We start from the raw sequence: 57,545 nt of genomic DNA, 5'->3' as shown, positions 1-57,545 counted from the left end.
TGCCGCGCCCACGCGGTCGCGCCGCCCACGTCGAGTTCCATCCAGTCGCGCATCCGGGCCCGCAGCGCGGCCAGGCGTGCGGGGCGGGACGTGCCGATGCCGCGGTAGTTGTAGGTCAGCGCCGCGAAGCCGCGCCCGGTCAGGAAGCGGGCGAACCCCGCATAGAGCCGCTCCGGCACGGCCGTCGCCGGATGGATCAGCACCAGCGCGCGCGGCTCGGTGTCCGGCGACCACAGCGTACCGTGCAGCGTGTAGCCGTCGGCGGCGGAAAACTCGATCGGTTGGGCAGTCATGGGGGCCTCGCTCCGGGATGATATTTCGTATGCGAAATATAGTACGCAATTTATTTCGCGTGCGAAATATATGTCGAAGAGTCGTTCGAACCCGGTTTCGCGAAGGGTGGCCGGCGGCGACCGCCGACGCCGTCGATTCATAAAATATTTGCATCTTTGCATAGCAGAATATTGCGTTTGTCTCATGAAGCGGATCGACGTATCGTCACCGGTTCCATCCGTTCCGCCGGCCGTCGAGCACGGCGGACAACGGGCCGCCGCCGTTGCGCGGCGGCCCGCCAACCCTCCGGGAGATCACGTTGCTGAGCCGAATCGTCACGGCGCTCATGCTGGCGCTTGCCGCCCAGCCGGGCATCGCGAAAGACACCGTCACGCTGCGCGTCGGTGAACAGAACTACTTCAACATCCAGGCGTCGATGGAGGCGTCCGGCGTGCTGAAGGACCTGCCTTACACGATCGAGTGGAAACATTTCCAGGCTGCCGCGCCGGTGGCCGAAAGCCTGAACGGCAACGCGATCGACGTCGGCTTCCTCGGCGATTCCGCGCTGCTGACGCTCGCCGCGCGCGGTGCGCCGGTCAAGGTCGTCGCGGTGTCGCGGCAGAGCCTCGACGGCGTCGCGATCCTGGTGCCGAAGGACTCGCCAGTGCGCACCGTGGCCGACCTGCAGGGCAAGACCGTGGCCGTGTGGCGCGGCGCGTGGAGCCAGCAGCTCGTGCTGCGCGCGCTCGAACACGCCGGCCTGCGCGCGGATTCGGTCAAGTATGCGTACCTGATGCCGATCGATGCGACCAACGCGCTCGCGAACGGCTCGGTCGACGCGGTGTCGCTGTGGGAGCCGTTCGTCAGCACGCTCGCATTGCGGCAGGGCGCGCGGCCCGTCGCCACCGCGCAAGGGCTGATGCCGGCGCTGAGCTTCGTCGCCGCGAACGAGCAGGCCGCATCGGACAAGCGCGCCGAGATCACCGATTTCCTGCGGCGCGTCGTCGCGGCGCGCCAGTGGGTCGACAGCCATCCGCGCGAGTACGCGGACCTGTGGGCGAAGCGCGCGAAGCTCGAACCCGACGTCGCGTACCGCTGGCTCAACCACGCGAAGCAGCGCGTGGGGCCGGTCGACGCGACGGCCGCGAAGGACGCGCAGAACACGGCCGACTTCCTGTACAAGGCCGGCGTGATTCCGGCCGCGTACGACACGTCGAAACTGCTCGACCGCTCGTATGCGGGCGCGTTCGCGGCGCCCGCGCAAAAGACGGCCGCCGCGCAGTGACCGCACGGCCGTCAGCCCGATTCCCGATCCCGTACTTCAAGGACATCCCGACATGCCCGTCGACATCATCGGCATGATCACCGCGACGCCCGGCGCGGAGGTCGACGTACCGGGCGGCGCGGCCGTCCAGCCCGAATACGTGCGCCGCTTCGCGCAGGCGCACGAGGCCGCCGGATTCGACCAGATCCTGGTCGGCCATTTCAGCAACGCGGCGGACGGCTTCATCGTCGCGTCGTTCGCGGCCGCCGCGACCGAACGCATCCGCATCCTGCTCGCGCACCGGCCGGGCGTGATCGTGCCGTCGGCGGCCGCGCGGCAGATCGCGACGCTCGACGTGTTCAGCGGCGGCCGGCTCGCGCTGAACGTCGTGTCCGGCGGCGACGATACGGACCTGCAGCGCGACGGCGATTTCGTGCCGCACGATGCGCGCTACCGCCGCACCGGCGAATACCTCGACGTGCTGAAGCGGATCTGGCTGGCCGATGCGCCGGTCGACCACGACGGCCCGTTCTACCGGCTGCGCGGCGCGTCGCCGCTCGTGAGGGGCGCGCAGCGGCCGCACGTGCCGATCTATTTCGGCGGATCGTCGCCGGCCGCGCTGGCGGTCGCGGGCGAGCACGCCGACGTTTACATGACGTGGGGCGAACCGCTCGCGTCGGTGCGCGAACAGATCGCACGCGTGCGGGCCGCCGCCGCGCCGTTCGGGCGCGCGCCGCGCATCAGCGTGTCGTTCCGGCCGATCGTCGCGGATACCGAGGCGGCCGCATGGGCGAAGGCCGAGGCGATCCGCGAACGCGTGCGCGCGGCACGCGTCGCGAACGGCCAGCCGGTCGCCGGCCACGCGCCGCAGAATGCGGGCTCGCAGCGGCTGATGGCCGCCGCGGCACAGGGCGACGTGCTCGACGAGCGGCTGTGGATGGGCGTCGCGAACCTGACCGGCGCGCGCTGGAATTCGACCGCGCTGGTCGGCACGCCCGAACAGGTCGCGCGTGCGCTCGGCGCGTATTACCGGCTCGGCGTGTCGACGTTCCTGATTCGCGGGTTCGATCCGCTCGACGACGCGCTCGCCTACGGGCGCGACCTGATTCCGGCGATTCACGCGCACGTCGCGGAACTCGACCGGCTTCACGCGGCGGCGTAGCGCGGGCCGGCCCGGCCTGCCCGCGGCGCACCGGTCAGTTATGTCAGTAACGCGGGCGGCCTCGATCGCGTACGATCCGGCGGACGATGCTGGCGTGCGCCGGCAATCGTGCGCGGGCGTGCGGCCGTGCGGTCGTTCCGGGTGGGCGGGCCGCTTCGTTACGGTCGCCGCGCGCGATGCACGGACCGGATCGCGACGCCAGCGCTTCATCTGATCCGCGAACGGCCGGCCGCTGCCGGTCGCCGCTTCCCGTCGATCGCGGGCGGGCCTCGAGGAGTGCAACGTGAAGGAATTCCGTGTCGCCAACGGCGACGTCGACATTGCCGTCAGGGATACACAAGGCGCCGGTGCGCCTTTGCTGTTCCTGCACGGGCTCGGGCGCTCGTTGCTGGACTGGTCGAAGATCCTCCCGCTGCTCGCGGACGACTACCGGCTGATCGCGATGGACCTGAGAAGCCATGGCCGCTCCGGCGCGGGCGCGTGGACATGGCCGGCCGTGCTGGACGACGTTCATGCGGTGCTGACCCGCTGTGCGGCGGAGCACGCGACGATCGTCGGCCACTCGCTGGGCGGCATCGTGGCCGCGCGTTACGCGCACGAGCATCCGGAAACGGCGGGCGTCGTCAATCTCGACGGTTTCGGCAAAGGGCGGCCGGAGTATTACATCGGGATCGACAGGGACGTCGTGCTCGAGCGACTGCAGCAGCTTCGGGCGTTCGAGGTGGCCCTGGCCGGCAGAACGCTGTCCGACGCGGAGGCGAACGCGATGGTGCAGCAGGCCCTCGGCGCCGCCGCGCGCATGGGCGTGGCGCCCGAGCTGCTGGAGGAAAGCCTGCGGCGCGGCATGCAGGACCTGGGCGGCGGCCGGGTGGGCTTCAGGCCCGGCGAGGCCGCGCAGCGGGAGATCCAGGCAAGCCTGGACGAGACCGACGTGCTCGGCCTCTATCGATCGCTGTCGTGCCCGCTGCTGATCGTGCGCGGAACCCGGCCGAATCCCGTGGATCGCGGGATCGAGTGGCTGCCGCCGTTGCTGGCGGCCTATGCGGAGGGGCTTCGTCGGCAACTGGACGCGATGGCCGGGCAGGCCGGTACGCGCGTCGAGTACGTCGACGCGACGCATGCGATGATCGTCGAGATTCCGCGCGATCTCGCCGCGCTGATCCGGCAGTTCTCGCACGACTGCGCCCGGCGCTGACACGGGCTGTCGCCGGCACTCCGGCCTTCCGGGCGCCCGTCGCGGCGCCCCCCGGCCCCTGCGTTCAAAACGACGGCAATCCCGGCGGATTGGTTTCCGCACGCGCGATCGCCTCGCTCTGCAAACCCCAGCGCGCGAGCGCCTGCCCGTAGCGGCCGCTGCCGATCAGCGCATTCGTCGCCTGCGTCAGCGCGGGCGCGAGCCCGCTGCCGCGCCGCGTCGCGATCGCGACGTCGGCATTGGCCGGCCAGCCCGCGTTGACGACGCCGACGCGGCGAATCTTGCCGGTGCGCGCGGCCTCGTACGCGAGCGTCGCGTTCGGGTTCAGCTCCGCATCGGCGCGCCCCGACAGCAGCGCGACGCGCGAGGCCGCATCGTCGTCGAAATAGAGCAGTTCGGCCGGCTTCAGCCCCTGCGCGACGTTGCGCCGGTTCCATTCGAGCAGGATGCGCTCCTGGCTGGTTCCGGCGCCCGTGATGATGCGCAGGCCGGCGATGTCCTTCGGCTCGGCGATCTTCGCGATCGGGCTGCCGGTGCGCACGTAGAAGCCGTGCAGCCCGAGCCGGTAGGTCGTGAAATCGTATTTTTCCTTGCGCTTCTCGGTCACGCCGACGTTCGAGATCACCGCGTCGTACTTGCCCGACGTCAGCCCGAGCGGCCAGTCGGCCCACGCGATCGGCAACAGCACGAGCGTGCGGCCGAGCGCGTCGGCGATGAGTTGCGCATAGTCGGGATCGGCGCCGACCACGGTGCGCGCGTCGGTTGCGTAGGTCGACACGGGCGGCGCGTGCGGTGAAATCGCGACCGTGAACGCGCCGTCGCGCACCCATCGGTAGCCGGCTGCCGCGCGGATCGCCGCGTCGTCGCGTTCGGCGCGCACACGGCCGGCCTGGCGCGGATCGAGGTCGGCGGTGGCGGCGGCCGCATGCGCCGCACGCCATGGCAGGCCCGTTGCCGCGACCAGCGCGGCGGTCATGAAGCGTCGTCGGTCGGTCATCGTGCGATACCTCGCAGGTCGGGCGCGGCACGCATCACAGCACCCGCGACAGGAACGCGCGCGTGCGCGGATGCGTCGGCGCGTCGAGCACGACGGCCGGCGGCCCGGCCTCGACGATGCGCCCGCGCTCCATGAACAGCACGTTGTCCGCGACTTCGCGCGCGAAGCCGATCTCGTGCGTGACGATCACGAGCGTCGTGCCCGAGCGCGCAAGCTCCTTGATCACGTCGAGCACCTCGTTGACGAGTTCCGGATCGAGCGCCGACGTGGGCTCGTCGAACAGCAGCACCTTGGGGCGCAGCGCGAGCGCCCGCGCGATCGCGACGCGCTGCTGCTGGCCGCCGGACAGCTGGCGCGGATACGCGTCGGCCTTGTCGGCGAGACCGACACGCGCCAGCAGCGTGCGGGCGATGCGTTCGGCGGCGTCGCGCGTGACGCCGCCGACGACGACCGGCGCCTCGATGAGGTTCTCGAGCACCGTCAGGTGCGGGAACAGGTTGAAATTCTGGAACACCATCCCGACGGCCGTGCGGCGCTTCAGGACCTCGCGCTCCTTCAGCTCGTGGAGCACGTCGCCGTCGCGGCGATAGCCGATCAGTTCGCCGTCGATGTCGATGAAGCCGTCGTCGACGCGTTCGAGATGGTTGATCGTGCGCAGCAGCGTCGACTTGCCCGAGCCCGACGGCCCGACGATCACGGTCACGCTGCCGCGCGGCGCGACGAACGACACGTTGTCGAGCACGCGCTGCATGCCGAACTGCTTCGAGACGTGATGCACGCCCACCTCGCCGCCGCTGCGCGGCGCGGCGGCAACCGAGTCGGCGTCGCTGGCGGCCTGCGCGGCGGGCGCCGCGCGGCGTGACGCGACACGCCGCCACAGCGCGCCGATGCGCGCGAGCGCGAAGGTGAGCACGGACGGCGGCGGATTGCGCAGAGCGCCGCGGGCATAGTGGCGCTCGACCTGCACCTGGATCGCCGACAGCACGGTCAGGATGATCAGGTACCAGACGGTGGCCACCATCAGCAGCGGAATCACTTCGAGATTGCGGCGATAGATCACCTGCACCGTGTAGAACAGCTCGGGCATCGCGAGCACGTACACCATCGACGTGCCTTTCGCGAGCATGATCAGGTCGTTGAACGCGGTGGGCAGGATCGCGCGCATCGCCTGCGGCAGCACGATCCGCGCGGTCTGGCGGCCGCGCGGCAGCCCGAGCGCGGCAGCGGCTTCGAGCTGGCCCTGGTCGACCGCGAGAATGCCGCCGCGGATCACCTCCGCGGAAAACGCCGCGTGATGCAGCGAGAGGCCCAGAACGGCCGCGAAGAACGGGCTGATCAGGTCGGTGGTCGGCGTGTCGAACCACACGATGTCGGTGAACGGCACGCCGAGCCGCACATGCTCGTACAGGTAGCCGAGGTTGTTCAGGATCAGCAGCAGCACGATCAGCGGAATCGAGCGGAACAGCCACACGAAGATCCACGCGCTCGCGGACAGCAGCCGCGAACGCGACAGCCGGGCCAGCGCGACGAACGCGCCGAGCACGAGGCCGAACGCCGCGCCCAGCAGCGTCAGCACCAGCGTGCGCGCCAGCCCCGACAGCACCGGCGGCGACAGGAACCATTCCGCAAAGACTGGCCAGCCCCACTGCGGGTTGCCGAGGATCGAGTGCAGCACGATCGCGATCAGCGCGACGGCGAGCACGGTGCCGGCCGTGCGCGACCGGTGGCGCGCGGGGACGATCCGGAAACGCGTGGCGGCGTCATGCGCGCCGGGGGGAGAGAGCGGCGGCAGCGCGCCGCCGAGGTGGGTCGTGTCGCTCATGTCGGTGGAAGTCCTCGAGTCGGTCGGGCGGCGGGCGCGTCGCGCGCGGGCGGTCGGGCGGCGCGGCGGCGTCAGGCGTGCGCTTCGGCCGCCGTTTCGTGCGGCGCGCCGGGCGTCGCGTGGCGGCTGGCCTTGCGCGGCAGCCCGAGGTGGTCGCGCAGGGTCGCGCCGGGGAGGTCGCGGCTGTAGCGCCCGCGCGCCTCGAGCACCGGAATCACGAGCTCGACGAAATCGTCGACGCCCTGCGCCTGGACCGCGAAGCCGAGGATGAAGCCGTCGCCGGCGCCCGCGTCGTGCCAGCGGATCAGCTCGTCGGCGACATGCTCGGCCGTGCCGATGAAGTTCGGGCGCGGCGTGGCCACGGCGAGGGCCGTTTCGCGCAGCGACAGGCCTTGCTGCTTCGCGTCGGCCTTGATCCGGTCGGTGGTCGAGCGGAAGCTGTTGCGGCCGATTTCGCCGAGTTCCGGGAACGGCGCGTCGAGCGCGTACTGCGTGAAATCGTGGTGATCGAAATAGCGGCCGAGATACGCGAGCGCCTCGTCGATCGTCAACAGGTCGCGGATCGCCTGGTATTTGTCCTCGGCCTCGGCGGCCGTGCGACCGACGATCGGGCCGATGCCGGGGAAGATCTTCACGTCGCCGGCCTGCCGCCCGTGCTCGATCGCGCTCTGCTTCACGCGCCGCGTGAACTCGGCCGTCTCGTCGAGCGACGGCGAATGGGTGAACACCGCATCCGCGTACTTGCCCGCGAGCCCGATGCCGGTGTCGGACGAGCCGGCCTGGAAGATCACCGGCTGCCCCTGCGGCGAGCGCTGGATGTTCAGCGGGCCCGCCACCTGGAAGAAGCGGCCGTGGTGATCGAGCGTGTGGAGCTTGTCGCGATCGAAGAAGCGGCCGGTTGCGCGGTCGCGCACGAAGGCATCGTCGTCCCAGCTGTCCCACAGGCCCTGCACGACGTCGAGGTATTCGTCGGCGATCTCGTAGCGCAGTGCGTGATCGGGATGCGTCTTGCCGAAATTCTTCGCGGTGCCTTCGAGCGGCGTCGTCACGACGTTCCAGCCCGCGCGCCCGCCGCTGATCGCGTCGAGCGACGCGAGCTGGCGCGCGACCGTGAACGGTTCGCTGTACGACGTGGAGATCGTGCCGGCGAGACCGATCTTCTTCGTCGCGACCGCGAGCGCCGACAGCACGGTCAGCGGCTCGAAGCGGTTCAGGAAGTGCGGGATCGACTTCTCGTTGATGTAGAGGCCGTCCGCGACGAACGCGAACGCGATGCCGGCGGCTTCCGCCTTGCGCGCGACGCCGATCGCGAAATCGAGGTTGATGCTCGCGTCCGGCGGGTTGCTCGGGTGCCGCCAGGCATTCATGTGGCTGCCTGCGCCTTGCAGCATCAGGCCGAAGGGGATCGATCGTCGGGTGGTCATGGGCGTGTCACGCGTTCTGGTCAGGGCTGAGGGAATTGTCGGCCGCGAGGGCCGCCTGCAACGGCGTGGCCGACAGCGCGCCGCCGAGCCATTCGGCCGACGCGAGCCGCGCCGCGTAATCGGTCACCGGCGAGTCGATCACGAACGCGTCGACGTCGAGCCGCCGGCTCAACGCGTCGAGCGCGCGGTGCACGCGCTCGGGCGTATCGGCCAGCACCGTGGGCCGCAACTCGTCGATCCGGTAGTCGGACGCACCGCTTTGCCGCGCGAATTCGGCGGCCGCCTGCGCGCTGGCGAGGTTGAAGCTCGGGCCGCCCGCGAGCTGCAGCTTGAAGATCTTCATCGGACCGATCAGCCGTTCGGCTTCGTCGCGCGTCGGCGCGGCGACCGCGTACAGCGCGACGAGCGGCCGGGTGCCGCCTGCGTTGCGGTAGGCCTCGAGCGAGCGTTCGAGATTCGCGTCGTCGCCGTTGAAGTGCCCCGCGTAGCAGAACCGCCAGCCGTGGCGCGCGGCGAGCGCGCCGCTGTCCGGCGAGGCGCCGAGCAGGATGCGCTCGGGCGCTTGCGGCGGCACGGGCAGCGCCACCGCGCCGGCAAGCGGATGATCCTCGGCGACGCCCCAGCCGAGAAACGCTTCGAGTTCCGCGAGCTGGCCCTCGAAGCCTGGCTTGCGCGCCTTGTCGTGGAACCACTGCAGCGCGCGCGTGGTCAGCGGCAGCCCGCCGGGCGCCTTGCCGACGCCGAGATCGACGCGGCCCGGCGCGAGCGCGGCCAGCAGCTTGAACGACTCGGCGACCTTGAACGGGCTGTAGTGCTGCAGCATCACGCCGCCGGAGCCGACCCGGATGCGTGACGTATGCGCGAGCAGGTGGGCGACGACGATTTCCGGCGCGGAGCTTGCGAAGCCCGGCGCGCCGTGATGCTCGGCGACCCAGAAGCGCGCGTAGCCGAGCTGCTCCGCGCGCTGCGCGAGCGTCGTCGTGAAGCGCAGCGCGTCGGCGGCGCTTGCGCCGTCGGCGATCGGGCTCTTGTCCAGCAACGAAAGCGAATAAGACATGGTGGGCGGCGTCCTGCGAATGGCGTGGATGGGCGGGGCGGCGCTCAGCTTTTCGGCAGCCCCGGCGGATTCGTGCGCGACTGGTCGATCGCTTCCGACGCGAGGTTCCAGCGGTCGAGCACCTGCTGGTAGCGGCCGTTCCTGATCAGCCCGTTCAGCGCGACGGTCAGCGGTTCGGCAAGCCCGCTGCCGCGACGCGTCGCGATCGCGATGTCGGCCGTGCGCGGCCAGCCGCCGCTGATCGCGCCGACGAGCCGCGTCTTGCCTTGCTGCGCGCTCTGGTACGCGAGCACCGAGTTCACGCTGAACACGACGTCGGCGCGGCCCGACTGCACGGCGACGATGCGCATCGCCTGATCGTCGTAATACTGGATCTGCACGGGTTTCAGCCCGTGCGCGACGTTCTCGCGATCCCACGCGAGCAGGATCTTTTCCTGGTTGGTGCCGGCGTCGGTCACGACGCGCAGCCCCGCGACGTCCTTCGGCTCGCGGATCGCCTGGATCTTGCTGTCGTTGCGCACGTAGAAGCCCACCAGGTCGCGCCGGTACGACGAGAAGTCGAACTTCTGCTTGCGCTCCTCGGTGACGGTCACGTTCGAGATCACCGCGTCGACCTTCCCCGATTCGAGCGCGAGCGGCCAGTCGGCCCACGCGAGCGGGACGATCTTCAGCTTGCGGCCGAGGCTGTCGGACACGAGCTGGCCGACGTCGGCGTCGAAGCCGATCACCGTGCGCGCGTCGGTCGCATACGAGCTGATCGGCGGCAGGCTCGGCGCGATGCCGATCGTCAGCGTGTCAGGCTCGGCGAACCTGAACGACGCGGGCACCGCGCGTTCGACGGCCGCATCGGCGATGCCGCGCGGACGGCCGCGCTGCTCGGGGCTCAGGTCGAACGTGGCGGCGGCCGCGGCGAACGCGGTCAGGCCGATCAGCGTGGCGGCCAGCGTGCGTGCGGCGCGGGAAGAGAGCGATACGGCTCGTTGCATGGGAACGTCCTGTCGTGGAGAGCGGAATCCGGGAAAGTCAGCGCGGTCGCGCGGTCAGCGCGGCGACACGGGTTCGGGCAACGGCGCCCACAGATCGGCGAGCGTGGACGTGCGCGCGGGATCGGCCAGGTCCTTGCCGAACGGCAAATGAAAATACGCTTCGGGCTCGATCGCCGAATCGAACAGCCGCGTGTAGCCGGTGCGGTCGTACAGCGACCATGCTTCGGGCTGGCGGAAGCCGGTGGTCAGGTAGATGCGGCGATAGCCCTGTTGCGCGGCGCGCAGTTCGAGCGCGTCGACGATCAGCCGCGCGAGGCCCTGGCGGCGCAGGTCCGTACGGGTCCAGATGCGTTTCAGCTCGGCGGTCTGCGCGTCGTAGCGCTTGAATGCGCCGCCGCCGACGGTTTCGCCGTCGCGCAGCAGCAGCACGAACGCGCCGTCGGGCGGGGCGAACAGTTCGGCCGGATAGCGGGCGAGTTCGTCGCGCGCGGACGCGCGGCTGTCGGGGCGGTATGCGTGGTAGCGGGTCGAATACTCGTCGATCAGCGCGTCGATCAGCGGCTGCGCGCGGAGATCGAGCGGCGTCGTGTCGATGAGGCGGTCGTTCGTGGCCATGGGCATCGCGAAGGGCGCGCGATGCGGACGTTCGTTGCCGGTTGCGGGCACGCGGCCCGTCCGGTCTGTTCCGTTATCGCGGCGCGGTTGTCGTGGTGGCGGAGGCGGGTGCGCATCCTGCGGTGCAGGTGGCGGGCCGCCGCCGTTTCGAACACGTTAGCGGCGCGGCCGGCAAAGGCGAACGAAGCAATTTCGATAAGGATTTCGCGGCGGGCGTCAGAAGGCTTGCAGCGGGAGTGGGGTGGAGCGGAAAGGGCCTGCGTCGAGGGTCGCACGCCAAGCGTACTCAAGGCGCGAATTGTCGATGTCATGGACGGACTCTCGTCGGGCCGGGCGGAAATTGCCGGTGATATCGCGGATGACCGTCGATCACGGATATCGTCGCAGGCTTCCGATATCGTGGATCACCGCTCCAAGGGTGGCCGGCACGACAAACAGAAACACCGGTGTTCCGCTGGCAAGCTTCAATAGAATTCCGGCGGCCGACATGATGACGGCAAGGCCGACGGCTCCCATCGATGCTGAAGTCGTATACCTGCTGATGTCGATAAAACGTCCGCGTGTTGACTGGATGAATTTTCGGGCGAGGAAACACGCTGCAAGACACATTGCCGATCCGCCCAGATAGTCGCTGAGGAACGCAGGTTCGCAGATCGCGAAGATTGTCGATGTCAGCGCAACCAGAGCCGTTCCGGCGACGAGGCAGGCGATCAGGAATTGTTCTCGGGGAGCGTTTTCTTTCATGGCCGTATCGGTTCGATGACTCCGGGATTGGTCGCGTGTATGGCGCTGCAAGGCGGCATGCCGATTGGAAATCGTGACCTTGTCGGGTAACGAGAGTCGGGCGATTTTTCAAGACGCTTGAATCGGGAGCGCAAAATTGACCCATCCTGTCAGTGCGGGGATGGGCCGGGTGTTTTCTCGATCACCGAATGGGATCGAGCCGCTCTCTTGATTGGGGCGATGGGTCAGAAATGACTTTGAAGCCAGTCCGACAGTCCCCACATGCCTTCAAATCGAGGGCGAAAAGATGGTCCGAAAAAAGCGGCCCAATCTTCATCCTGGATCTTGCTCGGCACGTATGCCCCCGACGCGCCCCCAACCATCGATCCGTAGACCGAGCCAATGCCGGCGCCAACGATGGCTCCACCGACTGTGCCGATACCAGGAACGACGGAACCTACGACCGCACCGATTCCAGCGCCGACTTCGGGGCCCACGGCAGCCCCGGCAATACTTCCTGCGACGGTACCGACAAGTCCCGCTCCAGCAACCGCTGAAATTACACTTGCGTTCAGCTCTCTCATTGACAAGCACTCCTATGGAATATGCGTCGATGATGTTGGTTTCAGGCGCCCGACCGGATGCTATTGGAAATGAGAGTCGCTCGCAATGAGCGTGCCGCCTGCGGTGCGGATTCGATGTCCGATACGACGCCCGCCGTGCAGCCGGCGGATCGCCATAGGCGGAATGCGATCGGGTCGTTTTGTTCTTTTGAATCAGCGAACCAGGTCGGTACGCCGCTGTTCGTCGAATCCCGTCGATCGTTTCGCTGAAATACCCGTTGCGGGACTCAAGACGCCGGACGAGGCGGCCTGTAACGTCGGCGGGCCGATGCGCCGCGCGAAGCGATCGACAGCTTCGCTGTGTCGGATGGTGTTCGTGAATCCGGGACGGATTCGACGTAGGCCGGGAAGAAGTCACCCTCTACATCCGGCGCGACCGCGGATCGATCCCGAATCCTGAAAAGTATCAGGAATGTCGCCAGTCGCGCCGATCAGTCGTGCCGTACCACGCCGCGCATTTCAACGTCGCGACGCATCGAACGGCACGCTCCGGCTCACGGCCCGACGACGCTCGGCGCCGCCGACAACTCCGCCAGCTGGAACAGGCAATCGCCGCGCCTGACCTGCGCGGGCACGCGCTTGCACACCACTTCGCCGTCGCCCTTGAACCGGTGCAGCATCGGCTCGCGCAGCGGCGTATCGGGGAAGTGCACCCACGCGGCCGGCTGGCCGGCCTTGACCTGCTCGCCAAGCTCGACGAGCGGCTCGTACAGCCCGCGCTCGTACGCATAGACGAAGTGACGGTCGCCGTCGACGCGCATGAAGCGCGTGACGGTCGGCGGCGCGTCCGGCACGAGCGCGCCGCTCAGCAGGCCGATATGGCCGAGGTAGTTCAGCAGCCCGTGGCGGCCGAGCCGGATCAGCGACGGATCGGCCATGCCCGCGCCGCCGAGTTCGGTGACGATCGAGATCGCGCCTTGCCGGCGCGCGGCCGACGCCGAATGCACCGGGTTCGGCGCATGCAGCAACGCATTCGGCAAACCGAATGCGACCAGCAGCCCGTTGAGCTTCGCGGCTTCGTCGGCGTCGAGCGGATCGATCGCGAGCATATTGCCGCCCTGGTACAGCAGCGAACTGCCGCCCGAATGCAGGTCGACCAGATACTGCGCGCGCGACAGCAGCACATGCTCGATGTAGTGGGCGATCATCTGCGTCGGCGTGCCCGCCGGATCGCCGGGAAAGCTGCGGTTCAGGTTGCCTTCGTCGAGCGGCGACACGCGCAGGCCCGCGTCCGCCGCCGGGAAATTCGCCATCGGCAACAGGATCAACTGCCCGCTGACCATCTCGGGCTCGATCTCGCGCATCAGCTGCGACACGATGATCTGGCCTTCGTATTCGTCGCCGTGGTTGCCGGCCATCACGAGCGCGACCGGCCCGTCGCCGTTGCGGATCGACGCGATCGGGATCGGCAGCCAGCCGTAGGCCGAGCGGTGCACGGAATGCGGCAGCCGCAGGTATCCCGCGTGCTTGCCTTGCGCGTCGAGATCGATCTCGCAGTGGATGGGGTTTCGGTGTGAGGAGGAGACGGTCATGGCGGCATCGTTCGCTGAACGGAAGCCGCCATCTTATCGGGAAACACCCGCCGCGCGCCGGGCCGGGTGTGCACGGCGTCGAGCGGCGTCAACCGGGATGTGCACGGATGCGCCGCGGTTGCGGAAGGCACGCGGCGCCTCGCACGATGTTTCAGCCATGAACGCGGGCCGGTGCGCCGGCCGGCCGCGTTCGCGCGATGTTTCGCGCCGGCGTCCTGCCGCGACAGGGCCGGCGCCTGTTCGCCGGCTTAGCGGCCCGATGTTTCAGCTTCGAGACGTCCTTCTTCCCACAGCGCCCAGAAGCGGCTGCCGGCGCGATACGGATTCGCACGCCGCGCGCCGTGATCGGCGACGCCCTGGCGAAACGCGCCGTACAGCGTCAGCGGCGGATTGTCGACGCACGCGGCCTCGCGGGCGGGCGGCAGGCGGCGCTCGGAAACGAGCCGGCGGATCAGCGATGCGCCGTCGATGACTTCCATCTCATCGATCGTTTCGGCACGGCTGAGGACTTCGACGGTGTTCATGTTGGGCTCCCTGAGGTGTTCTTTCCCCATCAAGGAGCAATAAGGATGCCAGTCGAGGATTTCCGGAAATTGCGTTGATCCCGCGCTTATCTTCGTCCAATTTCGTCAACCTGGCGTGGCGATGTTACGGAACATGTCACGTGACACGCGCGCGGTCGCGCCGGACGTTTCAGAATTGAATCATCGTGAGCGGCGGCGGCCGGCGGCCGGCGGCCAACGCCGGTCGACGGGGCGCTTGCGCGGCGGGTTCAGCGCGCGGCGACGGGCGCGACGGGGTGGCTGCCGCTCGAATAGAAGCGGTAGATGCCCTTGCCGGCCGACTTCGCGTCGTACAGCGCGCTATCGGCCTGCCGGATCAGTTCGTCGGGGGAGCCGTGACCGTCGTCGAGCGCGATGCCGATGCTGATGCCGAGGCTGACGCGCTCGCCGACCGACAGCGTGTACGGCGCCGAGATCTGCCGGATGATGCGCGCCGCGAGAATCGAGCACGCCTGCATCGTCGTGTCGTCGATCGCGACGACGAATTCGTCGCCGCCGATGCGCGCGGCCAGCTCGCCGTTCGGCAGCGTCTTGCCGAGCCGCTCGGCGACCTGCGTGAGCACGTCGTCGCCGGCCTGGTGGCCGAAGCGGTCGTTGATCGTCTTGAAGCCGTCGAGGTCGAGATACATGACGGCGAGCGAGGGGCCGGGCATGCGCGGCCGGCGGGCGAGCATCCGCTTGAGCCCGGCGTGCAGCTCGTGGCGGTTCGGCAAGCCGGTCAGCGCATCGTGCCGCGCGAGATGGCGGATGTGCTGCTCGGTCCGGCGGCGCGCGGTGACGTCCTCGACGATGATCACCGCGTTGCCGTCCGGCACGCGGTGGCGGGTCAGTTCGAGCTGGCGGCCGTCCGGAAGCGCGATCTCGAGCGGCACGGGCTCGTCGCAGGCCAGCCAGATCCCGCACTGCGCGGCGAGGGCGATAGCGCCCGGATCGGTCGCGGCGGTCGGGCCGAGCGCCGCGACGACCTCCGGCAGCGGCGTATCGAGCATGATCTCGCGCGGCGAGCCGAACAGTTGCGCGGTGCGCCGGTTCGCGACGATCACGCGGTGCTCGCCGTCGATCACGCACAGGCCGTGCGGCATGTAGGTGAGCGCCGCGTCGAAGCGCGCGACGAGTTCGGCATTGCGCTGGCGCGCGGCGATCAGCGCGACGAGCACGCGATAGTGACGCTGGACGACCGTGCGCAGCGCCGCGAGATAGATCGCGAGCGGCGGCAGCAGCAGCCACGCGCCGGCCCGGTGGGCCAGCAGCGCGCCCGCGCCGATCGGCAGCACGCCGAGCGTGACCTGCGTCATCGCGAGCCGGGGCAGCGCCGAATTGCGCGACGCGATCCCGCCGAACACGCCGCCCGCGACCATCACCGACAGTGTGCCGAGCTCGACGTCGACGGCCTGCAGACAGCCCATCACGCCGAGGCCGAGCACGAAGCACGCGACGAGCGACACGGGCGCATAGTGCATCGCCCAGTATTCGGGGCGGTCGTCGCCGGCGTCGCGCCGGGCCGCGTAGGTGCGCGCGATCGTGAGCCGCGCGGCGAGCAGGCCGACGTCGGCGATCAGCCACGCGAGGCACCAGAGCTGCTGCAGCCGGATCAGCGCGACGGCCGCGACGAAATTGCTCGCGAGCCCGGACAGCGCCATCGGGCGGACGTCCTCGAACAGGGTGACGAGCATCGACGGGCGCAGCGCGGCCGTCACGCGGTGATTGCCGGAGGGGGGAGTGGCGAGAACGGAGTGCAGGAGAGACGCCCTGACTGCCATGGTTTTTGACCTCGACACGATGTCGCGATGGCTGGCGGCGCCCGCATGGCGCATGACGGAAGCCCGCCCAAGCCGGATGCGCACGACATTACCATGAAACAAATGCGGCGCGGGAGCGCCGCCGGCCGCCGTCGCGAACCGCGCCCGCGAGCGGCTTGCGCAGGCGTCGGCGCGCTCGCGGCATCGTCGGGAACGGCGCGGGTTTCGGCGACGGCGGAACCCGCCGCAGTGCGTGGCGGGTATGCGTGCAGTGCGTGTCCGGCACCGTCGAAACGGCGGCGAACCCGAGGCGCGTCGAAGAATTCCGCCCCGCGACCGGCTGTCGCAGCCCGGCTGCGCACCGTTATAAGTAATCCAATAAGTATTTCATGCGAGAAATACTATAGGCGATATATCGAGAACAATGCCAGAATGCGCGCCGCTCCGAACGTCGCGACATCCGATCGCCGTCCGAGCCGTATCAGGAGGTTCCCCCCAATGAAAAACCACGGCCTGTCACGGCGGGGGTTTCTGAAAGCCAGCGTGCTGGCGGGCGTTGCAGTGTACGTCGCGCCCCTGGGCAGCCGCGCATTCGCGGCGCTCTTCGAAGAAAAACTCCTCACTCCCGTCAAATGGGATAGCGTCACCGGCATCCCTCAATTCCGCATCGACGGCATCGCGAAGGTCACGGGCTCGAAAGTGTTCGCCCGTGACGTGCGCGCAGCCGACATGCCGCACTGGCCGCAGCAGCAGTCGCATGCGCTGATCCTGCGCGTCACGCAGGCCGACCGCGCGTACGCGGGCTTCGACCTCGCGTTGCTCGGCGACGACCTGCAGCCGGACCGCGTGGTCACGGCCGACGATCTCGCGCGCGACGGCGTCGCGTTCCCCGCGTTCTACGGCGACGACATGCTGCTGCCGGCCGGCAAGACGCCCGCGTATCTGGGCCAGGCGGTCGCGATCCTCATCTACCACGACTTCGCGCGCTTCCGCTTCGCGAAGAACGCGCTCAAGTTCCGCGACGACGTGATCCGCTACGGCGCGGTCACGGGCCCGCTCGAGCGCGATCCGTGGGGCACGTTCCGCTACGTGCGCGTGGGCGGCAAGACGGCCTACGACGACGACGTCTATTCGAGCCTGAAGGACGCGCCGATCTTCCCGAGCATGATGCGCAAGCACCTGCCGGTGTGGCCGGACGGCAAGGAGCACGGCAAGCTCGACGAGCAGGGCATGTTCCTCGCGGGGCAGATCGCCGCCGAGCTCGACCGTCCGTCGGCCGACTGGCTGGTGTTCGACCGCGAGTACAACACGCAGTCGGTCGACACGTCCGCGCTCGAACCCGACAACGCGAACTGCTGGTACGACGCCGCGACGCAGTCGCTGCACCTCGTCGTGCCGACCCAGTCGCCGCTCGAAGTGGCGGAGAACGCGGCCGCGATGGTCGCGAAATGCCGCTTCCCGGTGAAGAAGCTGTTCGTGCATCCGTGCTACACGGTCGGCTACGGCTCCAAGGATCACTTCAACGTGCCGTTCTACGGCCTCGTATGCGCGCTGTACGCGGACGGCCGTCCGGTGCGCTTCGCGAACGACCGCTACGAGCAGTTCCAGACGTCGCTGAAGCGTCACGCGTTCAAGATGCATTACCGGATCGCGGTCGACCGCAACACGGGCCTGCTGCAGTCGTTCAAGGGCGACTTCGAGGCGAACGGCGGCGGGCGCTGCAATTTCTCGCCGTCGGTCGCGATGGTCGGTGCGACGGCCGCGCAGTCGATCTACTACTTCCCGAAGAGCGACCTGGCCGCGGTCGCGATCGCGTCGCGCGCGATCGACGCCGGTTCCGCGCGCGGCTACGGCACGCTGCAGAGCATGGCGGCGACCGAGATGGCGGTCGACGAGATCGCCGCGCAACTGAACATCGACCCGATCGATTTCCGGCTGCGCAATGCGCTGCGTTCGGGGATGAAGAACACGCAGGGCGCGATTCCCGCCGGCGCGCTGCGCGTCGACGAAGTGCTGGAGCGCGCGAAACAGCATCCGCTGTGGACGCGCCGCGCCGCGCGCAAGGCCGAATTCGAGGCGGCGAACCCGGGCAGGCGCTACGGCGTCGGCTTCGCGTGCGTGCAGAAGGATTTCGGCACGGGCGCGGAAGCGTCGTTCGCGAAGGTCGAGTTCGACGAGAACGGCAAGGTGTCGCTGCGGCACACCGCGGCCGAGATCGGCACCGGGATGTCGACGTCGCAGGCCGTCGCGGTCGCGAAATGGCTCGGCCGCCCGGCGACCGACGTACAGGTCGCCGTGACCGAGTGGCCGGACCTGCCGGTCGAGACGAGCGGCGACCCTTACCTCATGTCGCAGGCCGACCAGGATCGCCTGAGCGCGAATCCGCGCTGGTCGCCGGGCTATGCGTCGCCGTCGAGCGCGACGAACTCGGCGTACTACTTCACGCACAGCACGCGCGAAGCCGCGCGCGCGGTGTTCCGCTACGGGCTGTGGCCGGCCGCGATGTCGATCTGGTCGCGCGGCCTCGGCGGCGGCCAGGCCGCGCCGTACACGATCCGTATCGAGGATGCGCGCTGGGTCGACGGCAAGCTGACCGCCGACGGCCTCGAGCCGCTGACGTTCGAACAGCTCGCGAAGCAGGCGCACGCGCTCGGCCTGCCGACCGGCGCCGTCGTGCACGTGTTCAACCGCTGGCAGTGGACCGACGCCGAGTTCGACGTGGGCGGCGCAATCGAACGCCTGCCGATCGACGGGCTGTCGCTGCGCGTCGGCGCACCGAGGACGGGCGACAACGGCCCGGTGCCCGGCACCGCCGCGCCCGCCGGCGCGACCGCGATGCGCGGCTCGCTCGCGCCGACCGCGAACGGCTATCGCGTGCTGGACCGCAAGCGCGTGTTCATTCCGCCGACGAGCCGCAACAACGCGGCCGTCACGTACTACACGGCGGTCGGCACGCTGGTCGAGCTGGCCGTGCACGAAGCGACCGGCAAGGTCGAACTGCTCACGCACCACTCGATCATGGAATGCGGCAACCAGATTTCGCCGCAACTCGTGTCGGGCCAGTTGCAGGGCGGCCTCGCGATGGGTATCGGCCACGCGCTGCACGAATACCTGCCGCTCTACGAGGACGGCCCCGGCAACGGCACGTGGAACTTCAACCGCTACCAGTTGCCGCGCGCATCCGATGTCGCCGTCTGGACCCAGACGGGCGACGTGCTGCCGCCGCTGTCCGAGACCGATCCGCCGAAGGGCGTCGCCGAAGTGGTGATGATTCCCGTCGTCGGCGCGATCGTGAACGGGATCGCGCACGCGATCGGCCATCGTTTCACCGATCTGCCGGTGACCCCGCAAAAGATTCAGGAGGTGCTCGCATGACGACCGCCCAAACCGCAGCGTCGGCGGCGAGCGCCGCCGCCGCGCCGGGCGCGGCTTCGGCCGCTCCGGCATCCGCGCCGGTCATGCCGGCGTCCGCCGTACCGGCATCGGCATCGGCATCGGCCGCCGTCGAGCGTCCGCTCGTCCGCTTCCAGCAGAAGCCGCTGTCGGTCAATATCAACGGCAAGTCCGTCGGCCCGATGCAGGTGCCCGAGGGGCTGATGATGATCGAGTTCCTGCACGAATATGCGGGCCTCACCGGCTCGCGGCTCGGCTGCGGGCAGGGCATCTGCCACGCATGCGTCGTGATCGTCGACAAGCCGGACGGCACGAGCGAGGAAATGCGCACCTGCATCACCGGCGCGCACTTCTTCCACGGCCGCTCGATCCGCACGATCGAAGGGCACGCGAAGCGCAACGACGCGGGCGAAGTGGTCGAGCTGTCGCCGATCCAGCAGAAGTTCCTCGAGCATTTCAGCTTCCAGTGCGGCTACTGCACGCCGGGCTTCGTCAACGCGGCCACCGTGCTGATCGAGCGCCTGATGCGCGAGCCGATCGCGAAGGCCGACGTCGAGCGCACGATCACCGCGGCGCTCGATGCACACATCTGCCGCTGCACGGGCTATGTCCGCTACTACGAAGCCGTCAAGGACGTGGTGCTGACGACGCCGGGACTCGTGAAGGACGCCGCATGAAACGCACATTCGCCCATCGTGTCGCGCGGGCCGCGGGCCTGCCCGCGCTCGCGGCCGCCAGCGCGCTGCTGCTCGCCGCCTGCGGCGGCCATGACGCGCCGGCCTCGAGCGCGGCGTCCGGCGCACCCGGCGCCGACCCGGTCGCGCGCGGCCGCTATCTCGTCAAGGCCGCCGACTGCGCGGCCTGCCACACCGCGAAGGACGGCGCGCCGTTCGCCGGCGGCGCGGCGCTCGAATCGCCGTTCGGCACGTTCTACGGCTCGAACATCACGCCCGACAAGGATCACGGGATCGGCAACTGGAGCGCGGACGATTTCTACGCGGCGCTGCATGACGGCAAGGCGCCGGGCAAGCGGCTGTATCCGTCGATGCCGTACACGTCGTACCGGCAGCTCACGCGCGCCGATTCCGACGCGATGTACGCCTACCTGAAGACCGTCACGCCGGTCGCGCAGGAGAACCGCGAACACGAGCTGAAGTTCCCGTACAACCTGCGCTTCGGGATGGTCTTCTGGGACATGCTGTTCCTGAAGGACAGCCTGCCCGACGCATCGGCCGGCCAGTCCGCCGACTGGCAGCGCGGCCGCTACCTGGCGGGCGCGCTCGGGCACTGCGCGGAATGCCATACGCCGCGCGCGTTCACGGGCCAGCTCGACGGCGCGAAGCCGTTCGCGGGCGCCGCGCTCGGCCGCGTGGCCGCGCCGGACATCACGCCGGCCGGTCTCGCCGCGCGCGGCTGGACGGGCACCGACCTGCAGACGTTCTTCGGCGTCGGCATCGCGCCGCAAGGCTCGGCGTTCGGCGAGATGTACCCGGTCGTGCACCTGAGCACGCAGTACCTGACGAAGGACGACCTGCGCGGGCTGTCCGTGTACCTGCTCGGCGATACGCCGCCCGCGCCGCAACCGGTGAAGCCGGTGTCGGCCGACGCCGCGCAGCTCGCGGCCGGACGCTCGGTCTATCTCGCGGTCTGCGCCGGCTGTCACGGCTTCAACGGCGAAGGCAAGCCGCACGTGGCGGTGCCGATGAACGGCAATTCGACGGTGCGCCAGGGCGACCCGCGCAACCTGCTGGTCGCGATGCTCGACGGCATCGGCGAGCAGAAGTTTGCGGGCTTCGAAAACCTGCAGCCGATGCCGGGTTTCGCGCACACGCTGAGCGACGACGAACTCGCGCAGCTCGCGAACTACCTGCGCGCGACGTGGGGCGGCCAGCCCGCGAGCGTCACGCCGGCCGACGTGAAGGCCATGCGTTAAGTCGCGCCCGGAGCGGGCAGTGCGCGCGAGGCGGCCGGTGTCCGGCGCTCGCGCGCGATGTGCCGCCCGACCTCGCGCGGCGGCTTTTCGGTCGCCGCCGCCTCATCCTCCCGGGCCGCCGGCGTACAGCCGCGCGCGATCAGCGATAGACGAGATCGGCCCGGCGATTCTGGGCCCACGACTCCTCGTCGTGACCGAGCCCGACCGGCTTTTCCTTGCCGAGGCTGACCGCCTCGAGTTGCGCGGCCGGCACGCCGAGCGTTTCAAGCACACTCGCCACCGCCTGCGAACGGCGCTCGCCGAGCGCGAGGTTGTATTCGGACGTGCCGCGCTCGTCCGTGTTGCCCTGGATCAGCACGTGCCGCGACGGATGGCTGCGCAGGTAGTCGGCATGCGCCTGCAGCAGCGACTGGTATTCGGGCTTGACGGAGTACTGGTCGAAATCGAAGTAGATGCTGCGCTTCGCGAGCGGGCTGTTCGGATTGTCGAGATCGTCGGCCATCACCGTTGCGACGGCTTCGCGCGACGGCGTCTGCGCCATGCCGGCATTCTCGGGGGTTTTCGCCGCGTGATGGCAGCCGGCAAGCAGTACGAAGGCTGCCAGGACCGCAAATCGGTTCAATTTGCTCATCGTTCGTCTCCAGCGATTGACTGCGTTCATGGCGGGGCGCGTGTGACCCGCGCACGCGCGCCGGCCGCGACGGCGCGAACGGTCGGGCCTCGCCGGCGTGATGCGGGTTCGTCTGCCGGCGATGTGCGACAAGCCGGATGAAAGCATGTTGCGGCCGGAACGCCGAAGCACGGCGTCGCTGCAATCAGATTAGGAAAAATGTCGCAACGTGACCAGTTGCTTCGCATTTTTTGCGTCGGCGCGATGATCGGGAGGGCATTCCTGCTCCCGAGCGGGTGTAGCGGGTACGACGCCGGCGCGGCGGGCGCGGGTCGTCGCGCCGCATGTTGCGGCGCGGGGCGCGACCGGTCGCGCGTGCTTGCGGCGACGTGAGCGTGTCGCGCGGCGCGTAGCGGTTCTGCATCACGGGGCGCTTGTTCCGGAACGAGCGCCTTGCAAGATCGTGGGCCGAGCCGTGGGATGGCGCGGGCCCGAGGGCAACCGCCCGGCCAGTCGCCGGGCGGTTGCCAACCCGTCCGAAAGCGAGGTTTCGGCGTGCGCGGGCTCAGGGGCCAGGGCACGCCGATGACTTCCGGATGCGGGCAGCGATCGGCCTGCACGCGGAACGGATGGCGTCCGCGCGCAGGCTGCACGATCAGAACTTGTGGCGCAGCCCCAGCGCGACGACGACCTGGTTGCTGTTCGCCGACGGCGTCAGCGTCCAGACGGTTGCGTTGAACGCGGGATTGCCGTTGCCGCCGCTCACGCTCTGGTAGACGCCTTCGAGGTACGCGTCCGTGCGCTTCGACAGCGCGTAGTCGGCCTGCGCGACGACCTGGTTCCATTTCGGGCGCGTCTGGCCCGTGCGCGTGTCGAAGCGGCCCATCGTGTACGTGTACGCGGCCGAGAGGCTCAACGCGCGCGTGACGAAGAAGCGGCCGTCGACCGTGAAGTTGTCGAACACCAGCGATTCGCCCTTCAGCGGGGCGATGCTGCCGCCCTGGAGCACGCCCGTCACGCCGTCGGTGGTCGAGTGCGACCACGCGGCGCCGACCGAATGCGGCCCGAAGGCATAACGGCCGGCCGCGGCCCAGATCTGCTGGTTGCCGCCCGTGATCGTCGCCGAACCGTCGACCGTGCTGAGCGCGCCGTTCGGGTTCGGCGAGTTGCGATCGCGGCTGATCTTCAGGTAGCCCGCGCCGAGTTTGAGCGGCCCGTTCGCGTACGACACCCCGGCACTCCAGGCCGCATTGTTGGAGAACTGGCCGGCGGTGTTCGAGAACCCGTACATCGCGCCGAACGTCAGTCCGCGGTACGTCGGGCTCGTGTACTTCACCGCCTGGTTGATGCGCAGGTTGCGGTTCGAATCGTCGTTGTCGTACGGATGCACCGCGAGGTTGCCGCCCCAGCCGGGGCCGGACGCGCCGAGCGGCGTCACGAAATCGAGGATCAGGTCGTACTGGCGGCCGAACGTGAGCGTGCCGGCCGTCTTCGAGCTCACGCCCACCCATGCCTGGCGGCCGAACATGTCGACGCCTTTCTGCGACAGCCCGCCGGTGGTGCCGGAGAAGCCGTTCTCGAGCGTAAACACCGCGGCCATCCCGCCGCCGAGATCCTCGCGGCCGCGCAGCCCCCAGCGCGACGCGTTCAGTGCGCCGCTCGTCATCGCGACCGTGCCGCTGCCCGGCGAGCCTGCGCCATGCGTGCGCTGGTTCGTTGCGTACGTGATGGACGTGTCGATCAGGCCGTACAGCGTCACGCTGCTCTGTGCCTGTGCGCCCCCCGGCGCGAAGGCGGTCAGGCAGGCGGCAATGGCGGTCCCCGCGGCGCGAGTGGTGGCGTGCTTGTTCATTTTGTAGGAATGCATAGGAGTTTTTATCGTTTTTCCTCCGGGCCCGGTGGCCGGCGGATCGAGCGGCCATTATTGGAGATCGTGCGGAGTTCGATTAAGGCGTTGCACAGGAAAGGTCCTCTGCGGATTCGCATGGAATCGCGCAGCGGCAACCGGCCGTCGTTCGGCCGGCAATCGGACGCAAAGAGGGCGGGAGGCGCGGGAGGGGCGCGATCGAACGGGCGATGCCGATCGGGCCGTGTCGTGTCCGACGGGCCGGCGCGACGGTGCGGCGGCGATCGCCGCCGGCCGCACCCGGGCGTCGACGCGCACCCGGGATGCGGCGACGGGAGCCGGCGCGTGCGCCTTCGTCAGCCGGGCCGGCGCCCGACGCGCGGCCCGGCGCCGGTCAATGCGGCGCGACCAGGCGCGGATCGATATACGCGTCGACGTCCTGCGACTGCTTGTAGACGCCGTTGCGCACGTTGAACGCATTCGCGTTGCGCGTCGAGCCGTAGATCGAATCGAGCCCGTCGCCCTTGCGGAACGTGCGCTTCGCGGCAGCCTCGTCGAGCAGGTGGGTGCCCTTCAGCAGCGGGAGATATTGTTCCGGCGGCAGCCCGACACGCGCGGACATGATCCTGACCGCATCGGCCTGCGTCTTCGGATCGTTGATGTACGCGACGCAGCGATACCAGACCTTGATCACCTTGCCCCAGTCGGCCCGGCGCGCGGCGAGGCTCGCCGGCGCGACCGTGATCGCGTCGTAGATCAACCCCGGCGCATCCGCCGACGTGAAGATCGCGCGTGCGCCCGGCGCGCGTTTCAACGCCTCGCCGGCGTTCGGCTGCCACGCCGCCACCGCGGCGATGTCGGCCGACGAACCGAGCACCTGCGGCAGTTCGTTGGTCTTTGCATTCACGAGCGTGACGTCGCCGTCCTTCAGCCCGTGTTTCTGCAGCGCGGTTTCGAGCAGCAGATGATCGACCAGGCCGAGTTCGACGCCGACCTTGCGGCCCTTGAGCGCCTCGACGCTGCGCAGCGGCGGCTTGGCGACGATCATGTCGTTGCCGGCGGAATAGTCGGTGAGCAGGATCATCACGTTCTTCGCGCCCGCCGCGCCCGTCACGAGGGCGTCGCCGTTCGTCGCCGCAACCGCGTCGAGCTTGCCGGCGGAAAACGCGTCGAGCGACGCCGAGTAATCGAACCATTCGAAATCGACGTCGACGCCGGCTTCCCTGAACCAGCCCTTGTCGAGCGCGACCTGGAAGGCGACCCAGCCGGGCCAGTCGCTGTAGCCGATCCTGAGCGGCGCGGCCGCGTGCGCGGCGGGCGTCGCCAGCAGGGTGGCGGCCGCGGCGGCGGCCCCCAGTACGTGACGGACGAAACGGAAGGACAGCAGGTGGCGAGGGGCCGGGGCGGGACGGGTCATCGTTGTTCTCCAGGAGACCGGGATCGGGATCGTCGATACGGACCGTGCCCATGCACGGTCCGGCCGCGTGGCCGGTTCCTGCGGAAGCGGAACGAACAGGGCGGCCACGGAGAGGCGCGACGGCCGTTGCCATCGCCAGTCTCCCGGGCTTTTGTCCCGCCGTGTAGCACGTGCGCATCCGGTCTCGCGATCGGACGAAGCCGCGCCGGGCTGCTCTCGGACCAGACGTTCGATGAACCGGAACCCTAGCACCCCTAAGATGCGACGCCGCCGCACCTCTCGGCGTCATACCGAGCGAGAAGCGTGCCAACGGCGCGCGACGGCGTGGTTCAGCGGCGGCGCACGGCGCGCTGCAGTTCGATGAAACGGACGGAAAAGAGCGCGCTCAGCGCACGCCGGAGCAGGTCGAGCTTGTTCATGACTGGGGGGCCTCAAGTGAAGGTGCGTGCATCCAGCAATGCCCGTGCCACGACGGATCGTGCCGCGCAGGCGGGCGCGGTGCGCACTGCGCCGGTGCGCGAGCGCGTTTGCGTGGTGCGCCGCACGCCCGCCGCGAGGGCAGGCGGTGGCCGTGCGCGACGGGCGCGGCCCGCGTGTGCGCGCCACGGCGCAGCCGTCGAGCAGCCGTCGAGCAGCCGTCGAGCAGCCGTCGACCGATAGCTGGCACGCAACTCGCTTGGTGGTTGCCCGAGAGGTGCGAAGCAATTTGCATCATCTTCAGGATCGCTAGGGTTCCGGTCGTGCGGCGTTCGCGTCGCGCGACGGCTGGTCCGAGAGCAATCCGGTCTTGCCCCTTCCTCGCTGCGAGGAAACGGCGAGGCTCCACGGAGGGATAAAAGCCCGGGAGGTCGCGATGTCGTTCGGTCGCCCTCTCACGCCTTTTGTCCAACCGATCCACGGAGCCGCCATGTCGCCGAGCCCCCAAGCCGTCCTTGCCCCGCCGCCGCACGTCGTGTGGGAAACGCTGATCCCCGCCGGAACCCACTGGTCCGGCATCCTGCGCCGCGGTCTCGCGCTGCGCGTCGTCGACGTCGACGGCGGCGCGAACCTGTCCGCCGTGTTTCATCGCCACGAAGACCCGCTCGAGCGCTACAACATGGCCGATACGCTGAAGGCGCAGCACACCGCGCATCTCACGCGCGGCCATGCGCTGTACACCGACATGGGGCGCGTGATCGCGTCGATCACGGCCGACACGCTCGGCTGGCACGACCCGCTCGGCGGCGTCGGCGACGCGCGGCTGTTCGCGCACAAGTACGGCACGACGTCCTACCAGGCCGATCGCAACGCGATGATCCGCAACGGCCGCGACAGCCTCGTGCTCGAACTCGCGAAATACGGGCTGTCGGCGCGCGATCTCGCCGCCAACGTCAACTTCTTCAGCCGGCTCGACACGCGCGACGACGGCACGCTGGATTTCGTCGCCGGACATTCGCCGGCGGGCAGCGCCGTCGACCTGCGCTTCGAGATGAACACGCTCGCGGCGTTCTCGACCGCGCCGCATCCGCTCGATCCGCGCCCGGACCATGCGCCCGGGGCCGTGAAGCTGATCGCGTACCGCGCGTATCCGGCCGACGGCGCCGCGCCCGGCGACGACCCGTGCCGCCGCGCCTGCGCGGAGAACACGCGCGGCTTCGCGAACACCGACCGACTGTTCGCATGAGGAGCCTGGCCATGCCGATCATCGAAAGCCGTCTCGACACGCGCGACGCGATCCACGACACCACGCTGAACGCCGGCGAACCGTGGCTGCACGACCTGAAGCGCGGGCAGGTGTTCCGCATCCTCGACCTGGAGGGCAACCAGGCCGTCGACACGCTGTTCTACCGGTCCGACGACACCGGGGAGCGTTACAGCGCCCAGGACACCATCCGCGCGCAGCGCAACCTGTACCTGAGCGCGGGCAGCGTGCTGCTGTCGAACCGGGGCAACCCGATGGCGACGATCGTTGCCGATACCTGCGGCCGCCACGATACGCTCGGCGGCGCCTGCGCGGCCGAGAGCAACACCGTGCGCTACGCGCCCGATACGCGCCACATGCACAACTGCCGCGACAGCTTCCTCAACGCGATCGTGCATTGCACGTGCGGCGCGGGCGCGCGGCTCACCAAGCGCGACCTCGTCGGCAACGTCAACTTCTTCATGAACGTGCCCGTCACGCCGCTCGGCGGGCTGACGTTCGAGGACGGCATTTCCGCTCCCGGCAAGTACGTCGAGCTGCGCGCGGAGATGGACGTGACGGTGCTGATCTCGAACTGCCCGCAGCTCAACAATCCGTGCAACGGCTACCGCCCGACGCCCGTGCGCCTCACGATCTGGGAGGCCGCATGAGATTCGCCAAGGTCCTCGTCGCGAACCGCGGCGAAATCGCGTGCCGCGTGATCCGCACGCTGAAGCGGCTCGGGATCGCGTCGGTCGCGATCTACTCGGACGCCGACCGCGACGCCCGTCACGTGACGCTCGCCGACGAAGCCGTGCGGGTCGGCCCCGCGCCGGCGGCGGACAGCTACCTGAACGTCGCGGCGATCCTCGCCGCCGCGCGCGAGACGGGCGCGCAAGCCGTGCATCCCGGCTACGGCTTCCTGTCCGAGCATGCCGGCTTCGCCGACGCATGCGAAGCCGCGGGCCTGCGCTTCATCGGGCCGCGCGGCGACCAGATGCGCGCGTTCGGCCTCAAGCACACCGCGCGCGAACTCGCCGCCGCACAGGGCGTCGCGCTGCTGCCGGGCACGGGCCTGCTCGACGACGCAATGGCGGCGCGCGCGCAAGCCGACGCGATCGGCTATCCGGTGATGCTGAAAAGCACCGCGGGCGGCGGCGGGATCGGCATGTCCCTGTGTCGCGACGCCGCGCAACTCGACGCCGCGTTCGAATCGGTGGTGCGGCTCGGCCGCGCGAATTTCGCGCATGCCGGCGTGTATCTGGAGAAGTTCGTCGAGCATGCGCGCCACATCGAAGTGCAGATCTTCGGCGACGGCCGGGGCGGCGCGATCGCGCTCGGCGAACGCGACTGCTCGGTGCAGCGGCGCAACCAGAAGGTGATCGAGGAAACGCCCGCGCCGGGCCTGACCGACGCGGAGCGCGATGCGCTGCACGCGAGCGCGGTCGGGCTTGCCCGCGCGGTCGGCTACGCGTCGGCCGGCACGGTCGAATTCGTGTTCGACGCGCAGGCGCGCCGGTTCTACTTCCTCGAGGTGAACACGCGGCTGCAGGTCGAGCATTGCGTGACCGAAGCGGTGACGGGCGTCGACCTCGTGGAATGGATGATCCTGCAGGCCGAGGGCGATCTGCCGCCGCTCGACACGCTCGCCGTCGCGCCGCGCGGCGCGAGCATCCAGGTACGGCTTTACGCCGAGGATCCGCACAAGCAGTTCCTGCCGAGCGCGGGGCTGCTGACGCACGTCGCGTTTCCGGACGACGTGCGGGTCGACGGATGGATCGACGCGGGCACCGAGATCAGCGCGCATTACGATCCGCTGCTCGCGAAGCTGATCGTGCGCGGCGATACCCGGCGCGATGCGCTGGCCGCGCTGCAGGACGCGCTGGCGCGCACCCGGCTGTACGGGATCGAGACGAATCTCGACTATCTGCGCGCGATCGCCGGCTCGGACACGTTCGCGCGCGGCGCGGCGACCACGGCCTTCCTGTCCCGTTTCGCGTTCGCGCCTCACACGATCGACGTGCTCGACGGCGGCGTGCAGACCACCGTGCAGCAGACGCCCGGGCGGGTTGGCTACTGGAGCGTCGGCGTGCCGCCGTCCGGGCCGATGGACGATCGCGCGTTCGATCTCGCGAACGCGCTGCTCGGCAATGCGCGCGACGCGGCCGGGCTGGAGTTCACGATGGTCGGCGCGACGCTGCGCTTCAATACCGGGGCGCTGTTCGTGCTCGGCGGCGCGCCGCTCGCGGCCACGCTCGACGGCGAGCCCGCACCGTTCTGGCAGGTGCTGCGCGCGCGGCCGGGCGCGGTGCTGAAGCTGGGCGGCGTGACGGGCGCCGGCGTGCGCGCGTGCCTGGCCGTGAAAGGCGGGCTGCAGGTGCCCGACACGCTCGGCAGCAAGGCGACCTTCACGCTCGGCCAGTTCGGCGGCCATGCGGGGCGCGCGCTGCGCAAGGGCGACGTGCTGCATCTGGATGCCGATGCGGGGCGCGGCGACGCCGGCGCGACGCTGGCCACGGCCGACATCCCCGCGCTGACGCACGCATGGACGCTCGGCGTGCTCGACGGCCCGCACGGCGCGCCGGATTTCTTCACGAGCGACGACATCGCGATGCTGTACCGCACGCAGTGGACGGTCCATTACAACTCGAGCCGGACCGGCGTCCGGCTGCTCGGCCCGAAGCCGCAGTGGGCGCGGGCGGACGGCGGCGAGGCCGGCCTGCACCCGTCCAACATTCACGACAACGCGTATGCGATCGGCGCGGTCGACTTCACCGGCGACATGCCGGTGATCCTCGGCCCGGACGGCCCGAGCCTCGGCGGCTTCGTGTGCCCCGTGACGGTCGTGCGCGACGAGCTGTGGAAGCTCGGCCAACTGCGGCCGGGCGATACCGTGCAGTTCGTCCGCGCCCGCGTGTCGGCCGGGACGGCCGTCGACGCGCTCCCGCATGCGGCCGGCGCCGCGCCGGACGATTGCGTGCTGGATCGCGACCCGTCGGCCGGCGGCGGCATCGGCGTCGTCTACCGGCGCTCGGGCGACCGGAACGTGCTGATCGAATACGGGCCGCTCGCGCTCGACCTGAACCTGCGCTTTCGCGTGCACGCGCTGATGTGCTGGCTCGACGCGCACCGGCTGCCCGGCATGCTCGACCTGACGCCGGGCATCCGGTCGCTGCAGGTGCAGTTCGACGCCCGGGCGCTGCCGCTCGCCGCGCTGCTCGCGCACCTGCAGGCGGCCGAGCGCGAACTGCCCGACGTGGCCGACATGCGCGTGCCGAACCGCATCGTGCACCTGCCGCTGTCGTGGGACGACCCGTCGACGCGCATCGCGATCGAGCGCTACATGCAGTCGGTGCGGCCCGATGCGCCGTGGTGTCCGAGCAATATCGAATTCATCCGCCGGATCAACGGTCTCGACAGCATCGACGACGTGAAGCGCATCGTGTTCGACGCGCGTTATCTGGTGATGGGCCTCGGCGACGTGTATCTCGGCGCGCCGGTCGCGACGCCGCTCGATCCGCGTCACCGGCTCGTGACGACGAAATACAACCCGGCGCGGACCTGGACGCCGGAGAACGCGGTGGGTATCGGCGGCGCCTACCTGTGCGTGTACGGGATGGAGGGGCCCGGCGGCTACCAGTTCGTCGGCCGCACCGTCCAGATGTGGAACCGTCACCGGACCACGCGCGAGTTCGAAGCCGGCAAGCCCTGGCTGCTGCGCTTCTTCGACGAGATCCGCTTTCACGAGGTGAGCGAGGCCGAGCTGGCGGCGCTGCGCGTGGATTTCATCGCGGGCCGGGCGGGGCTGGAGATCGAGGAATCGGTGTTCGATCTCGGCGAGTACAACCGCTTCCTGCGCGACGAGGCGGATTCGATCGCCGCGTTCAAGGCGTCGCAGCAGGCGGCGTTCGAAGCGGAACGCGAACGGTGGCGGGCGGCTGGCCATGCCGAATACGTCGGCGACGCGACGTCGGGCGATCCGGAAGCCGCGCGCGACGCCGGGGTGCTCGCCGATACGCAGCGCGCGATTGCGGCGGACGTGTCGGGCAGCGTATGGAAGGTGCTGGTCGAAGCCGGCGAGCGCGTGAGCGCGGGGCAGGCCGTCGCGATCGTCGAGTCGATGAAGATGGAGGTCACGGTGACGGCGGCGGACGACGGCACGATCGAGACGATCGACTGCGCGCCGGGCGCGGCGGTGGTGGCCGGCCAGCGGCTGATGGTGATGACGACCGGCGCCGCCGAGGCGGTCGCATGAGCACGACGGCGCGTTCGACCCTGCTGCGGCGCCCGGCGGCGTTGCCGCGCGACCGCCACGCGCGGCGCGACCGGCGCGACCGGCGCACTGCAATGCACACCCGGTCGCGCGGCCTGTCGGCATCCGCGCGACCGGCAACCGAAACGATACGGAGATTCCCATGTCAATGACCCGCAACACGACCGGATGGCTCGCGGTGCGCCGCGAGCTGACGACGCGCGGCAAATGGACGCTCGGCGCGGCGTCCTTCCTGCTGCCGTTCGCCGTCTGGTGCCTGATCAGCTATGTGCCGTTCGTCTGGCATCCGCAAATGCGCATCACGAACCCGGGAAGCGTCGACTATTTCCAGCCCGGCATGCAGATCGACCGCGACGTGTTCGACGACGAGCTCGCGCATGCGCGCGCGACGCACGCCGCCGTGCCGGAAGGCGTGCGCGCGAACCCGGTCTACCTGCCTGCGCCGCATCAGGTGCTGCGCGCGTTCTACACGGCGTTCACGACGCCGCCGGCATCGCGCGACGGCGTGTGGCTGCACGAAAGCCTGTGGCACAGCATCCGGATCATCTTCTGGGGCTTCGCGATCTCGTCCGCGATCGGCGTGCCGCTCGGCATCGTCTGCGGCACCTTCAGCGCGCTCGCCAGGCTGCAGGAGCCGTTCCTGGAGTTTTTCCGCTACCTGCCCGCGCCGGCGTTCGGCGCGCTGATGGTCGCGGTGCTCGGCATCTACGACGCGCCGAAGGTCGCGATCATCGTGATCGGGACGCTGTTCCAGCAGGTACTGATTGTCGCGAACACGACGCGCAAGCTCGAATACGGGCTGTTCGAGGCCGCGATGACGCTCGGCACGAAGCGACTGAAGCTGCTCACCCACGTGGTGATCCCCGGCGTGCTGCCGGACCTGTATCGCGACCAGCGGATCCTGCTCGGCTGGGCGTGGACCTACCTGATCGTCGCCGAACTGGTCGGCACGAGCTCGGGCATCACGTGGTACATCAGCCAGCAGGCCCGCTACCAGCATTTCGACAACGTCTATGCGGCGATCCTGATGATCGGGATCATCGGGCTGGGCACCGACATCGTGCTCGCGCTGCTCGGCCGCAAGCTGTTTCCGTGGGACCGCACGCTGAAAGCGTGACGCCCGTTGACCCGCCCCCATCGACCGATTTCCGCGGAGACCATCATGCAGAACCCGCAAGCCGTTCCCGATTACCTGATGCAATCCGACGCGGTGCGCGAGCGCTTCGCGCGGCTGAAAAGCCGCGACGTGATACTCGACGTGCGCCATGTCGGCAAGCGTTTCCGGTCGCCGCAGGGCGAATGTGTCGCACTCGACGACATCAGTTTCCGTACGTACCGGCGCGAGTTCGTGTGCGTGATCGGCCCGTCCGGTTGCGGCAAGTCGACGTTGATCCGGATCCTTGCCGGGCTGGACGCGCAGACGAGCGGCGAGGTGCTGCTGGACGGCAAGCCCGTGCAGGGGCCGGGCGCCGATCGCGGGATGGTGTTCCAGGGCTATACGCTGTTCCCGTGGCTCACCGTGAAGAAGAACGTGATGTTCGGCCTGCGGATGAACGGCAGCGGCAGCGGCGAAGCCGAGCGCGAAGCGCTGCAGTGGCTCGATCTCGTCGGGCTGACGCGTTTCGCGGACGTGTATCCGCACCAGTTGTCGGGCGGGATGAAGCAGCGCGTGGCGATCGCCCGCGCGCTCGCGAACCGTCCGCGCATCCTGCTGATGGACGAGCCGTTCGGCGCGCTCGACGCGCAGACGCGGGCGAGGATGCAGGCGCATCTGCTCGACATCTGGCGCAATATCGACGTGACGATCCTGTTCATCACGCACGATCTCGACGAGGCGATCCTGCTGGCGGACCGGATTCTCGTGCTGAAGGCGAATCCGGGCGCGGTGCAGGAACTGATCGAGGTGCCGGTGCCGCGGCCGCGCGATGCGTCGCAGGTCAATACGCCCGAATTCGTCGCGACCAAGGCGCGGCTCGAAGCGTTGATCCATCCGAAGGAGGCGGCGGTGGACGACGACGGCGTGCGGCCGCACATGATCCGCATGACGGACGTGTCGGACAACGTCGAGTGAGCCGTGACGGCGACGGCCGGCGGGCCGTCGCGAACCTAGCCGCGGGCGAGCGCCAGCGCCGCGGCGACGTCGCCGCGTCGATACGCGGCGCGGACGGCCGCTGCCTGCGCCGCGACGCGGTCGGCGGGCGGCCGGCTGCGCAGGCGCACGGCGACCCGCGGCAGCGCGGCGAGCTGGCGCCGAAGGTCGACGATCAGCCGGCAGCAGCGGGAGGCCGAAGACGGCGCATCCGGGCGCACGGCGGCTTCGGCCAGCCCGGCCGTCCATGCGACGCCGCGATGGCGCCTGACTTCGTCGAGGCGCGGAAGATGGCGCGCGTCGCCCGACAGCGCGATCAGCAGCGCGGCCCAGTGCGCGCCGCGCCATCCGTGTTCGGGCTCGCACGTCAGGGCGGCCAGCACCGCGTCGTCGAGCACGGACAGGCTTTGCTGGCACAGATAGTGGAAGTCGAGCGGCTGGTAGCGCAGCGCCGGATAGTCGCGCAGCACGTGCGCGAGTTCGGCGCCGGTATCGACGGCGTCGGCCAGGAACCGTTCGGCCGGAGCAGGGCGGTTCAGCCGCAGCGTCGGCACGCCCAGAAACAACCGGGCGATGTCGTCGGGGTGATAGTGCATCGCGAATGTCGTGGTGGTGGCCGGAACCGGCGGACACGACGCGCGGGCCGGATCGGCGAAGGGGCGCGGGCATCCGCCGGGCCGGCGGCCGGGAAGCGTGACCCTTGCCGTGGCGCGGACAATGAATACGCCGATTCTACAGACGCGCCGCGCGACCGGGGGCGCGGCCGGCCGGCGGGGTGTCGCGCTCGCCGCATCGGTGCCTACGCTTCGGTGTTCGCCGGCCCGGTTCGCGGCGCAGCCGTTCGATGGCGAACGCCGGCGATATAGAACGCGCAGCCCGTGACGGCGAAGCCGGCCATGATGTAGAACAGCGCGTTCGCGCCGAGCCGGCTGTCGAGCAGGAAGCCGCACATCAGGGTATTCAGGCCGCCGCCCAGCATCGCGATGTTTTGTACGCCGAAGTAAGCGCCTTTCATGTCGTGACGGGCGATCGAATCGACGAACATGAATTCCGACGGCACGATCAGGATTTCGCCGAGCGTGAAGATGAGCGTTCCGGCGATCCAGAAGGCCACCAGCATGGAATGGTCGTACACCAGCAGCCCGGCAATCAGCATGACACTGCCGGCCACCACGGCCGCGAGCATGTTCCGCTGGGAAATCCGGCTGCCGACCAGGTATTGCAGCAGGATCACGGTTGCGGCGTTGACGGCCGTGGTGAGCGAAATCAGCGTCTCGGCCCGGGCCGTGTCCGTCACGTGCCCGACATACTGCGACAGATAGGTGGCGAAGCGGGCATAGACGAGCGAGCTGAACAGGCCGCCGAGCGTAAACAGCTGCAGCCGCGTATCGCCGGCCAGCACGGCCAGGATTTCCCGCACGGGCGGCTGCGATCGGGCCTGCGGACCGGCCGCGTTCGCATCGGCGCGATAGCGCCGGGCGTACGCGAGCAGAACGGCCAGCGCCACGACGTTCAACACGGCGGACACGAGCATCGGCGCCAGCGCCGACCGGTGGCTGAGCGCGAGGCCGACGACCGGCGCGGTGCAGAACGCCAGGTTGATGATCGTGTAATTGGCCGAGAAGGCGGCGCCGCGCCGGTGTTCGGGAAGGACCGCGGTCAGCAGGGACTTCACCGACAGATGCATCGTCGTGAATGCCAGTTCGATCGCCACCAGGCACGCGAAGATCAACCAGAAGCGCGTCGTCGTCGGGATCAGCGCGTAGATCGCGGCGGACAGCGCGACGACCAGCAGCAGCGCGCGCAGCGGCGTGACGCGGTCCACCACGATCCCGCAGTAAATGCCGCCGAGCGTCGCGATCATCACGGAGCAACCGAGCGCGTAGCCGACCTGCACGGGCGTGAACCCGACGGCCGTCGACAGGTAGATCGGAAAGAAGGTGAACGTCAATGCCCGGCTGAAGTTCAGCAGAAAGGCCAGCGCGAGCAGCGGCCGCAATACGGGTGCGTCAGTCATTCGGCATCAGCTCCCGCGAATCGAGCCGGGCCGCGGTTTCGTCGACGATGCCGTCGACGTCCGGTTCGCGGCCGGCTTGCCGCAGGCAGTGGCCGAGCGCGGACACGAGGCGCAGGACCGCCTGCGGGCGGCACTGTTCCCCCATCTGGCCGACGCGCAGCAGCGGCAGGCCGAAGGTGGTCGAGATCTCCACGCGATGCAGGTCGCGCATGCGCGCGACGAACGCATCGGGCTGCAGCCCGTCGGGCAGATGAAAACCGATCACCGAATGCAGGCGCGTCGGCGGCGGCGCGGCCAGCGTCAGGCCCAGTTTCGGCAGTGCATCCTGCACCGCGGCCGAACTCGCGCGATGCCGTTCGATCCGTGCCGGCAGGGTCTCCTCGTTCAGCAGGCGCAGCGCCTCGTGCAACGCGAACAGGCCGTTGACGGGGGCCGTGTAGTGATAGCGGCGCTCGTGCCAGAACGCCTGTGCCAGGGCGGCGTCGAGGCACCAGTGCGCGGGCCGGAAATCGCGTCTGGCGATGCGTTCCCAGGCCCGGTCGGAGAACGCGACCAGCGACACGCCGGGTATCGACGACAGCCCCTTCTGGCCGCCGCAGAACACCGCGTCGAGTTGCCACGCATCCATCGGCAACGCCGTGGTGCCGACCGTGCAGACCGCGTCGACCACGCTCAGCGCATCGTATCGGCCGCACAGTGCCGCAATCGCCGGCAGCGCGTGGTTGATCGTGGTCGACGAGGTTTCGCCGTGCACCACCGTGACGAGGTCGGGACGGTAGCGCGCAAGGTGCTGCTCGAACCGGTCGATCGGAAAGCGCGCGTGGCCGTCGAACCGGAACACCTCGACGCCGGCTTGCAGGCGCGCGGCCATCTCGGCCAGCCGCGCGCCGAAATGGCCGCCGACGACGGCGAGCACCCGCGATCGCGCGTTCGCCAGGTTGGCGAGCGCCATTTCACCGGCGGCCGAACCGGGGCCGGCCAGGCCGAGGATCCACGGCGTCGCGGTCTGGAACGCGTAACGCGCCATGTCCTTGAGCTGGTCGAGCACGTCGTTCATGTCCGGGCCGAGATGGCTCGCGACATGCATGTTGGCCTGCCGTACCGAGAGCGGTTGCGGGACGGGGCCCGCGCCCATCAACAGCACGTCGCGCCGGAACAGGCCCTGCTGCAGGGGCGGGCAGGATCGCGCTTCGATCACGGCGTGACCTCCAGGTCGCTCTGGCGATGGTCTTCGACCAGGCGCACCTTGCCGCTGACGGGGTTGCGCGTCAGCGCGCCCTGCGCGAACTGGACGACTTCCACCTCGAATTGCAGCAACTGGTCGGACACCAGGTCGTGCGGCCGCAAGGCCGGCAGCGTGTCGATCAGATGCTGTCGCAGCGCGAGCGTGTCGAGCCGTTCCGGCGATTCGAGATTGACTTGCAGGGTCTCGTATTGCTGCTGACGACGGATGCTCAACTGCAGCTGGATGACCGGCACATGCGCGAGGGCGTCGACGATTTCCTGGTGATAGAGCGCCTGGCGGCCGTTGAGGATGATCAGCCCGTCGCCGCGGCCCAGGTATTCGAGCGCGCGGCCGTGCGGATGCGCGACGATCCGGCCGAGGTCGCCGATCCGGTAGCGCACCAGCGGGTATTCGAACTTCTGCCAGTTGGTGATCAGGATGTGGCCTTGCTGGCCGTCGGGCACCGGTTTGCCGTCGTCGTCGACGATCTCGACATAGTTGTAGTCGTCGACCAGCAGATGCGTGGCGCCGCCGAGGCCGTCGGGCTGGTAGCCGATCTGCGCCCCGTCGTTGGCCGCGAGGATGCTGCGGATCACGCTCACGCCGAACTCGGCCTTCAACCAGCGCTTGCGGCTTTCCTGCCAGGGCGCACCGCCGTAGATGACCTTCTCGATCCGGAATTCGGGATCGATCTGCCTGGCGCCGTTCAGCAGCGTTTCGAGCAGGCTGGGAATGCCGATCACGACATTGACGCCGAACGCGCGGCGCAACTGGACCAGTTCCTCGGGCGTCACGTTCTGCCCGACCGTATAGGATTCCACGGGCATCACGGCGAGCTCCTGGGAACTCGTCAGCATGCCGCCGTACAGGTGGCCGCCGTACAGCGTATTGACGACCTTGTCGCCCGGCGTGAGGCCGGAGTCGTACAGCATCTGCACGGCTTCCTGCAGCATGCTTTGCCAGTCGTGGCGCGAATAGGGAATGTAGCGTTTCTTTCCGCCGCTGGAGCCCGAAACCAGCACCTCGCCGGTCGGCAGCGCGCCCGAACCCATGCCGGTGCCGTTCGGCGGCGAATGGGCCTCGAGCGCGGCCTTGTCCAGCACCGGAAAAGCGCCGAATGCCGCGATCGTGTCGGGAAGCGGCGTCCCGCGGTAGTACGGAAGCTGCCGGAGCGCGTGAGACAGGAAGCGCACCCGGCTGTCGAGCCGCCGCGCGCGGTCGGCTGCGCTCGCCTGGCGACGCGCGTCGGTCAGCGATACGCCGGCCAGGTAGATCCGCTCGACCAGCACCGCGCTCCAGGCGTGCGAGAGATCCAGCTCCAGCGGATAGGGCGCGGCGGCCCCCGGCGCGGTCCGGTAGCGGATCGCGGGCGTCCCGGCGTCGTCGCCGGGCGCGCGCAGCGGGGGGACCTCGACGCGCAGCGAGCCGTCGTCCGGTTCCGGGTTCAGCGAAAACGCGAACGGCACGAAGGTGCGCAACTGCGCGGCGACTTCGGCGACGGCCGCCCAGAACGCGTCGTATTCGCTCGCCACCGCCACCCGGTTCCCGGTCAGCCACGCGAGCAGCACGCCGCGCCATTGCGCCTCCAGGCTTCGACCGGTGATCGTGACGGCGCCGCGCGGGCGCAGTTCGGTGACGTCGTTGCGATCGGCGTGGTAGATCCACGGCAGCGCGTGCAGGTTGCCGAGGCCGCGCCAGACGGCTTGCCCGAGGGCGGCGGGATCGAACAGCGCGGCAATCTCGCCGGCCTGTTGCGGCGTCAGGCGCCGACGCCAGCCGGTCTGGTCCCGCAGCGCGTCGAAGAGTGACGAAAGCGTGATGATGCGATCGGTAATGTCGTGCATGGTGAAGGTTCGGGCTGGAGTAGGAACGAGGCGGTCAGAGGATGCCGGGCCGGGCGATGCGCTGCAGGCAGTGGCCGAGAAAGTGCTCGAGCTGTTCCGGCGAATCGGCGCGCGCCACCAGCGACAAAGGAATCTGCGCTTCGTCGTAGGTCAGTTGCTCCACCGGCCGGTCGTTGCGCTGCAGCTCGATCAGCAGCGGGCTGCGCACGATATCGTCGGGCACCACGAGTTCGGGCAGGTCGGGGCGATGATGGCCGGGATACAGCAGGAAGCCGTAGTACGCCGGGGACGACGCGTCCGGCGCGGGGGCCGGCAGTTGCAGATAGTCGCTGAGCTCGACCGACGGCAGGTGGACGCCCGTGCGCAGCCGATGGGTCTCGACGATGCGGGCGCCGCCCAGGCGGTTGGCGGCCTCGAGGAAAATGCAGGTCTCGCCGTCGAAGAACGCCTCGAGATGGATACAGCCGTGTCGGATCCCGAGCGCGTCGACGACCTGGCGCGCGAAGGTGTCGAAGATCGGGTTCTGCGCGACCTGGAACGAACCCACCGGCTCGCCGGACAGGTAGGCGAGCGGCGTGTTGAGATAGCGGCTGGGCAGGAAGTGCTCGACCTGGCCGTCCACCACCACGCCGTCGAAGTGATAGAGCGGCGCGTCGACATATTCCTCGATCTCGTGGCTTTCCCAGCCGTCGTGGCGTTCGAGATGGTCGATCGCGGCGTCGAAGCTGTCATGGACCACGATGCCGCGGCTCGATGCGCCGTCGCGCGGCTTGCTGATCGTCCTGCCGCTCCAGCGCCGCGCGGGCACGTCCTCGGCCCGCTCGATGAAGCGCGGATAGCGGATCGAGCCGGCCTCGGCGATGCGCCGCTTCATCTTGACCTTGTCGCGCACCAGCTCGATCTGTTCGTACGCCGGCCCGGCGATGCCGAGCGCCGCGCGTATCAGGCACGCTTCGAGGATCCCGTATTCGGACAACGCGATCACGGAGCGGAAGCCGTCGCCGGGCGATACGCGCGCGAGCACGGCCTGCACGAGATCGTCTTCGGCGTCCGGCGGCAGCGCGATGCGGCGGCACGCCAGTTCGTCCGGCAGGTCGCGCAGGTGCTTGTCGAGCCCGATATAGGTCAGCTCGTGCGCACGATGGTCGAGCACGAGGTCGTAGCGCATTTTCCGGAACGGCGCCTGGTGCAGGATCAGGATTTTCATCGCGACACCTCCAGCAGCGACATGCCCCAGCTGAACCCCATCGCGCTGGTCGCCATCGCCACGACGTCCCCGCGCCGCAACCGGCCCGCCTGGAACAGCTGACGCAGCGCGATCCAGTTGTCGCCGCCGCCGAGATGGCCGTCGAGGTGGTAGTTGAAGACGCTGCGCTCGGCCGGAAAATCGAGGTTCTTCAGCAGGCTCTCGTGGACGTCGCGGTCGCCCTGGTTGATGAGCAGGTAGCGCAACTGGTCGATCGCGAGGGCGGCGCCGCCCAGGCAGAGGCCGAGCAGCTCGACGAACGCGTCGATGTAGCGCTGCTTCAGGCCGCGGCGTTCGTAGTGCTTGCCGACCACGGTGCGGCCGTCGTGCAGGTGGCCGCGGTACATGTCGCACCACGACGGGTCGGTGCGCATCTCGTCGCCGCGCAGCGTCAGCAGCGGGCGCTCCGCGCCGACCAGCACGGCGGTGGCGCTGTCCCCGAAGTTGAACAGCGCGCGCGACTGCGCGTCGGACCGGTCGATCACGCGGCTCAGGCGATCGCAGATGATGACGAGCGCGAGCTGCCCGGGCCGCGCGGCGACCTTGTCGCGCGCGATGGACAGGCCCGTCGCGCCGGCGTTGCAGAAGTTGACCACCTCGAAGCAGTGCGCGTGCGCCAGCCCCAGTTCCGACGCGACTTTCGCGGCGGGCGACCAGAACGGCGCGTCCCAGACGCCCGAGCCGCAGTAGATCACCCAGCCGATCCGGCGGGTGTCGACGGCCTGCCGTTCGATCACGGACGCGGCCACCTGCGCCGCATACCGCCAGTCCGGGATATCGGCGTCGAACACCGACACCGCCGGCGCCGGAAGGATCTCGTCGAGGTCGCCGGGGGCGAGCCCCGACCAGCGCACGAGGTCCTCGCGCGAGACGGTGATCGCGGGCACCAGCGTCTCGAAATCGGTCACGCCGACGGCGCCGCTCATTTCACCGCCACGCGATGGACGGTGCGCGCCTGGTTGTCCTCGACGTGCGTGACCGCGTGATAGGCGGTTTCCGTTTTCCACAGCAGCAGGTCGCCCTTGGTCCACCGGTGGCGGTAAACGTAGCGGCTGTCGGTCACCAGTTCCTCGAGCAGCGCGAGGAATTCCTGGTTCTCGTTCGCATCGAAGCCGATCACGTAATCGAGGTAGTCCCGCGCGCCGTACAGGTACGGCCGCCCGGTCCGGGCGTCGATCTTGACCAGGTCGTGGGTGACCGGCGGATGCAGCTTCTCGGCGTGCTGCATGATCTCGGCGATCGAATAGCCGACATGTTCCGGGCGCGCCTTGAAGCGCTTGCGCACGGTATGAACCGCCTGGCGTCCCGCGATCCGGTTCTTCCAGGTGTCGGGCAGGCGCGCATAGACATCGCGGGCGCTGGAGAACAGCGTATCGCCGCTGGACGCGGGGATGGTGATGCCGTGCAGCAGCGTATAGGTGGTCGGGTTGTCGGTATAGGAAGAATCCTGGTGCCAGAAGTTGCCCACGCGCGGCACGCCATACGCCTTGCCGTTCACGATTTCGTTCGACGAGATCATGATTTCGGGGTGCTCCGGATGGCGGTACTGGCTCATCACGAACGGCACCGGCTCGCCGATCAGGCGGGCGAGTTCCACCTGTTCGCCCGGCGAGATCTCGAGGTCCTTGAAGATCAGCAGTTCGTGGTCGTGCAGGGCCTGCAGCACCTGCTCGCGGGTCTCGGGGTTGCGGATGTCGCGGATCGAGATGTCGTGAATTTCGGCGCCGACGTAATCGCTGACTGGCTTGATTTGCATGATGTTCCCCTGTGCCTGGATCAGATGGTGGATGCGAGTGCCGCCGCGAACCGGTCGATCTGCGCGGTCGAATGGTCCGGCGTCACGGTCACGCGAAAGCGCTCCTGGCCGCGCGGAACGGACGGAAAATTGATCGGCTGGACGTAGATCCCGTGGTCGTTCAACAGCGTGCGGGAAACCCGCTTGATCCTCTCCAGGCCCGGGATGATGATCGGCACGATATGGCTCTCGGCGTCGACGAAGTCGACCTCATGCCGGCGCAACGCGGCCTTCAGGTACGCGACGTTCGCGAACAGCGTCGCGCGGCGCGCGGTGTCGCCGACGATGTGGTCGATGCTCGCGCGCGTCGCGGCCATCAGCGCCGGCGGCAGCGACGTGGTGAAGATGAATCCCGGCGACAGGCTGCGGATGCAGTCGACGGCGTCGCGCGCGCCCACGACAAAGCCGCCCGACGTGCCGATCGCCTTGCCGAAACCGCCCTGGATGAAGTCGACGCCGTGTTCGTCCAGCGCTTCGCACAGGCCCAGGCCCCTGGGGCCGAACACGCCGACCGAATGGGTCTCGTCGATATAGGTGAGCGCGTTGTAGCGCTTCGCGAGCCGCACGATCTCCTTCACCGGCGCCAGATCGCCGTCCATCGAATACACCGATTCGAAGGCGATCAGCTTCGGCCGCTCGAACGGCTCGGCGGCCAGGCCGCGTTCGAGATCCGCGAGATCGTTGTGCTTGAAGACGTACTTGTCGCTCTTGAACTTCCGGATGCCCTCGATCATCGAGCGATGATTGAACGCGTCGGAATACACCACCGCGTCGCCGAGCACGGACACGAGCACGCCGAGGCTCTCGGTATTGGCCAGATAGCCGTTGTTGAAGATCAGTGCGCTGTCCCGGCCGTACAGCCGGGCCAGATGCTGTTCCAGGTCGACGTGCGCGCCGGTGTTGCCGGAAATGTTGCGCGACCCGCCCGAGCCCGCGCCGAACCGGGCGAGCGCGTCCCGGAACGACGCGATGACCTTGTCGTGCTGCCCCATGCCCAGGTAGTCGTTGCTGCACCACACCTCGATCGTCTTTTCCTGGTAGTTCGCCAGCGGGAAATGACCGGCGCTGCGAGAAAACGTCAGGAAATGCCGATAGGCATCCGTCGTTTTGAGTTGATGCAGGACGTCGCCAAATGCTTCCGCATAATTGAATTTCACTTCAACCGTAGACATTATTTCCCCACCCTTGGTTGGTACCCGGTACGAAAACTATGGCCGGCGCGTGACGAGCCGGAAATGAGTATTCCTGACTGAATGAGTCAGGGTGCCTCGACTGAAAGGGGCAATCCTTGTTTTATTTGAATGAACTGCGGCTGGCGGGCGTATCCCGGGGCGGGGATCAGGCCGCGCCTGCGTCGTCGCTGTCGACGCTGACGATGGCCTTGCCGAGATTGCCGCCCGAGAGCATCGCGAGAAAGGCGTCGACGATGTTGTCGAACCCCGTCGTGACGGTTTCCGGCGCGACGAGGTCGCGACGCTGGAGGTGCGGGATCGCGAAGTCCTCGAGTTCCTGCTGCAGGCCGGTGTAGTGCTTCACGAGGAAGCCTTGCAGGGTCAGGCTCTTGCCCACCGCGTCGAACAGATTGCGCGGCGCGGCGGGCGGCTGCAGCGCGCTGTATTGCGCGACCGCGCCGATCAGCGCCGCGCGCCCGTGTTCCTTCAGCGCGGCGATGGCCGCCTCGAGCTGTTCGCCGCCGACGTTGTCCAGGTAGACGTCGATGCCTTCGGGAACCCGTTCGCGCAATTGCGCGCCGACCTGCCCGGGCCGATAGACGAACGCGTCGGAATAGCCGAGACCGTTCGTCAATTGCCGGGCCTTGCTTTCGTTGCTTGTGCTTCCGACGATCCGGCCCGCGCCGAGCAGTTTCGCGAACTGGCCGGCCGCGGTGCCGACGCCGCCGGCCGCGGCGGACACATACACGGATTCACCGGGCTGCAGGCGGGCGATGCGGGTCAGGGCCACCCACGCGGTCAGCCCGGTGCCGCCGAGGATGCTCAGCCAGGCGGTGAGCGGCACGCCTTCGACGGGGCGGATCACCCGCGCCGCCTGCACCGGCACCTGGGCGTAGGTGCGCCATCCCTGTCGATGGAAGACCCAGTCGCCGGGCCGAAGCGCGGCGTCCGTGGAGCGGAGTACCTGGCCGATGGTCCGGCCTTCGAGCGGCGCATTCAGCGCCCAGTCGCCGTCCATGCACTCGCGCATGTAGGGGTCGACCGAGAAATGCACGTTTCTCACCAGGGCTTCGCCGGGCGCCAATGGTGCCAGCGGCTGCCGGACGAAACGGAAATGCTCCCGGCGCGGTTCGCCGTGCGGCCGTTCGACCTGATGGACCAGCGTATTGCGGGACGGCTGATATCCAAAATCCATTTCGCTCATTAACTATCCACGATAATTGATAACGGCCGGGGTATTGCCGTGCTGGGGCAGCATATTTATGAGGCAATGAACGAATCGATAATCAAGAGAATAGAATTAACGCTCGATTCGACCATTGTTTACAAAATCGTTGAATTCGCCAGGGCGAGGCATGCCGGCCTCGGCAAAGGCGAATTCGAATCGATTTGTTTTATTTGCGTGGACATTCTGCATAACGGCAAGCACAATAAAAACGGCAAATTCAGAATTTTTTGTTTCCTCTTTTATGCGACTGATCGACCGGTTTCATCGGCTTGGCGAGTTTCTCGAAGAGCAGGGCAGTCAGCCCGGGTTGCCGGCGCTGGCGCAGGCGCTGGACTGCACCGAGCGCAACGTGCGGGGCCTGTTGCGCAAGATGGAGGCGCAAGGGTGGTTGCGGTGGGAGGCGGCGCGCGGCCGCGGCCACTTCTCGCGTCTGACGATGCTGGTTCCCCCGCAGCACGCGGCGCTCGACCGCCTCTCCGGCCTGCTGGCGGACGGCGAACTGGAGCAGGCGTTCGCCAGCCTGGGGGACGGGCAGCGCCAGCAGTTGCTGCGACGGTTGCCGGATTTCCTCGGAATCCAGCCCGCGGGCTCGCACGGCCGCCGCCTGCGCATGCCCCTTTACCGTGCGGTGGACGCGCTCGATCCGTACCGGGTGATCAGCCGCCTGGAAGCCCACCTGGTGCGGCAGATCTTTTCGCGGCTGACCGAGTTCGACCGGCACACGCAGCGCGTCGTGCCGGCGCTGGCGCATCACTGGGAGCCGGACGAGGGCGGACGGGGCTGGCACTTCTGGCTCCGGCCGAACGTCGCGTTCCACGACGGCCGTCCGCTGGAACCGGAGGACGTGCGCGACACGCTGCTGCGCATGCGCGACGAGCCGAGCTATTTCCAGCGCCTGTATCGGCATCTGCTCGACGTGGAAATCGCCGAAGGCCGGCGGATCGTGTGCCGTCTGAGCGACGTCGATCATCTGTGGCCGCAGCGACTCGCGGCGGCCAATGCGTCGATCGTGCCGCGTCACCGGAGCGCCGACTTCGCGCGCATGCCGATCGGCACCGGGCCGTTCAGGCTGACGCGTCACAGCGATTACCGGATCACCTTGTCGGCGTTCGGCGATCACTATCGCGAGCGCGCGCTGCTCGACGAACTGGATCTGTGGTTCATGCCGTCGGCCGAGCAGGCGGACGGCTTCGATCTTCGCTTCGGACACTCCGCGTCCCGCGCGCCCGACCACAAGGGCATCGTGCGCGTGCAGGCGGGCTGTACCTATGTGGTGTGCAACGCGACGCGCGACGCCTTTCGCGAGCGCGCCGATCGGCTGGCGCTGGCGGACTGGCTCGCGCCCGGCCGCCTGTTCGGCCCTGACGATCCCGCGCGGCGGCCGGCGGCCGGGCTGCTGCCGGCCTGGCGGCATCGTGTCGCGACGCCGGGCCCCGCGCCCTTCGCGCCGCAATACACCGAGCTGACGCTGGTCACCGGGCAGACCCACGACGAGCAGGTGCTGGCCCGCGCGATCGAGGCCCGGCTGTGCGAGGCGGGCGTCCGGCTGCGCGTGATGGCGCTGCCTTATGCCGACCTGATCCGGCGCGACTGGCTGGATGCGGCCGACCTGGTGCTGGGCAGCGAGATCCTGCACGACGACGAGGATTTCGGCTGCTTCGAATGGTTCGCGGCCGACAGCGTATTCCGGCAATGGATGCCGGAGCATGCCGCGCTCGAACTGGATCGCCGGCTGCGCGCGGTGCAGGCGCAAGCCGATGCGTGCGCGCGAATGACGGACTACGAGGCAATCGGCAGGCAACTGGTCGAGGCCGCATGGCTGATCCCGATCTCGCACGAGCACCAGCACGTCGAGCTCGCATCGCACGTTGCCGGGGTCGACGCCGCGCCGCTGGGGTTCGTGTCGTTCGCCGGGCTGTGGGTGCGGTGACGGGGTTGCCGGGCAGCGTCATGCGTTGATCCAGGTGGATATCGCGACGACGTGCGCGACGATATAATTCGCACTCCGAGGGCACTCGAGCGCGACCGCGCACAGACGACACGACAACAAGAATCAGACATGGCTCCGTCTCAACCACATGCATTGCAGCGTCCACCCGCCGAAGTCCTGTATGCCGATCAGTTCGCGGAACTGAAGGCGCAGGACGGCGCACGGTCACGCCCGCCGGGCCGGCAACCGAGCCTGACGGCCGCCCGCGCATTCATCGCAAACGATCGCGCGAAGCTGCGCCGCTACTTCGAGCAGAAGGCGGCGCGACGTGAAGGGACGCGCCGGCGCGCGTACTACGGGGCCCGCAACCGTTTGCCGTGACGGATGACCTGCGATGTCCGGAAACGGACACATGCGCGTCGACAATCGCTGATATGTTGCCGCGCGATGGCGAATCGGCCGGAGCGCATTCCGGCACGCCGTGCCGCAACAAGAGGCGGCGAGTCCTCCCCGAACGGCGGACCCGCTCCCGGCCAGTCGACTTCTTCCGGGCAATTTCACCGACATGCTAGATCCCGCCGTGGCCATCGCCACTTCCGCACTCATGAGCACGGTACTGCTGGTGCTGCTCGGCTCCCTGCTCAGGTCGGGGATCCCCGGCGTGCTCGAATGGTTCGCCGCCAACGCCGCGATGGTCGTCGGCATGCCGCTGATCCTGTTGCGCGGGCAGATTCCGGATTCCCTGTCCGTCGTTGCCGCGAACCTGCTGATGGCCTCCGCGGCCATCACGTACTACGCCGGTTGCGCGCGTTTCCTGGGGCACGCCGTTCGCTGGGCCTGGCTGACCGTTTCGCTCCTGCCGCTCGGCATGGCGCTGGTCTACTGGCGCTACGCGGTCGACAGCATTCCCGTGCGCGTGCTCGTCACCACGTCGTTCAGCGCCGCGTTCTGCATCGCGATCGGGCTTCTGGTGCTTCGCCATCGGCCGTCCGGCCGCCCGGCCTATCCGTATCGGGTGACCGCCGTGATGGCGTTCCTCTTTGCCGTCTGCCAGCTCGCGCGCGGGATCTATTTCATGACGCTCGACGGCGCGTCGAGCCCGCTGATGTTCGCGTCCACCGGCAACGTGATACTGCTGGTCGCCGGTGCGACCATCGTGCCCACGCTGTCGATGTCCGCGATGATGATGGTGCACGACCTCCTGCTCGCCGATGCGCGCGAGGCGGCGAACCGGGATTTCCTCACCGGGGCGCTGTCGCGCAAGGGCTTCGAAGCGGTGGCGCGCAAGCATCTGGCCGACGCGGACAGGTGCGGCCTGCCTGCCTCCCTGCTGATCGCCGACCTCGATCATTTCAAATCGATCAACGATACGCTCGGTCATGCGGGCGGCGACGCCGTGCTGCGCGAATTCGTCCGCATGACGCAATCGCAGTTGCGGCGCGGCGACGTGCTCGGGCGCATCGGCGGCGAGGAATTCGCCGTGCTGCTGCCGGCGACGGAGCTGGACGATGCACTGCGCCTCGCGGAGCGGTTGCGCCACGCCGTCCTTGCGCAACCCGTGACGACGCAGGCCGGGCCGTGCGCGTACAGCATCAGCGGCGGCCTGGCAGGCTGGCGGCCGGGTGAAACCCTCGACCACCTGAGCACGAAGGCGGACGCCGCGTTGTACGAGGCGAAGCGTTCGGGACGCAACAGGATGTGCATCCACGGCGAGACGCGAAGCGCACACGCGTCGCCGTTCCAGGACCTTGCCGTACCGGCGGCGGTTTCGTGAACGCACGGCCCCCGCGCGGACAGGCAGGATCGGAACGACATGCAACCTCGGTTCACGAACAACGACGGCATCATGCGGCCCGGCGTGCGTCGCGGCCGCCGCCCGTGCCGGCCGTATCGACACTGATTGCCGTGCACGTGCGGGCCGAGGGGCAGGGGCCGCCCGCCGCGGTCACGCCCGCCCGCACGTCCTCCCGTTGCTTTGGTTCTTTCGACACTCACCATGACACAGCCCATCGCCGAACTCCTTGCCGTCCTGCAGCGTCCCGTACACGGTCAGGCCGATCTCCTCACGCTGGACGATTTCTTCGAGCTGACCGAAGTCCACGCCGTGCATGAGCAGACGGAGGATCGCAGTTGCGCCGACACCTTCCTGCACGCGTGTGCGGCCGCACTGCCGGCGCTGCATCCGAATCGCGCGGCGTTGCTTGCGTTGCTCGGCGGCGCGATCGTCGAGCGCGGCGCCGATCCCCGCATCCTGTTTGCGGCCGCGCGGGCCGTGCTTGGCGCGTGGCTGCGCGAACTCGCGCCGTATTGCGCGCAGGCGGTCGAGGAAGAAGACGATGAAGCGGACGACGAGGCCCGCCGCGACTGGCACGCGGCCCGCCAGCGGCTCGATGCACGCGACGAGCGGCAAGCCTGGGAGGTCGACGCATTGCGGGCCGCCGTCGATACGCTCGTGCTGCCGCTGATGGCGATGCTGATGCGCGATCGCGACAATCACCGCGATTTCGTCGCGGACGCCGCGCTGCAGGCGTTGCTCGACCGCATGGCGGACAACGACAGTTTGCCGTTCGACCAGTTGCACTATCTGCGCACCGCGTCCGCGTTGACCTACGACCCGGAGTGCGTCGTCGTGCTGCCGGCTTCGGGCACGGGCTTCGTGGCCAGCGCGCACGCGGTCAACAACACGTTCCATGCATTCACGCTGCTGCAGCGCCTGATCGGCGAACACGCGCACGCGCTGCGCATCGGCAGGCCGATCGCCGCGAGGATCGGCGACGAGGAACAGGACACGTCGGAGTTTCACTGGCTGCAGGCGCACGCCTATGCGAACGGCGTGCTGGTCGACAACCTGGCGCTCGCATGGGGCGAGGCGCCGTTGCGCAACCTCACCCGCAAGCACGGCAAATGCGTGCTGATCGCGTTGGATACGGAAGAGGGAATCCGGCGCAGCTGGGACGGTTTCAATGGCGTCTGTCACCCGGCGCAGAACCCGTCCATGACGCTGGTGCGCTTCCTGACGCCCGCCGAAGTGGCCGGCTATCTGGCCTGACGCGCCGGCTTTACGGGGATTCGCGCAAGCGGGGCTCCGGGCGGCGCCGCGTCTCCGTCCTCGCCCGGCCCGATCGGGCCAGGCGAGACTGGAGAAGGGCGGGCCACGACCCGTCCGCTTCGCGCGCAACACCACACGGGCCCGCAAACCCTGCCGACCCTTGGTCGACGGCATGCTTGTCCAACGAGCGCCTCGTGCCTTTTTTATATCAGTGCTCGTCGGAATGCCGCCGACAGCCCGGCCGCCCTGTTTTATCGGCGTCGCTCGAAGCGGTCGCCTGACCGATCGATGCGCCGTCATCGTGCGGGGTGCTGCCCATGATGGTGGTGCTGATCAAGGCGCCCGGGTGTCCATGGCCGCGCACTGCGCCCGTGCATCCTTGATTGGCGTGCATGTTAAATGAGCGCGCGCGTCAAAAACTGACAAATTCTGACATTCGGGAGACGGCCGGCGCCGGGCGGCCGGACGACGTCGCGCGTTCGGGTATAGTGTCGCCCGATCGCAGCAACCTGCACGGATCGCGTGATGTTTCGGCTCATCTTCCTCATCCTGTTTGCCTGGGCCCCGGCGGCCTTCGCCTCACCCGCCATTTCGCTGCCGGCCGGCGGGCAGGTCGGCATCCGGACGGGCTGGGACCTGTTGCGCGATCCCGGCAACACGCTGACGGTCGAGCAGATCTCGCGCCCCGAGATCGCGCGCGGGTTCGTCGGCCAGACGTCGGAGCCGGCGCTCGGCTACGTCGCCGGCACCGCGTGGCTGCGCCTGACCGTCATACGCCCGGCGGGTGCGCCGCCGATGTGGTTCCTGGAATTGCGCTCGTCGCTGCTGAACGACGTCACGCTGTACGTGCCGCAGCCCGACGGCGGATACCGGCGCCATGTCGCGGGCGATCGCAAGCCGGTGGAGCAACGCGACGTCGCCTACCGCAACCCGGTATTTCGCGTGGATCTTCCCGAGGGCCAACCGGTCACGCTGTATCTGCGAATCCGCAGTACCAGCACCATGAGCTTCTCGATGACGCTGTGGTCGCCCGACGCATTCATCTCCGCGACGAGCAAGGAATCGCTGCTGTTCGGCCTGCTGGACGCCGCGCATCTCGTGCTGCTCGTCTCGAGCCTGTGGCTGTTCCGGGTAACGCGCGACGCATCGTTCGGGCTCTACGGGCTGAGCGTGCTCGTGAACCTGCTCACCGCGCTGGGCGCCGAAGGCTATATCTATCAGTACCTGCTGCCTCACTCGCCGGTCGCAAGCAGTGCGATCTACCTGAGCAGCTGGCTGCTCGGCACGCCGGTGGGCACGCTGTTCACCGCGCACTACCTCGGCCTGTTCAACGCGCGCTGGCGGCGCCCCGCGATCGTTTTTTGCGCGGTGACGATCGTCGCGGCGCTGGCCGCCGCGCCGCTGATGCTGATCGTCAACGTCTGGTGGGTGCGCCCGCTCTACCTGTTCTGGCAGATCGCGGTCATCGTCGTCACGATGGCCGTCTCGCTCTGGCTCAGCGTGCGCGGACACCGCCATGCGCGCGTGGTCGTGCTCGTGCTGCTGCTGTTGCTCGGCGGCAGCGCGTTGCGCGTCGCCCGCAACGTCGGCTGGATCGCGCCGGGGCTGCTGGCCGACAACGCCGGATATCTGGGGATGCTCGCGTTCATGCTGATCATGAATTCGGCGATCAGCTCGCGCTACAACGCGATGCGCAATGCGATGGAAGCGGCGCAGGCCGACGCGTTGCGCGTTGCCCGCCAGGCCGAGCGCGATCTCGAGGCCAAGGTCGCGCTGCGCACCCAGGCGCTTCGCGAGGCGATGGAGCAGGTGGAAGCGTCGCTCGCGATGGAAAAGCGCGCGCAGGACGAGCAGCGCCAGCTTCTGGCGACCGTCTCGCACGAGCTGCGCACGCCGCTCGCGGTGATCGACGCCACCGCGCAGAACCTCGATCTCGACGACTCCCGCGCCGATCCGCTGACCTCGTCGCGCTACCAGAAGATCCTGCGCGCGACGCAGCGCCTGACGGTGCTCATCAACGATTCGCTGCACGAGGACGGCTTCGAGCTGCTGCGGCGCGGCACCCGGATCGGCGACACGCGGCTGGCGGGGTTGCTCGACGATGCGGCCGCGGCCGCCGAGGCGCTGTCCGACGGGCACCGCCTCCAGATCGACGCGAAAAACCTGCCGGACGCCTTCGCGTGCGACGGCAGCCTGACGCGCCTGGTGCTGCGCACGCTCGCCGACAATGCCGTCAAGTACACGCCCGCCGGCACACGGATCGTGTTGCGGGGCCGGCGTGCGCCGGGCGGCGTGGAACTGGAGGTGGAGGACGACGGCCCCGGCATTCCGCCGGCGGACCTGCCGTACGTGTTCGACCGCTTCTATCGCGGCCGCAACGTGGGCCGCAAACCGGGTACGGGCCTCGGTCTGCCGCTCGCGCGCCGCATGGTCGAGATGCAGGGCGGCACCCTGAACCTGGTCAGCGAGCCCGGGCGCGGCTGCCGGGCGACGGTCTTCCTGCCCGTGCAGGCGGACGTGGCGGCCCTGGCCGCTCAGGCGAGCATCAGCGGCGCGGCGAACGTATAGCCGGTGCGGTGCACCGTTTTCAGCGGCAGCTCGGAACCGGCCTCGCCGCGCCAGCGCTGCCGCAGGCGGCTGACCATCGTCTCCAGCCTGCGCTCGTCGTAGTCCACCCAGTCGAAACCGAAATCCTCCGCGATCTGCCGTCGGCTGACCGCCTTGGCCGGATGGCGCGCCAGCAGGGCGAGCAGGGCGATCTCGCTGGCCGACAGGTCGAGCCGACCGCCGTCCGGCGCCGACAGCACGCGCGCCTGGCCGTCGAGCCGCCAGTGGTTCGTCACCCGGCGGCCGAGCGCCTGGAGAATCGCGTCGAGTTCAAGCAGCTTCACCGGCTTGACGAGATAGTGGTCGGCTCCGCCGATCAGGCCATCGATCTTGTCCTGCGTGTCGCCCCGCGCGGTCAGCATGACGATGCCGCAGTCTCGATGCCGGGCCCTGAGCCACACGGCCGCATCGAAGCCGCTCCCGTCCGGCAGCATCACGTCGATGATCGCGAATGCGAGATCCGACGCGCGTTCCCGGAACTCCGCGACCGTGCCGGCCTGATCGACCGTCCAGCCGCGCTTTTCCAGGAACGCGGCGATTTCCTCGCGCAACTCGACTTCATCGTCGAGCAACAGCACCTTAGTCATACCGCTACCTCGGACCGCTCCGTGCATCCGCGGCGTCTTCCCGTGTTTCCGCCCCGATCGGCGGCAGCGCCGCGCTCGATCGCGCGATGCAGCCGCCATCGGCCCCATCCTGGCTTGCACACTTTGCAAGCGCGGGAATTTTAGCCGACCAGAACCGCGGCGATTGCGTCCGGCGGGAAAAATCGAAGGCCGCGAACACATACCCGGAACGCGTACGCCGGCGCTCGTTCGTCGAAGCGCCTCGATACCGCGTGGCGGTTAGCGGTGCCGGTATCGGTGTCTGCCGGTCTGGCCGCCGCAGAGGGATATCGTGTTTTCCTGACATGCCGGGAAACAATCGTCAGCTTCGGATCTATGCGGCAATCGGCGCGATCCGGTTGCCGGACCGGCCATGATTTTCGCCGGACGATTTTGTCGAAATGAGAATTGCAGCGACGCTAACAAAGTGCATCGATGTATCCCGCCACGGGAATAATCGCTATCGATATTAAATAAAACAAATGGCGAGATTGTTTTAATACCGGTTCGCATCGTCTGTCCGAGGTGGCCTGCGCAAGCGTTGCCATGCCCGATTGTCGCGAAACGTCTCGACCACGTGCCGCCGATGCGATGTTGCCGATATCTCCAGCGCGGCCGACGAAACAATTTCAAATTCATCACTAAATCCTGACTCGATTAACACCGATGACTGGAAAAATTAACCTGTCAGAAAATATCTTGTAATTATAAAAATGGCCTCCTAGCATGCCTCTGCGGTTCGTGACATGTCTTAAACCAAGGTTTTACTTGAGGTATTCCTCGAACATTACCCATTCATAACGCGGGGGATTACATGAAGAAACTGTCTCGTCTGCTGCCCGTCACCGCGATTACCGTCGCGAGTCTCGGCGCCTTTGCCCAGGCCGGCGACCCGTCGGCCACGGTCGACAAGGCGCTGCAACTGATCCAGCAGAACCCGTCCGCCTTCAGCCTGGCCACCGGCGGCGCGGCACGTACCTTGAAGTTCGCGGGGCCGCAGGCGAATGCGCCGACGGACGGCGACCAGTTCCAGGTGCGCGACGTGATCGTCGATCCCGACGGCACCGAGCACGTGCGTTTCGACCGCTTCCATGCGGGGCTGCCCGTGGTCGGCGGCGACGTCGTCGTCCATTCGCGCCAGGGGCAGTTGAAGCAGGCGAGCCTGACCCAGCTCGCGCCGATCAATCTTGGCAATACGATCGGCAAGGTCGGAAACCGCGCCGTGGTGCGCAACGCGCCCGACATCGGCGCGGCTACGGTCAGGCGCATCGCGGCCGCACGTTTCGACTCGGACGTGCGCCGTGTCGATGACGCGGAACTCGTCGTGTTCGCCCGCGATGTCACGCCGACGCTGGCTTATGCGGTGCGTGTGTACGGCAAGGCGACCGATACGCACGGCGATGCCGTGCTGTACTACGTCGACGCGCGCACCGGCGTCGTGCTCGACGCACAGGACCTGATCAAGACTGCCGCCGCGACCGGCACCGGCCGCTCGCTGTACTACGGCAACCTGACGCTCACCACGGACCAGACCGGCACGAACGCGTACCGGATGCTCGATCCGGGGCGCGGTTCCGGCTCGGTCTACGACGGTCGCGGCCTGAGCTCCGACGACATCGAGCAGGCGACCGACCTGCCGATCTTCACCAGCAGCACGAACGTCTGGGGCAACAACACGACCACCGACCGGCAGACCGTCGCCGCGGACATCGACTACGGGCTCGCGTTGACCTGGGATTACTACAAGACCATGCACAACCGCAACGGCATCTTCAACGACGGCCGCGGTGTGAAAAGCTATGCGCACGTGGTGTTCAACACGGGCAGCGGCACCACCGGCGCGAACGCCGCATGGCTGTCGTCGCACGTGATGGTGTACGGCGACGGCGATCCGGGCACCCGCCTGCCGAAACCCGTCGTTTCGGTCGATGTCGCCGGGCACGAGATGAGCCACGGCGTGACCGAGGCCACCGCCAATCTGAACTATTCGGGCGACGCGGGCGGCCTGAACGAGTCGACGTCCGACATTTTCGGTACGCTCGTGAAGTACTTCGCGAACAACCCGAACGATCCCGGCAACTATGTGATCGGCGCGCGCGTGGTGAGCGGCGGCCTGCGCAAGATGTACAAGCAGGATCTCGACGGCCGGTCGTTCAGCTGTTATCCGTCCGGCGGCTTCTCGTGGTCGAACCCGCGTCACGATCCGCATCTCACGTCGGGCGTGGGCAACCGCTTTTTCTACCTGCTGTCGGAGGGCCCGGCGGTGCCGTCGACCGATACCGGCCTGTCGAAGGCGCAGCTGGTCTGCAACGGCGACACGACCTTCAGCGGCCTGGGTCGCGAGAAGGCCGGCAAGATCTGGTACCGGACGCTGACCGTGTATCTGAACGCCAACTCCAGCTACCCGAACGCACGGCGTGCGTCGATCCAGGCGGCGAACGACCTGTATGGCGCCAGCTCGGCGGAGAGTGCGATCGTCGCTCGCGCGTGGAGCGCGGTCGGCGTGAATTGACGGCGGACGGGCGGGCAGGGTGAACGCCTTAAGGTCGCGTGGCGGGGCTTCGTCCCGGAGGCGGTTGCGCCGGGCGAGGCTGCCGCCACGATGGCCTTCGGGCGATCCGTTTCGCGTGTTGTCATCGGGATCGTTCCGGCAGCGTGACGCGACGTGCGCCGGAACCGGCGTTTCGTGTCGCAGGCCAGCCGGCCCGACCACCAGCCTGCGCAGCATGCGATCGGGACATGTCCGCCTCCAATGCAATCCCGACCGCGTGACGGGTGTGCCGCGGCAGGCCACGCGCCGAGGCAGGTCGCGCGGAACCGGTCGAATGCGTCACCGATTGGATTGCCGCGCACGGATTTCGCTGCGCAATGCTGTCATGCGCGCGATGATGCTGCTCGCGACGCTGGCGTTCGTTGCCTGTGCGCTGCCGGTATCGTTCCTGTGGTTTTTCGTCTGGCGATTCGCTTCCGGGTTGTCGGGCGGCGCGCTGATGGTGCTCGCCGCCCCGACGATCCTCGCGCACGTGCCGCCGTCGCGGCGCGGCTTTGCGAGCGGCGGCATCTTCACCGGCATCGGGCTGGGCATCGCCGCATCGGGGACGATCATGCCGATTCTGCTCCGGCAGGGGCTCATGGCCACTTGGCTCAGGCGTGCCCCCGGTATACCGCCCGGTAGCGGGGTTTACAACAGAAATGATGCGAGATGATTGATGTTTGATGCGCTCCGGGTATAATGGTGATGCTTGATGTTTGATGCTACCAAGGAGGGCCACATGCGCACCACTATCGACATCGATGACGACGTCCTTGCCTTCGCGCGGGAGCGTGCGAAGGCCGGCACGAGTATCGGCAAGGTGATTTCCGATCTCGCGCGGACAGCGCTGCAGCGAACGACGACCAACCAGTCGAGCCGCAATGGCTTGCCGTTGATGCCGGTCTCCGCGACTGCACGTCCGGTCACCCTCGACACCGTTAATCAACTTCGCGACGATTCGCTTTGATGACTTACCTTCTCGACGTCAACGTTCTCATTGCACTGCTGGACCCTGCGCATGTTCAGCACGAGCCGGCCCATGCATGGTTTGGCCGGGTAGGTCATTCTGCATGGGCCACGTGCCCCCTTACCGAAAATGGCGTGCTCCAGATCATAGGTAATCCGAAGTATCCGAACACGATGGGATCACCTGCGTCCGTTGCGCCGCTCGTCGTGCAACTGCGGGCCCACGCGGGGCACGCTTTCTGGTCGGACGACGTGAGCTTGCTAGATGAAAAACACGTCGACGCCACCCGCCTGCTGTCGTCCGCTCAGTTGACCGACACGTACCTGCTCGCGCTGGCACGGGCTCACAAGGGCAAGCTGGCGACGTTCGATCGACGCCTGGTTGTCGATGCGGTGCCGAACGGCGCCAAGCATCTTGAACTGATTTCCTGACCTTTGCCGGGGATCTACGCCAACTCGGGGAGGATAGAGCCCGTGGATCCAACGCTACGAGACTATTTCGGCAAACGCGATTGATAGATATTCAAACACGATGCCGAGTGACATCAATGATCGCGGCACACTCGCTGGTTCGCCGGCCCGTTTCTGTTTCTGCTTGATGTGTTCGAGACGCGATCCGCAAGATGGCCGCCTCGACGTCTGTTTCCGTGAACGCACGCTGTTTCTTGGCGGCTGGAGCCGATACCTTGGCCCGTACCGGCAATCCCTGATTGGTGCGTGACGGCGAACCGGAGATCCGCCGGTTGTCGCGCTGCGCCTGCATCGCTTCCGCCACTTGCAGCGCGTGACTCAAGCGCTTGTGTTCGACGATCGCGCCTTGATCGACCTCCGCCAGCTTGTCGTACAGGCGGCATTGCAATGCCTCGCCATCGGCCCGGATTTCGATCCGACCATCCGGGTACTCCCATACATCGATGTAGCGATGAATCAGCTTCCGGTTCTCAAGCGTATCGTCCAGCAGATACAGCACTCGGTCGTACAGCACCGTCAGCGGCTTGGAGACCCGGCGCGTTTCGCGCCAGGTCATCAACCGGTCCAGATTCTCATCGTTACGCAGCGGCCGGTGCGCGTCGAAGTCGCTGCGCGGCGGCTTCGCGAAGCGCGCGTTATACATGGCGATGAAGGAGGGCGCATAAGCGTTAGCGTCGGCCACCGTGTTGATGCCGCGCAATCTCAACTCCTTGACCAGCCGATCCTGCAGCGTCAGGTGCGCTCGCTCGACACGTCCCTTGGCCGGACTGCTGTTCGCGCAAAACGTGTCGATGTTCAGCTCGTACATCGCGCGGCCGAAGTGTGTCACTCGATTACCAGTCTTGCCTGGCGTTACGTTGCGGAACACGCTGTACTTGTCGCTATAGAACGCCCCTGGCTTGCCGTGGCACTCGATACACGCTCGTGTCGCCTCGAAGTAGCTGAAGGTCGATTCGGTCTGCGTGAAGTGCAGCATCATCAGCCGACTCGTCGCATCGTCCACGTACACCAGCAACGTGCAGGCCGGCGCCCGTTCCTCGAACCATCGATGGTCGCTGCCGTCGATCTGGATCAGTTCGCCGAGGCAGGCCCGGCGCGCTCTCGGCTGATAAACCTTCGGCGGTCGCTGCCGGCGCGGCACCCATAAACCAGCCTCCGTCATCAGCTTCCTGACCGTCTCCTTGGCCAGCCGAATGCCGTGGCACTCCCAGAGCTTCTCGCAAGCCAGCGTCGGCCCGAAATCGGCGTAGCGATCGCGGATGATCGACAGTGCCCGGTCGGCGGCTCCTGGGTCCAGGCGACGGTTGCCGGGCTTCGATCGGTGTCCCGATACCAAACCCGCCGCGCCGTGTTCCCGAAGCCGGGCGACCAACCGGCGAATCTGCCGGGTCGTCAATTCCAGCCGTTCCGCTGCACGCCACGGCTTGAGCTTGCCATCCGCCACATCCTGGATGACCTTGAATCTGTCCAGCTCGTGCATCGTCATCGTGATCCGTTCCGTTCCAGCCATCGCAGCCTCCGGCGCCGGACACCCGGCGGCCGAACAGCTTACGTGGCATGCGGATTCAACCCGTCGATGCAACGAATTGATGAAATCGCTCAGCCGGTGTATCGAAGTCTAGTGTCTTTCGCGGACGCTCATTGAGCCGCCTGGCTACAGC

Annotated in this window: 46 protein-coding genes, 1 pseudogene and 2 riboswitches (1 of these 49 running past the window's edge); of the genes and pseudogenes, 20 read left to right on the top strand and 27 right to left on the bottom strand. The window is 68.3% G+C overall.

What is annotated here, in order from left to right; translation table 11 throughout:
- Positions 1-293 carry the 5' end (the start) of an alpha/beta hydrolase family protein gene (locus GQ57_RS04850; protein WP_031397526.1) on the bottom strand. It extends 625 nt beyond the left edge of the window, so only the first 293 of its 918 coding nucleotides appear in the window; its start codon is at positions 291-293; its stop codon lies off the left edge, out of view.
- Positions 294-592: 299 nt separating this feature from the next.
- Between GQ57_RS04850 and GQ57_RS04845 the strand changes: the two genes are divergently transcribed.
- From GQ57_RS04845 to GQ57_RS04835, 3 genes are all read left to right on the top strand, one after another.
- Entirely contained in the window at positions 593-1,558 is a 966-nt protein-coding gene (locus GQ57_RS04845) for an ABC transporter substrate-binding protein (protein ID WP_174923145.1), read from the top strand.
- Between the two features lie 52 nt (positions 1,559-1,610).
- On the top strand, positions 1,611-2,699 hold the full coding sequence (locus GQ57_RS04840; RefSeq protein WP_034197255.1) for an LLM class flavin-dependent oxidoreductase: 1,089 nt from the start codon (positions 1,611-1,613) through the stop codon (positions 2,697-2,699).
- Positions 2,700-2,982: 283 nt separating this feature from the next.
- Positions 2,983-3,894, top strand: a complete 912-nt coding sequence (locus GQ57_RS04835; RefSeq protein ID WP_034197254.1) for an alpha/beta fold hydrolase — start codon at positions 2,983-2,985, stop codon at positions 3,892-3,894.
- A 64-nt stretch (positions 3,895-3,958) separates the two neighbouring features.
- Here the strand turns inward: GQ57_RS04835 and GQ57_RS04830 are convergent, their stop codons facing one another.
- The 11 genes from GQ57_RS04830 to GQ57_RS04780 form a co-directional block, all read right to left on the bottom strand.
- Positions 3,959-4,891 carry an ABC transporter substrate-binding protein gene (locus tag GQ57_RS04830; protein ID WP_034197253.1) on the bottom strand — a complete coding sequence of 311 codons (933 nt, stop codon included), beginning with the start codon at positions 4,889-4,891 and terminating at the stop codon, positions 3,959-3,961.
- A 34-nt stretch (positions 4,892-4,925) separates the two neighbouring features.
- The gene (locus GQ57_RS38465) at positions 4,926-6,713 is read right to left on the bottom strand and encodes an amino acid ABC transporter permease/ATP-binding protein (protein WP_081896590.1); all 1,788 of its coding nucleotides are present in this window, start codon (positions 6,711-6,713) and stop codon (positions 4,926-4,928) included.
- 71 nt (positions 6,714-6,784) lie between these two features.
- Entirely contained in the window at positions 6,785-8,137 is a 1,353-nt protein-coding gene (locus GQ57_RS04815; RefSeq protein ID WP_031397521.1) for an LLM class flavin-dependent oxidoreductase, read from the bottom strand.
- Between the two features lie 7 nt (positions 8,138-8,144).
- Positions 8,145-9,194: an LLM class flavin-dependent oxidoreductase gene (locus GQ57_RS04810; protein ID WP_034197252.1), complete on the bottom strand. Its 1,050-nt coding sequence runs from the start codon at positions 9,192-9,194 to the stop codon at positions 8,145-8,147.
- 44 nt (positions 9,195-9,238) lie between these two features.
- Positions 9,239-10,180, bottom strand: coding sequence for an ABC transporter substrate-binding protein (locus tag GQ57_RS04805; protein WP_031397519.1), 942 nt, complete (start codon positions 10,178-10,180; stop codon positions 9,239-9,241).
- Between the two features lie 54 nt (positions 10,181-10,234).
- Positions 10,235-10,795: a GNAT family N-acetyltransferase gene (locus GQ57_RS04800; RefSeq protein WP_031397518.1), complete on the bottom strand. Its 561-nt coding sequence runs from the start codon at positions 10,793-10,795 to the stop codon at positions 10,235-10,237.
- Between the two features lie 369 nt (positions 10,796-11,164).
- Complete coding sequence (locus GQ57_RS04795) at positions 11,165-11,539, bottom strand: hypothetical protein (RefSeq protein ID WP_034197251.1); 375 nt, start codon at positions 11,537-11,539, stop codon at positions 11,165-11,167.
- Positions 11,540-11,763: 224 nt separating this feature from the next.
- Positions 11,764-12,102: a hypothetical protein gene (locus tag GQ57_RS41335; RefSeq protein ID WP_152603192.1), complete on the bottom strand. Its 339-nt coding sequence runs from the start codon at positions 12,100-12,102 to the stop codon at positions 11,764-11,766.
- Positions 12,103-12,635: 533 nt separating this feature from the next.
- Positions 12,636-13,673: a succinylglutamate desuccinylase/aspartoacylase family protein gene (locus GQ57_RS04790; protein WP_031397516.1), complete on the bottom strand. Its 1,038-nt coding sequence runs from the start codon at positions 13,671-13,673 to the stop codon at positions 12,636-12,638.
- Between the two features lie 248 nt (positions 13,674-13,921).
- Positions 13,922-14,197, bottom strand: a complete 276-nt coding sequence (locus GQ57_RS04785; protein ID WP_031397515.1) for a hypothetical protein — start codon at positions 14,195-14,197, stop codon at positions 13,922-13,924.
- Between the two features lie 248 nt (positions 14,198-14,445).
- Positions 14,446-15,996 (bottom strand): sensor domain-containing diguanylate cyclase, encoded by a 1,551-nt coding sequence (locus tag GQ57_RS04780; protein ID WP_034197250.1) that lies wholly within the window; start codon positions 15,994-15,996, stop codon positions 14,446-14,448.
- A gap of 477 nt (positions 15,997-16,473) precedes the next feature.
- On the opposite strand from GQ57_RS04780, the gene GQ57_RS04775 reads away from it, so the two are divergent.
- From GQ57_RS04775 to GQ57_RS04765, 3 genes are read left to right on the top strand one after another with little or no spacing between them, the layout of a single operon-like run.
- Entirely contained in the window at positions 16,474-19,350 is a 2,877-nt protein-coding gene (locus GQ57_RS04775) for a xanthine dehydrogenase family protein molybdopterin-binding subunit (protein WP_034197249.1), read from the top strand.
- Positions 19,347-20,045, top strand: coding sequence for a (2Fe-2S)-binding protein (locus GQ57_RS04770; RefSeq protein WP_034197248.1), 699 nt, complete (start codon positions 19,347-19,349; stop codon positions 20,043-20,045). Before GQ57_RS04775 ends, GQ57_RS04770 begins: the two co-directional genes overlap by 4 nt.
- Complete coding sequence (locus GQ57_RS04765) at positions 20,042-21,301, top strand: cytochrome c (RefSeq protein ID WP_031397511.1); 1,260 nt, start codon at positions 20,042-20,044, stop codon at positions 21,299-21,301. The genes GQ57_RS04770 and GQ57_RS04765 overlap by 4 nt, the downstream gene beginning before the upstream one ends.
- Positions 21,302-21,440: 139 nt before the next feature.
- Here GQ57_RS04765 and pal read toward each other — a convergent pair whose 3' ends face one another.
- From pal to GQ57_RS04750, 3 genes are all read right to left on the bottom strand, one after another.
- Positions 21,441-21,932, bottom strand: coding sequence for a peptidoglycan-associated lipoprotein Pal (pal, locus tag GQ57_RS04760; RefSeq protein ID WP_031397510.1), 492 nt, complete (start codon positions 21,930-21,932; stop codon positions 21,441-21,443).
- A 634-nt stretch (positions 21,933-22,566) separates the two neighbouring features.
- Complete coding sequence (locus GQ57_RS04755) at positions 22,567-23,778, bottom strand: porin (RefSeq protein WP_081896589.1); 1,212 nt, start codon at positions 23,776-23,778, stop codon at positions 22,567-22,569.
- 373 nt (positions 23,779-24,151) lie between these two features.
- On the bottom strand, positions 24,152-25,174 hold the full coding sequence (locus GQ57_RS04750) for an ABC transporter substrate-binding protein (protein ID WP_031397508.1): 1,023 nt from the start codon (positions 25,172-25,174) through the stop codon (positions 24,152-24,154).
- A 138-nt stretch (positions 25,175-25,312) separates the two neighbouring features.
- Positions 25,313-25,434: riboswitch (guanidine-I (ykkC/yxkD leader) on the bottom strand.
- Between the two features lie 455 nt (positions 25,435-25,889).
- A riboswitch (guanidine-I (ykkC/yxkD leader) is annotated at positions 25,890-26,023 on the top strand.
- A gap of 58 nt (positions 26,024-26,081) precedes the next feature.
- Between GQ57_RS04750 and GQ57_RS04745 the strand changes: the two genes are divergently transcribed.
- The 5 genes from GQ57_RS04745 (at position 26,082) to GQ57_RS04725 (ending at position 33,178) form a co-directional block, all read left to right on the top strand.
- The gene (locus GQ57_RS04745) at positions 26,082-26,837 is read left to right on the top strand and encodes an urea amidolyase associated protein UAAP1 (protein ID WP_034197247.1); all 756 of its coding nucleotides are present in this window, start codon (positions 26,082-26,084) and stop codon (positions 26,835-26,837) included.
- 11 nt (positions 26,838-26,848) lie between these two features.
- Positions 26,849-27,505 carry an urea amidolyase associated protein UAAP2 gene (locus GQ57_RS04740; protein ID WP_031397506.1) on the top strand — a complete coding sequence of 219 codons (657 nt, stop codon included), beginning with the start codon at positions 26,849-26,851 and terminating at the stop codon, positions 27,503-27,505.
- Positions 27,502-31,089, top strand: coding sequence for an urea carboxylase (uca, locus tag GQ57_RS04735; RefSeq protein WP_034197246.1), 3,588 nt, complete (start codon positions 27,502-27,504; stop codon positions 31,087-31,089). Before GQ57_RS04740 ends, uca begins: the two co-directional genes overlap by 4 nt.
- Positions 31,090-31,249: 160 nt before the next feature.
- Positions 31,250-32,224, top strand: coding sequence for an ABC transporter permease (locus tag GQ57_RS04730; protein WP_031397504.1), 975 nt, complete (start codon positions 31,250-31,252; stop codon positions 32,222-32,224).
- Between the two features lie 45 nt (positions 32,225-32,269).
- A complete protein-coding gene (locus GQ57_RS04725; RefSeq protein WP_034197245.1) occupies positions 32,270-33,178 on the top strand; it encodes an ABC transporter ATP-binding protein in 909 nt (302 codons plus the stop codon).
- A gap of 35 nt (positions 33,179-33,213) precedes the next feature.
- Here the strand turns inward: GQ57_RS04725 and GQ57_RS04720 are convergent, their stop codons facing one another.
- The 9 genes from GQ57_RS04720 to GQ57_RS04680 form a co-directional block, all read right to left on the bottom strand.
- Positions 33,214-33,792 (bottom strand): hypothetical protein, encoded by a 579-nt coding sequence (locus GQ57_RS04720; protein WP_031397502.1) that lies wholly within the window; start codon positions 33,790-33,792, stop codon positions 33,214-33,216.
- Between the two features lie 203 nt (positions 33,793-33,995).
- A complete protein-coding gene (locus tag GQ57_RS04715; protein WP_052001082.1) occupies positions 33,996-35,213 on the bottom strand; it encodes an MFS transporter in 1,218 nt (405 codons plus the stop codon).
- Positions 35,206-36,411, bottom strand: a complete 1,206-nt coding sequence (locus tag GQ57_RS04710; RefSeq protein WP_063934555.1) for a pyridoxal-phosphate-dependent aminotransferase family protein — start codon at positions 36,409-36,411, stop codon at positions 35,206-35,208. Before GQ57_RS04710 ends, GQ57_RS04715 begins: the two co-directional genes overlap by 8 nt.
- Positions 36,408-38,282: a phenylacetate--CoA ligase family protein gene (locus tag GQ57_RS04705; RefSeq protein WP_052001079.1), complete on the bottom strand. Its 1,875-nt coding sequence runs from the start codon at positions 38,280-38,282 to the stop codon at positions 36,408-36,410. Before GQ57_RS04705 ends, GQ57_RS04710 begins: the two co-directional genes overlap by 4 nt.
- A 34-nt stretch (positions 38,283-38,316) precedes the next feature.
- The gene (locus GQ57_RS04700; protein ID WP_034197244.1) at positions 38,317-39,489 is read right to left on the bottom strand and encodes an ATP-grasp domain-containing protein; all 1,173 of its coding nucleotides are present in this window, start codon (positions 39,487-39,489) and stop codon (positions 38,317-38,319) included.
- Positions 39,486-40,454, bottom strand: a complete 969-nt coding sequence (locus GQ57_RS04695; RefSeq protein ID WP_034197243.1) for a 3-oxoacyl-ACP synthase III family protein — start codon at positions 40,452-40,454, stop codon at positions 39,486-39,488. Before GQ57_RS04695 ends, GQ57_RS04700 begins: the two co-directional genes overlap by 4 nt.
- On the bottom strand, positions 40,451-41,284 hold the full coding sequence (locus GQ57_RS04690) for a TauD/TfdA dioxygenase family protein (RefSeq protein ID WP_031397496.1): 834 nt from the start codon (positions 41,282-41,284) through the stop codon (positions 40,451-40,453). The genes GQ57_RS04695 and GQ57_RS04690 overlap by 4 nt, the downstream gene beginning before the upstream one ends.
- A 20-nt stretch (positions 41,285-41,304) precedes the next feature.
- Complete coding sequence (gene hemA / locus GQ57_RS04685) at positions 41,305-42,495, bottom strand: 5-aminolevulinate synthase (protein ID WP_034197242.1); 1,191 nt, start codon at positions 42,493-42,495, stop codon at positions 41,305-41,307.
- A 166-nt stretch (positions 42,496-42,661) separates the two neighbouring features.
- Positions 42,662-43,699, bottom strand: a complete 1,038-nt coding sequence (locus tag GQ57_RS04680; protein ID WP_052001076.1) for an MDR family NADP-dependent oxidoreductase — start codon at positions 43,697-43,699, stop codon at positions 42,662-42,664.
- A gap of 265 nt (positions 43,700-43,964) precedes the next feature.
- On the opposite strand from GQ57_RS04680, the gene GQ57_RS04675 reads away from it, so the two are divergent.
- From GQ57_RS04675 to GQ57_RS04660, 4 genes are all read left to right on the top strand, one after another.
- Positions 43,965-45,653, top strand: coding sequence for an SgrR family transcriptional regulator (locus GQ57_RS04675; protein ID WP_052001074.1), 1,689 nt, complete (start codon positions 43,965-43,967; stop codon positions 45,651-45,653).
- 129 nt (positions 45,654-45,782) lie between these two features.
- Positions 45,783-46,034, top strand: coding sequence for a hypothetical protein (locus GQ57_RS43595; protein WP_152603191.1), 252 nt, complete (start codon positions 45,783-45,785; stop codon positions 46,032-46,034).
- Positions 46,035-46,257: 223 nt separating this feature from the next.
- On the top strand, positions 46,258-47,427 hold the full coding sequence (locus GQ57_RS04665) for a GGDEF domain-containing protein (protein WP_235215018.1): 1,170 nt from the start codon (positions 46,258-46,260) through the stop codon (positions 47,425-47,427).
- A 222-nt stretch (positions 47,428-47,649) separates the two neighbouring features.
- A complete protein-coding gene (locus tag GQ57_RS04660) occupies positions 47,650-48,702 on the top strand; it encodes a hypothetical protein (protein WP_034197239.1) in 1,053 nt (350 codons plus the stop codon).
- A gap of 208 nt (positions 48,703-48,910) precedes the next feature.
- Here GQ57_RS04660 and GQ57_RS44120 read toward each other — a convergent pair whose 3' ends face one another.
- Positions 48,911-49,039 (bottom strand): hypothetical protein, encoded by a 129-nt coding sequence (locus tag GQ57_RS44120; protein WP_265183105.1) that lies wholly within the window; start codon positions 49,037-49,039, stop codon positions 48,911-48,913.
- 188 nt (positions 49,040-49,227) lie between these two features.
- Here GQ57_RS44120 and GQ57_RS04655 point away from each other — a divergent pair, with 188 nt between their 5' ends.
- Complete coding sequence (locus tag GQ57_RS04655) at positions 49,228-51,270, top strand: sensor histidine kinase (protein WP_034197238.1); 2,043 nt, start codon at positions 49,228-49,230, stop codon at positions 51,268-51,270.
- Here GQ57_RS04655 and GQ57_RS04650 read toward each other — a convergent pair.
- Positions 51,237-51,896 carry a response regulator transcription factor gene (locus GQ57_RS04650; RefSeq protein ID WP_031397488.1) on the bottom strand — a complete coding sequence of 220 codons (660 nt, stop codon included), beginning with the start codon at positions 51,894-51,896 and terminating at the stop codon, positions 51,237-51,239. The genes GQ57_RS04655 and GQ57_RS04650 overlap by 34 nt on opposite strands.
- Positions 51,897-52,728: 832 nt before the next feature.
- On the opposite strand from GQ57_RS04650, the gene GQ57_RS04645 reads away from it, so the two are divergent.
- The 4 genes and pseudogenes from GQ57_RS04645 (at position 52,729) to GQ57_RS04630 (ending at position 55,845) form a co-directional block, all read left to right on the top strand.
- Complete coding sequence (locus tag GQ57_RS04645; protein ID WP_034197237.1) at positions 52,729-54,426, top strand: M4 family metallopeptidase; 1,698 nt, start codon at positions 52,729-52,731, stop codon at positions 54,424-54,426.
- Positions 54,427-54,787: 361 nt separating this feature from the next.
- A pseudogene (locus tag GQ57_RS38885) lies at positions 54,788-55,060 on the top strand (YbfB/YjiJ family MFS transporter); the annotation flags it as partial.
- Positions 55,061-55,186: 126 nt separating this feature from the next.
- Entirely contained in the window at positions 55,187-55,414 is a 228-nt protein-coding gene (locus GQ57_RS04635; RefSeq protein ID WP_031397485.1) for a hypothetical protein, read from the top strand.
- Positions 55,414-55,845: a TA system VapC family ribonuclease toxin gene (locus GQ57_RS04630; RefSeq protein ID WP_034197235.1), complete on the top strand. Its 432-nt coding sequence runs from the start codon at positions 55,414-55,416 to the stop codon at positions 55,843-55,845. Before GQ57_RS04635 ends, GQ57_RS04630 begins: the two co-directional genes overlap by 1 nt.
- A 91-nt stretch (positions 55,846-55,936) precedes the next feature.
- Here the strand turns inward: GQ57_RS04630 and GQ57_RS04625 are convergent, their stop codons facing one another.
- Complete coding sequence (locus tag GQ57_RS04625) at positions 55,937-57,394, bottom strand: ISNCY family transposase (RefSeq protein WP_034197234.1); 1,458 nt, start codon at positions 57,392-57,394, stop codon at positions 55,937-55,939.
- Positions 57,395-57,545 lie beyond the last annotated feature (151 nt).

Origin of the sequence: Burkholderia sp. MSh2, assembly GCF_000731655.1 — a bacterium.
In the GTDB taxonomy this organism is placed as follows: domain Bacteria; phylum Pseudomonadota; class Gammaproteobacteria; order Burkholderiales; family Burkholderiaceae; genus Burkholderia; species Burkholderia paludis.
The sequence above is the reverse complement of the archived record's forward strand: the minus strand, read 5'-3'. Positions and strand labels throughout refer to the sequence as shown.

What these genes read in the sequence shown, in the direction of transcription:
- GQ57_RS04840 (WP_034197255.1), top strand. Translation starts at nt 1,611, where the DNA reads ATGCCCGTCGACATCATCGGCATGATCACCGCGACGCCCGGCGCGGAG.
- GQ57_RS04830 (WP_034197253.1), bottom strand. Translation starts at nt 4,891, where the DNA reads ATGACCGACCGACGACGCTTCATGACCGCCGCGCTGGTCGCGGCAACG.
- GQ57_RS38465 (WP_081896590.1), bottom strand. Translation starts at nt 6,713, where the DNA reads ATGAGCGACACGACCCACCTCGGCGGCGCGCTGCCGCCGCTCTCTCCC.
- GQ57_RS04815 (WP_031397521.1), bottom strand. Translation starts at nt 8,137, where the DNA reads ATGACCACCCGACGATCGATCCCCTTCGGCCTGATGCTGCAAGGCGCA.
- GQ57_RS04810 (WP_034197252.1), bottom strand. Translation starts at nt 9,194, where the DNA reads ATGTCTTATTCGCTTTCGTTGCTGGACAAGAGCCCGATCGCCGACGGC.
- GQ57_RS04805 (WP_031397519.1), bottom strand. Translation starts at nt 10,180, where the DNA reads ATGCAACGAGCCGTATCGCTCTCTTCCCGCGCCGCACGCACGCTGGCC.
- GQ57_RS04800 (WP_031397518.1), bottom strand. Translation starts at nt 10,795, where the DNA reads ATGGCCACGAACGACCGCCTCATCGACACGACGCCGCTCGATCTCCGC.
- GQ57_RS04795 (WP_034197251.1), bottom strand. Translation starts at nt 11,539, where the DNA reads ATGAAAGAAAACGCTCCCCGAGAACAATTCCTGATCGCCTGCCTCGTC.
- GQ57_RS41335 (WP_152603192.1), bottom strand. Translation starts at nt 12,102, where the DNA reads ATGAGAGAGCTGAACGCAAGTGTAATTTCAGCGGTTGCTGGAGCGGGA.
- GQ57_RS04790 (WP_031397516.1), bottom strand. Translation starts at nt 13,673, where the DNA reads ATGACCGTCTCCTCCTCACACCGAAACCCCATCCACTGCGAGATCGAT.
- GQ57_RS04785 (WP_031397515.1), bottom strand. Translation starts at nt 14,197, where the DNA reads ATGAACACCGTCGAAGTCCTCAGCCGTGCCGAAACGATCGATGAGATG.
- GQ57_RS04780 (WP_034197250.1), bottom strand. Translation starts at nt 15,996, where the DNA reads ATGGCAGTCAGGGCGTCTCTCCTGCACTCCGTTCTCGCCACTCCCCCC.
- GQ57_RS04775 (WP_034197249.1), top strand. Translation starts at nt 16,474, where the DNA reads ATGAAAAACCACGGCCTGTCACGGCGGGGGTTTCTGAAAGCCAGCGTG.
- GQ57_RS04770 (WP_034197248.1), top strand. Translation starts at nt 19,347, where the DNA reads ATGACGACCGCCCAAACCGCAGCGTCGGCGGCGAGCGCCGCCGCCGCG.
- GQ57_RS04765 (WP_031397511.1), top strand. Translation starts at nt 20,042, where the DNA reads ATGAAACGCACATTCGCCCATCGTGTCGCGCGGGCCGCGGGCCTGCCC.
- pal (WP_031397510.1), bottom strand. Translation starts at nt 21,932, where the DNA reads ATGAGCAAATTGAACCGATTTGCGGTCCTGGCAGCCTTCGTACTGCTT.
- GQ57_RS04755 (WP_081896589.1), bottom strand. Translation starts at nt 23,778, where the DNA reads ATGCATTCCTACAAAATGAACAAGCACGCCACCACTCGCGCCGCGGGG.
- GQ57_RS04750 (WP_031397508.1), bottom strand. Translation starts at nt 25,174, where the DNA reads ATGACCCGTCCCGCCCCGGCCCCTCGCCACCTGCTGTCCTTCCGTTTC.
- GQ57_RS04745 (WP_034197247.1), top strand. Translation starts at nt 26,082, where the DNA reads ATGTCGCCGAGCCCCCAAGCCGTCCTTGCCCCGCCGCCGCACGTCGTG.
- GQ57_RS04740 (WP_031397506.1), top strand. Translation starts at nt 26,849, where the DNA reads ATGCCGATCATCGAAAGCCGTCTCGACACGCGCGACGCGATCCACGAC.
- uca (WP_034197246.1), top strand. Translation starts at nt 27,502, where the DNA reads ATGAGATTCGCCAAGGTCCTCGTCGCGAACCGCGGCGAAATCGCGTGC.
- GQ57_RS04730 (WP_031397504.1), top strand. Translation starts at nt 31,250, where the DNA reads ATGTCAATGACCCGCAACACGACCGGATGGCTCGCGGTGCGCCGCGAG.
- GQ57_RS04725 (WP_034197245.1), top strand. Translation starts at nt 32,270, where the DNA reads ATGCAGAACCCGCAAGCCGTTCCCGATTACCTGATGCAATCCGACGCG.
- GQ57_RS04720 (WP_031397502.1), bottom strand. Translation starts at nt 33,792, where the DNA reads ATGCACTATCACCCCGACGACATCGCCCGGTTGTTTCTGGGCGTGCCG.
- GQ57_RS04715 (WP_052001082.1), bottom strand. Translation starts at nt 35,213, where the DNA reads ATGACTGACGCACCCGTATTGCGGCCGCTGCTCGCGCTGGCCTTTCTG.
- GQ57_RS04705 (WP_052001079.1), bottom strand. Translation starts at nt 38,282, where the DNA reads ATGCACGACATTACCGATCGCATCATCACGCTTTCGTCACTCTTCGAC.
- GQ57_RS04700 (WP_034197244.1), bottom strand. Translation starts at nt 39,489, where the DNA reads ATGAAAATCCTGATCCTGCACCAGGCGCCGTTCCGGAAAATGCGCTAC.
- GQ57_RS04695 (WP_034197243.1), bottom strand. Translation starts at nt 40,454, where the DNA reads ATGAGCGGCGCCGTCGGCGTGACCGATTTCGAGACGCTGGTGCCCGCG.
- GQ57_RS04690 (WP_031397496.1), bottom strand. Translation starts at nt 41,284, where the DNA reads ATGCAAATCAAGCCAGTCAGCGATTACGTCGGCGCCGAAATTCACGAC.
- hemA (WP_034197242.1), bottom strand. Translation starts at nt 42,495, where the DNA reads ATGTCTACGGTTGAAGTGAAATTCAATTATGCGGAAGCATTTGGCGAC.
- GQ57_RS04680 (WP_052001076.1), bottom strand. Translation starts at nt 43,699, where the DNA reads ATGAGCGAAATGGATTTTGGATATCAGCCGTCCCGCAATACGCTGGTC.
- GQ57_RS04675 (WP_052001074.1), top strand. Translation starts at nt 43,965, where the DNA reads ATGCGACTGATCGACCGGTTTCATCGGCTTGGCGAGTTTCTCGAAGAG.
- GQ57_RS43595 (WP_152603191.1), top strand. Translation starts at nt 45,783, where the DNA reads ATGGCTCCGTCTCAACCACATGCATTGCAGCGTCCACCCGCCGAAGTC.
- GQ57_RS04665 (WP_235215018.1), top strand. Translation starts at nt 46,258, where the DNA reads ATGAGCACGGTACTGCTGGTGCTGCTCGGCTCCCTGCTCAGGTCGGGG.
- GQ57_RS04660 (WP_034197239.1), top strand. Translation starts at nt 47,650, where the DNA reads ATGACACAGCCCATCGCCGAACTCCTTGCCGTCCTGCAGCGTCCCGTA.
- GQ57_RS04655 (WP_034197238.1), top strand. Translation starts at nt 49,228, where the DNA reads ATGTTTCGGCTCATCTTCCTCATCCTGTTTGCCTGGGCCCCGGCGGCC.
- GQ57_RS04650 (WP_031397488.1), bottom strand. Translation starts at nt 51,896, where the DNA reads ATGACTAAGGTGCTGTTGCTCGACGATGAAGTCGAGTTGCGCGAGGAA.
- GQ57_RS04645 (WP_034197237.1), top strand. Translation starts at nt 52,729, where the DNA reads ATGAAGAAACTGTCTCGTCTGCTGCCCGTCACCGCGATTACCGTCGCG.
- GQ57_RS04635 (WP_031397485.1), top strand. Translation starts at nt 55,187, where the DNA reads ATGCGCACCACTATCGACATCGATGACGACGTCCTTGCCTTCGCGCGG.
- GQ57_RS04630 (WP_034197235.1), top strand. Translation starts at nt 55,414, where the DNA reads ATGACTTACCTTCTCGACGTCAACGTTCTCATTGCACTGCTGGACCCT.
- GQ57_RS04625 (WP_034197234.1), bottom strand. Translation starts at nt 57,394, where the DNA reads ATGGCTGGAACGGAACGGATCACGATGACGATGCACGAGCTGGACAGA.